General features: G+C 70.5%; 47 protein-coding genes and 5 pseudogenes (1 of these 52 running past the window's edge). 31 read left to right on the top strand and 21 right to left on the bottom strand.

Annotated elements, in window-relative coordinates:
* Positions 1-80: the 5' end (the start) of an Lrp/AsnC family transcriptional regulator gene (locus ACZ4LX_RS30575; RefSeq protein ID WP_467650128.1), read on the bottom strand. Its footprint begins 439 nt before the window's first position; only the first 80 of its 519 coding nucleotides appear in the window; it begins with the start codon at positions 78-80; its stop codon lies beyond the left edge, outside the window.
* A gap of 136 nt (positions 81-216) precedes the next feature.
* On the bottom strand, positions 217-807 hold the full coding sequence (locus ACZ4LX_RS30570) for a lytic polysaccharide monooxygenase auxiliary activity family 9 protein (RefSeq protein WP_467650127.1): 591 nt from the start codon (positions 805-807) through the stop codon (positions 217-219).
* 375 nt (positions 808-1,182) lie between these two features.
* On the opposite strand from ACZ4LX_RS30570, the gene ACZ4LX_RS30565 reads away from it, so the two are divergent.
* Together ACZ4LX_RS30565 and ACZ4LX_RS30560 are read left to right on the top strand one after the other, a co-directional pair.
* Entirely contained in the window at positions 1,183-2,691 is a 1,509-nt protein-coding gene (locus ACZ4LX_RS30565) for an FUSC family protein (protein ID WP_467650126.1), read from the top strand.
* A 100-nt stretch (positions 2,692-2,791) separates the two neighbouring features.
* Positions 2,792-3,862: a lactonase family protein gene (locus tag ACZ4LX_RS30560; RefSeq protein WP_467650125.1), complete on the top strand. Its 1,071-nt coding sequence runs from the start codon at positions 2,792-2,794 to the stop codon at positions 3,860-3,862.
* Positions 3,863-3,986: 124 nt separating this feature from the next.
* Here ACZ4LX_RS30560 and ACZ4LX_RS30555 read toward each other — a convergent pair whose 3' ends face one another.
* Together ACZ4LX_RS30555 and ACZ4LX_RS30550 are read right to left on the bottom strand one after the other, a co-directional pair.
* Entirely contained in the window at positions 3,987-4,910 is a 924-nt protein-coding gene (locus ACZ4LX_RS30555; RefSeq protein ID WP_467650124.1) for a sirohydrochlorin chelatase, read from the bottom strand.
* Between the two features lie 112 nt (positions 4,911-5,022).
* Positions 5,023-6,051: an N-acetylglucosamine kinase gene (locus ACZ4LX_RS30550; RefSeq protein ID WP_467650123.1), complete on the bottom strand. Its 1,029-nt coding sequence runs from the start codon at positions 6,049-6,051 to the stop codon at positions 5,023-5,025.
* 188 nt (positions 6,052-6,239) lie between these two features.
* On the opposite strand from ACZ4LX_RS30550, the gene ACZ4LX_RS30545 reads away from it, so the two are divergent.
* Positions 6,240-6,917: a uracil-DNA glycosylase gene (locus tag ACZ4LX_RS30545; protein ID WP_467650122.1), complete on the top strand. Its 678-nt coding sequence runs from the start codon at positions 6,240-6,242 to the stop codon at positions 6,915-6,917.
* 108 nt (positions 6,918-7,025) lie between these two features.
* Here ACZ4LX_RS30545 and ACZ4LX_RS30540 read toward each other — a convergent pair whose 3' ends face one another.
* The 3 genes from ACZ4LX_RS30540 to ACZ4LX_RS30530 all read right to left on the bottom strand — a co-directional run bounded on the left by ACZ4LX_RS30540 (position 7,026) and on the right by ACZ4LX_RS30530 (position 10,021).
* A complete protein-coding gene (locus tag ACZ4LX_RS30540) occupies positions 7,026-8,114 on the bottom strand; it encodes a WD40/YVTN/BNR-like repeat-containing protein (protein WP_467650121.1) in 1,089 nt (362 codons plus the stop codon).
* A gap of 267 nt (positions 8,115-8,381) precedes the next feature.
* On the bottom strand, positions 8,382-8,915 hold the full coding sequence (locus ACZ4LX_RS30535; protein WP_467650120.1) for a GNAT family N-acetyltransferase: 534 nt from the start codon (positions 8,913-8,915) through the stop codon (positions 8,382-8,384).
* Between the two features lie 47 nt (positions 8,916-8,962).
* Positions 8,963-10,021, bottom strand: coding sequence for a LacI family DNA-binding transcriptional regulator (locus ACZ4LX_RS30530; protein WP_467650119.1), 1,059 nt, complete (start codon positions 10,019-10,021; stop codon positions 8,963-8,965).
* Between the two features lie 214 nt (positions 10,022-10,235).
* On the opposite strand from ACZ4LX_RS30530, the gene ACZ4LX_RS30525 reads away from it, so the two are divergent.
* From ACZ4LX_RS30525 to ACZ4LX_RS30475, 11 genes and pseudogenes are all read left to right on the top strand, one after another.
* On the top strand, positions 10,236-11,483 hold the full coding sequence (locus ACZ4LX_RS30525) for an extracellular solute-binding protein (RefSeq protein ID WP_467650136.1): 1,248 nt from the start codon (positions 10,236-10,238) through the stop codon (positions 11,481-11,483).
* Between the two features lie 2 nt (positions 11,484-11,485).
* Complete coding sequence (locus ACZ4LX_RS30520) at positions 11,486-12,415, top strand: carbohydrate ABC transporter permease (RefSeq protein ID WP_467650118.1); 930 nt, start codon at positions 11,486-11,488, stop codon at positions 12,413-12,415.
* A gap of 4 nt (positions 12,416-12,419) precedes the next feature.
* Positions 12,420-13,313 carry a carbohydrate ABC transporter permease gene (locus ACZ4LX_RS30515; protein ID WP_467650117.1) on the top strand — a complete coding sequence of 298 codons (894 nt, stop codon included), beginning with the start codon at positions 12,420-12,422 and terminating at the stop codon, positions 13,311-13,313.
* Between the two features lie 72 nt (positions 13,314-13,385).
* On the top strand, positions 13,386-15,800 hold the full coding sequence (locus ACZ4LX_RS30510; protein WP_467650116.1) for a beta-xylosidase/alpha-l-arabinosidase: 2,415 nt from the start codon (positions 13,386-13,388) through the stop codon (positions 15,798-15,800).
* A 262-nt stretch (positions 15,801-16,062) separates the two neighbouring features.
* A pseudogene (locus ACZ4LX_RS30505) lies at positions 16,063-19,244 on the top strand (glycosyl hydrolase 115 family protein).
* A 39-nt stretch (positions 19,245-19,283) separates the two neighbouring features.
* On the top strand, positions 19,284-19,664 hold the full coding sequence (locus ACZ4LX_RS30500; RefSeq protein WP_467650115.1) for a hypothetical protein: 381 nt from the start codon (positions 19,284-19,286) through the stop codon (positions 19,662-19,664).
* Positions 19,665-19,744: 80 nt separating this feature from the next.
* A complete protein-coding gene (locus ACZ4LX_RS30495) occupies positions 19,745-20,017 on the top strand; it encodes a DUF1876 domain-containing protein (protein WP_219572999.1) in 273 nt (90 codons plus the stop codon).
* 124 nt (positions 20,018-20,141) lie between these two features.
* Complete coding sequence (locus ACZ4LX_RS30490; protein WP_467650114.1) at positions 20,142-21,239, top strand: NADH:flavin oxidoreductase/NADH oxidase; 1,098 nt, start codon at positions 20,142-20,144, stop codon at positions 21,237-21,239.
* Between the two features lie 321 nt (positions 21,240-21,560).
* Positions 21,561-24,848, top strand: coding sequence for a LamG-like jellyroll fold domain-containing protein (locus ACZ4LX_RS30485; RefSeq protein WP_467650113.1), 3,288 nt, complete (start codon positions 21,561-21,563; stop codon positions 24,846-24,848).
* 513 nt (positions 24,849-25,361) lie between these two features.
* Positions 25,362-27,965 carry a rifamycin-inactivating phosphotransferase gene (rph, locus tag ACZ4LX_RS30480; RefSeq protein ID WP_467650112.1) on the top strand — a complete coding sequence of 868 codons (2,604 nt, stop codon included), beginning with the start codon at positions 25,362-25,364 and terminating at the stop codon, positions 27,963-27,965.
* Positions 27,966-28,154: 189 nt separating this feature from the next.
* Complete coding sequence (locus ACZ4LX_RS30475) at positions 28,155-28,655, top strand: GNAT family N-acetyltransferase (protein WP_467650111.1); 501 nt, start codon at positions 28,155-28,157, stop codon at positions 28,653-28,655.
* Positions 28,656-28,741: 86 nt separating this feature from the next.
* Here ACZ4LX_RS30475 and ACZ4LX_RS30470 read toward each other — a convergent pair whose 3' ends face one another.
* On the bottom strand, positions 28,742-31,087 hold the full coding sequence (locus ACZ4LX_RS30470; protein ID WP_467650110.1) for an AbfB domain-containing protein: 2,346 nt from the start codon (positions 31,085-31,087) through the stop codon (positions 28,742-28,744).
* Between the two features lie 191 nt (positions 31,088-31,278).
* A pseudogene (locus ACZ4LX_RS30465) lies at positions 31,279-32,235 on the bottom strand (beta-L-arabinofuranosidase domain-containing protein); the annotation flags it as partial.
* Positions 32,236-32,768: 533 nt separating this feature from the next.
* Between ACZ4LX_RS30465 and ACZ4LX_RS30460 the strand changes: the two are divergent.
* The 7 genes from ACZ4LX_RS30460 (at position 32,769) to ACZ4LX_RS30430 (ending at position 40,536) form a co-directional block, all read left to right on the top strand.
* On the top strand, positions 32,769-33,854 hold the full coding sequence (locus tag ACZ4LX_RS30460) for an ABC transporter substrate-binding protein (RefSeq protein WP_467650109.1): 1,086 nt from the start codon (positions 32,769-32,771) through the stop codon (positions 33,852-33,854).
* 171 nt (positions 33,855-34,025) lie between these two features.
* A complete protein-coding gene (locus ACZ4LX_RS30455; RefSeq protein ID WP_467650108.1) occupies positions 34,026-35,741 on the top strand; it encodes a sugar ABC transporter ATP-binding protein in 1,716 nt (571 codons plus the stop codon).
* On the top strand, positions 35,738-36,712 hold the full coding sequence (locus tag ACZ4LX_RS30450; protein ID WP_467650106.1) for an ABC transporter permease: 975 nt from the start codon (positions 35,738-35,740) through the stop codon (positions 36,710-36,712). Before ACZ4LX_RS30455 ends, ACZ4LX_RS30450 begins: the two co-directional genes overlap by 4 nt.
* On the top strand, positions 36,709-37,752 hold the full coding sequence (locus ACZ4LX_RS30445) for an ABC transporter permease (protein WP_467650105.1): 1,044 nt from the start codon (positions 36,709-36,711) through the stop codon (positions 37,750-37,752). The genes ACZ4LX_RS30450 and ACZ4LX_RS30445 overlap by 4 nt, the downstream gene beginning before the upstream one ends.
* A 98-nt stretch (positions 37,753-37,850) precedes the next feature.
* Positions 37,851-38,870, top strand: coding sequence for a LacI family DNA-binding transcriptional regulator (locus ACZ4LX_RS30440; RefSeq protein ID WP_467650103.1), 1,020 nt, complete (start codon positions 37,851-37,853; stop codon positions 38,868-38,870).
* A gap of 107 nt (positions 38,871-38,977) precedes the next feature.
* Complete coding sequence (locus ACZ4LX_RS30435; RefSeq protein WP_467650102.1) at positions 38,978-40,099, top strand: aldose epimerase family protein; 1,122 nt, start codon at positions 38,978-38,980, stop codon at positions 40,097-40,099.
* Between the two features lie 20 nt (positions 40,100-40,119).
* Positions 40,120-40,536: an acyl-CoA thioesterase gene (locus ACZ4LX_RS30430; protein ID WP_467650100.1), complete on the top strand. Its 417-nt coding sequence runs from the start codon at positions 40,120-40,122 to the stop codon at positions 40,534-40,536.
* 20 nt (positions 40,537-40,556) lie between these two features.
* On the opposite strand, the gene ACZ4LX_RS30425 is transcribed toward ACZ4LX_RS30430, so the two are convergent.
* Positions 40,557-41,141 (bottom strand): YdeI/OmpD-associated family protein, encoded by a 585-nt coding sequence (locus ACZ4LX_RS30425; RefSeq protein WP_467650099.1) that lies wholly within the window; start codon positions 41,139-41,141, stop codon positions 40,557-40,559.
* 192 nt (positions 41,142-41,333) lie between these two features.
* Between ACZ4LX_RS30425 and ACZ4LX_RS30420 the strand changes: the two genes are divergently transcribed.
* A complete protein-coding gene (locus tag ACZ4LX_RS30420) occupies positions 41,334-41,660 on the top strand; it encodes an ArsR/SmtB family transcription factor (RefSeq protein WP_467650135.1) in 327 nt (108 codons plus the stop codon).
* A gap of 279 nt (positions 41,661-41,939) precedes the next feature.
* Here the strand turns inward: ACZ4LX_RS30420 and ACZ4LX_RS30415 are convergent, their stop codons facing one another.
* Together ACZ4LX_RS30415 and ACZ4LX_RS30410 are read right to left on the bottom strand one after the other, a co-directional pair.
* A complete protein-coding gene (locus ACZ4LX_RS30415; RefSeq protein ID WP_467650098.1) occupies positions 41,940-43,313 on the bottom strand; it encodes an FAD-dependent oxidoreductase in 1,374 nt (457 codons plus the stop codon).
* Positions 43,314-43,451: 138 nt separating this feature from the next.
* Positions 43,452-43,775, bottom strand: a pseudogene (locus ACZ4LX_RS30410) (DUF305 domain-containing protein); the annotation flags it as partial.
* Here ACZ4LX_RS30410 and ACZ4LX_RS30405 point away from each other — a divergent pair.
* A pseudogene (locus tag ACZ4LX_RS30405) lies at positions 43,764-44,441 on the top strand (LVIVD repeat-containing protein); the annotation flags it as partial. The pseudogenes ACZ4LX_RS30410 and ACZ4LX_RS30405 sit on opposite strands and share 12 nt — an antisense overlap.
* A 307-nt stretch (positions 44,442-44,748) precedes the next feature.
* Here the strand turns inward: ACZ4LX_RS30405 and ACZ4LX_RS30400 are convergent.
* The 6 genes from ACZ4LX_RS30400 to ACZ4LX_RS30375 all read right to left on the bottom strand — a co-directional run bounded on the left by ACZ4LX_RS30400 (position 44,749) and on the right by ACZ4LX_RS30375 (position 48,599).
* Positions 44,749-44,973 carry a hypothetical protein gene (locus tag ACZ4LX_RS30400; protein ID WP_467650097.1) on the bottom strand — a complete coding sequence of 75 codons (225 nt, stop codon included), beginning with the start codon at positions 44,971-44,973 and terminating at the stop codon, positions 44,749-44,751.
* A gap of 166 nt (positions 44,974-45,139) precedes the next feature.
* Complete coding sequence (locus ACZ4LX_RS30395; protein WP_467650096.1) at positions 45,140-45,319, bottom strand: hypothetical protein; 180 nt, start codon at positions 45,317-45,319, stop codon at positions 45,140-45,142.
* Positions 45,320-45,389: 70 nt separating this feature from the next.
* Positions 45,390-46,091, bottom strand: coding sequence for an HAD family hydrolase (locus ACZ4LX_RS30390; protein WP_467650095.1), 702 nt, complete (start codon positions 46,089-46,091; stop codon positions 45,390-45,392).
* 45 nt (positions 46,092-46,136) lie between these two features.
* Complete coding sequence (locus ACZ4LX_RS30385) at positions 46,137-46,835, bottom strand: phosphatase PAP2 family protein (protein WP_467650094.1); 699 nt, start codon at positions 46,833-46,835, stop codon at positions 46,137-46,139.
* A 151-nt stretch (positions 46,836-46,986) separates the two neighbouring features.
* Positions 46,987-47,922, bottom strand: a complete 936-nt coding sequence (locus ACZ4LX_RS30380; protein WP_467650093.1) for a M56 family metallopeptidase — start codon at positions 47,920-47,922, stop codon at positions 46,987-46,989.
* An 86-nt stretch (positions 47,923-48,008) separates the two neighbouring features.
* Positions 48,009-48,599 (bottom strand): DUF5134 domain-containing protein, encoded by a 591-nt coding sequence (locus ACZ4LX_RS30375; RefSeq protein ID WP_467650091.1) that lies wholly within the window; start codon positions 48,597-48,599, stop codon positions 48,009-48,011.
* A 241-nt stretch (positions 48,600-48,840) separates the two neighbouring features.
* Between ACZ4LX_RS30375 and ACZ4LX_RS30370 the strand changes: the two genes are divergently transcribed.
* On the top strand, positions 48,841-49,398 hold the full coding sequence (locus tag ACZ4LX_RS30370) for a GNAT family N-acetyltransferase (RefSeq protein WP_467650090.1): 558 nt from the start codon (positions 48,841-48,843) through the stop codon (positions 49,396-49,398).
* 134 nt (positions 49,399-49,532) lie between these two features.
* Here ACZ4LX_RS30370 and ACZ4LX_RS30365 read toward each other — a convergent pair whose 3' ends face one another.
* Together ACZ4LX_RS30365 and ACZ4LX_RS30360 are read right to left on the bottom strand one after the other, a co-directional pair.
* Positions 49,533-50,216 carry a glycerophosphodiester phosphodiesterase gene (locus tag ACZ4LX_RS30365; RefSeq protein ID WP_467650089.1) on the bottom strand — a complete coding sequence of 228 codons (684 nt, stop codon included), beginning with the start codon at positions 50,214-50,216 and terminating at the stop codon, positions 49,533-49,535.
* A gap of 52 nt (positions 50,217-50,268) precedes the next feature.
* On the bottom strand, positions 50,269-50,421 hold the full coding sequence (locus ACZ4LX_RS30360) for a hypothetical protein (protein ID WP_467650088.1): 153 nt from the start codon (positions 50,419-50,421) through the stop codon (positions 50,269-50,271).
* Between the two features lie 346 nt (positions 50,422-50,767).
* Here ACZ4LX_RS30360 and ACZ4LX_RS30355 point away from each other — a divergent pair, with 346 nt between their 5' ends.
* The 4 genes from ACZ4LX_RS30355 to ACZ4LX_RS30340 all read left to right on the top strand — a co-directional run bounded on the left by ACZ4LX_RS30355 (position 50,768) and on the right by ACZ4LX_RS30340 (position 54,705).
* Positions 50,768-52,165, top strand: coding sequence for a DUF6421 family protein (locus ACZ4LX_RS30355; RefSeq protein ID WP_467650087.1), 1,398 nt, complete (start codon positions 50,768-50,770; stop codon positions 52,163-52,165).
* A 26-nt stretch (positions 52,166-52,191) separates the two neighbouring features.
* The gene (locus tag ACZ4LX_RS30350; RefSeq protein ID WP_467650134.1) at positions 52,192-52,959 is read left to right on the top strand and encodes an SDR family NAD(P)-dependent oxidoreductase; all 768 of its coding nucleotides are present in this window, start codon (positions 52,192-52,194) and stop codon (positions 52,957-52,959) included.
* Positions 52,938-54,020 (top strand): threonine aldolase family protein, encoded by a 1,083-nt coding sequence (locus ACZ4LX_RS30345; protein WP_467650086.1) that lies wholly within the window; start codon positions 52,938-52,940, stop codon positions 54,018-54,020. Before ACZ4LX_RS30350 ends, ACZ4LX_RS30345 begins: the two co-directional genes overlap by 22 nt.
* Before the next feature lie 85 nt (positions 54,021-54,105).
* On the top strand, positions 54,106-54,705 hold the full coding sequence (locus ACZ4LX_RS30340; protein WP_467650085.1) for a transglutaminase-like domain-containing protein: 600 nt from the start codon (positions 54,106-54,108) through the stop codon (positions 54,703-54,705).
* A 135-nt stretch (positions 54,706-54,840) separates the two neighbouring features.
* On the opposite strand, the gene ACZ4LX_RS30335 is transcribed toward ACZ4LX_RS30340, so the two are convergent.
* Positions 54,841-55,563, bottom strand: coding sequence for a lysophospholipid acyltransferase family protein (locus ACZ4LX_RS30335; RefSeq protein ID WP_467650084.1), 723 nt, complete (start codon positions 55,561-55,563; stop codon positions 54,841-54,843).
* Between the two features lie 218 nt (positions 55,564-55,781).
* Here ACZ4LX_RS30335 and ACZ4LX_RS30330 point away from each other — a divergent pair, with 218 nt between their 5' ends.
* The 3 genes and pseudogenes from ACZ4LX_RS30330 to ACZ4LX_RS30320 all read left to right on the top strand — a co-directional run.
* Positions 55,782-56,108, top strand: a complete 327-nt coding sequence (locus ACZ4LX_RS30330) for a TlpA family protein disulfide reductase (RefSeq protein WP_467650083.1) — start codon at positions 55,782-55,784, stop codon at positions 56,106-56,108.
* 196 nt (positions 56,109-56,304) lie between these two features.
* Entirely contained in the window at positions 56,305-56,811 is a 507-nt protein-coding gene (locus ACZ4LX_RS30325) for a flavin reductase family protein (protein ID WP_467650082.1), read from the top strand.
* Positions 56,812-57,011: 200 nt separating this feature from the next.
* A pseudogene (locus ACZ4LX_RS30320) lies at positions 57,012-57,095 on the top strand (electron transfer flavoprotein subunit beta); the annotation flags it as partial.

The following is a 57,095-nucleotide window of genomic DNA, read 5'->3' as shown; positions in this document are numbered from 1 at the left end:
CTTGCGTACTCGCGCACGCTCGTCTGCGGCTGCTCGATGAGCAGTCGCAGAATCCGGGTGTCGAGTGCGTCCACCGCCATGGTCCGTCGGCCTTTCACTGGTATGTCCGTCGGGCCGCGACTGTACCAATGGCACACTGCCGGGCCTGCCGCGACGGTGCGTGCCCCGCCTCTGCGCCGGCGCGCGGGGCTGCGGCGCAGAGACGGAGGACGGGTGTCAGAACTGCACGTCGGAGCAGGCGTAGAACGCGTTGCCGGTGTCGGAGATCGTCCAGACGCCGAGGATCAGGTGCTTGCCGGACTTCTGCGGCAGCACACCCGCATGGGACACGGTCGAGCCGGGCAGCCGGCCGCCGAAGGGCACGGTGAGGAAGGGTTGCGGTTCCAGGTCGGCCCGGGTCAGCGGCTTGGCCGGGTCGTAGCCGTCCCGGGTGATGTAGTAGCGGAAGTCGGTCGTCGCGTGCCGGGCCTCGATCCGCCAGTTGAACGTGTAGTTCTGCCCCGCGGTGACCTGAGTCGCCGGCCAGGCGCCGCCCCTCGGGTCGTCGAGTTCGGAGAAGCGGCCGATGCCGCCCGAGCAGATGTGGCCGTCGGCCGGTCCGCGGGTGGGGAAGCCCTTGGGACCCTCGACGCTCGGCGGCTCCCACTGGATCTGGCCGCAGTGCTTGACGGTGCCGATGCCGCAGAGCTGCTGGCGGCTGATGGGGGAGTCGGTGTAGCCGTGGCTCTGCGCGCTGCCGGAGGTGGTGAACAGGGCCGCGCCGGCCAGGCCGAGCCCGGCGAGTAAGGAAGTGATCTTTCTGCGCATACGTCGCTCCTGGAGATGTGGGGTGATGTCCGGAGAGTTCTGCGGTCTAGACCAAGGGTGAGCGTAGTCATGTCAATTCAGCGTGTCCATACCGTCGGGAGGGGCAGGTGCCGGCCCCTTGCCGGGGTCCTTTGTGATGGCCGGTGCTCCCCGGCCGGCGGGCCCGGTGCTCCCCGGGGCGCTGTCCGGTGATCCGTTGGCCGACTGCTGGTGCTCCGCATCGTTGATCAAATGAGCCATTGGCGCAGTGAAGGGAGGCTAATTTGGGCCAACAGGCCTGCGGATGCTCTGATGTACCTGTCGATGGCGCTGCGGATCCCGCGGCGCCTTTTCCATGCCGGTACACGGAACCGGTGGGCGAGGCGGGGAACAGCAGTGCTGAAGAGAGCGTTCGTGGCCCGGGACCCGGGCAGGCTGCGGCTGAGCTTCGCCTGCCGGGCCGTGCTCGGGATCGGACTGGCGGTGACGGTGTGCGGCCTGGCCGGGCACTCGCTCGTCGCGGCCATCACCGGAGGGCTGGCGGCACTGCTCGCCCTGTTCACGGTGACCGATCCCACCGTCCGGGGCCAGGCCCTCACCACGGCGCTGCTCCCCGCGGCGGGCTTCCCGGTGCTCGCGCTCGCCGCCCTTCTCCATGATCACCCGGTCGCCCGCGACGCCGCCTTCCTCGCGGTCATGGGTTTGGGCGTATACGCCCGGCGATGGGGTCCGCGCGGCCATTCCCTCGGTGTGTTCGCGTTCATGTCCTTCTTCACGACGCAGTTCCTCCACACGCTGCCCGGACAGCTGCCCGAGCTCTGCTCCGCGGTCGCCCTCTCGTTGCTCTCCTCGTCCGCCGTCCGCTTCGGTCTGTGGTGCTACGAACGGCGGCTGGCCCCGCCCCACATACCGGCCCCGGTCAGCGGCACAGGACTGGCCAGAGTCACCACGCGGCAGGCGGTCCAGGCGACGGCGGGCGGAGCCGTGGCGCTGATGGCCGGGCAGATGCTGTCCGACCAGCGCTGGTACTGGGCCGTGGGTGCCACCTGGTGGGTCTTCGTGAACACGGCCTCGCGAGGCGAGACACTGGTGCGCGGATTCCGCCGGGTGCTCGGCACGCTGATCGGTATCCCCATCGGCCTCGCCGTCGTCGTTCCGCTGCACGGGGCACCGGTCCCCACCGCGCTCGTCGTCGCCATCGGGGTGTTCGGGATCTTCTACACCGCGGCCGTCTCCTACACCTGGATGATGCTCTCCGTGACGGTGATGGCCGGAGCGCTCTATGGATCCCTCGGCGTCCTCGACCCGGATCTGCTCACCCTGCGGCTCGTCGAGACGGCCGTCGGCGCGCTCGGCGCGATGCTCGCGGTGCTGTTCGTGCTGCCCGTCACCACACACGCCACGACCGACGCCTGGATCCAGCGTGCCCTGCGGTGCGTCCACGCCTGCACGGAGGAGGCCGCTGCCCGGCTCTCGGGCTCGGCCACCGCCGATCCGGCACCGCGCGTCGCCGAACTGGAAGCGCTCCTCGGCCGCGTCCGCCTCTCGCTGGCCCCGCTGGTGCACCCGCTGAGTCCGCTGCGCGCCCGCAGGGCCCGGGCCGGGCGTGTGCTCGCCCTGCTCGACGCGTGCGCGCGGGAAGTGCGCGGACTGGCCTCCGTCGCGGCCGACAAGGAGGCCTCCCACGACGCCCGGCTCACCGCGGCCTGCTGGCGTGTCGAGAGTGCGGTCGAAGCGCTCACCGCGACCGAGCGGCCGGCCCGCACGGCCGGGACCGCGGCCCTCCAGGAGCGACCTGCGGCGACAGAGCCGGCCCTCGCCCACCTGCACGGCCTGGAGCGGGCGCTGGCGGAACTGGCCACGCCCCTGCACGCCCCGCCCCGCGCACCCCTTGTCCCGGCCTGACCCGCACCCCTGGTCCAGACCACAGACGGGCACTGCTACGGTCGCCGCGGAAGATCACGGCGGCCGCCGCCGCGATCAGTCGGCGGAGAGAGGCAGTGCGGTGGACAGCAGCAACGGTGCCGGACGGGCATTCATCGGGTCGTTCACCTCGGCGGGCGGACGCGGTATCACCGTCGCCGCCGTGGACGAGGAGACCGGGGCGCTCACCGTCCTCGGTACGACGGACGCCGTAACCGACCCCTCCTACCTCGCGCTCGGCCGGGGCACCGGCCCCGGCGGCGCGGTTCTCTACGCGGTCAGCGAGACCGAGAAGGGCGCGGCCGCGGCCCTCGACATCAGCGGCGACGTCCCGCGGCCCCTCGGGGAGACCCGGCGGGTCGACGGCGACGGGCCCACCCATCTCGCCCTCGCGGGGGGCCATGTCCTCACCGCCAACTACGGCTCCGGGAGCGTCACCGTGCTGCCCGTGCTCGCGGACGGCTCGCTCGGCGAGGCCGGCTGCGTACTCGCGCACGAGGGCAGCGGCCCGGTCGTGGAACGCCAGGCGGGGCCCCACGCCCACCAGGTCCTGGCCGATCCGTCGGGGAACTGGGTGCTCAGCGTCGACCTCGGCACCGATTCCGTACGGATCTGCGCTCTCGACCCGGACACCGGAGAGTTGCGCCTGCACGGTGAGACGGCGCTGCGGCCCGGCACCGGGCCGCGCCATCTCGCGTTTCACCCCTCGGGCGGTCACGCCTACGTGCTCAACGAGCTGGAGCCCACCCTCACGGTGTGCCGGTGGGACGCCGCCGCCGGGGTCCTGGAAGCCGTCGGTGAGGCGCCCGTGCTGCCTGCCGGAGCGAGCGGCGGCACCAGCCCGGCGAGCTATGCGTCCGAGGTCGTCGTCGCACACGACGGCCGGTTCCTCTGGGCGGCCAACCGGGGGCACGACAGCATCTCCGTGCTCGCCCTCGTTGCCGCGGGGGAACAGGCGTCGCTGATCACGACCGTGAGCTGTGGCGGGCACTGGCCGCGCGACCTCGCCCTCGACCCCACCGGCCGGCGGCTCTACACCGCCAACGAGAGGTCGGGGAACGTCAGCTGGTTCGCCGTGGACCCGGAGACCGGCGTCCCGGTTCCGGAAGGTTCTCTGGAGGTTCCTGCGGCCTCCTGCGTGATCTTCGCCTGAGCAACGGCATACGAGACGCCCCGGGGTCCGTGAGGGCCCGGGGCGTCCGTGCGTCACGCGCGGGCGGGGTGAGCCGGTCCGCCCCGCTCCCGCGACGGACCGCCCGCCCTGCCCGCGGCGGCAATCAGTGGACCTGAGCCCCCTGCGCCATCGCCGGAGCGATGCCCAGCGTGGTCATGTACATCGACAACACCAGCTTGCCGATCGCCGGGTATGCGCCGAGCGGCTCGGCGCTCGCGCAGCCGGCCTCCTTCACCGCGGCGTCCAGCAGACCGTCGGCCACCTCGGGGCCCACCAGATAGGGCGCCACGGCCAGCTGCAGCGAGCCGGAGCCCCTCAGCTGCTCGGCGATCGAGGCGACCGAGCCCTCGACGTCGAGGGCGGCGGCCATCACGGGCACCGCGAGCCGCGCGGCCAGCAGCATGCCGGTGATCCCCGCAGCCTGTACGGCCTCCTCGCCGCCCACGGTGGCCAGCACGATGCCGTCGGCTGCCGTGGCCACGGTGAACAGCCTCGCGCGGTCGGCGCGAGCGAGACCGGCCTCGGAGAGGCGCACATGCAGCGCCTCGGCGAGCAGCGGGTGCGGTCCGAGCACATCGGTCAGCTCCGCCGGGGCCTGGCTCTCCTCGATCGCGAGGCGTATCCGCTGCACCAGTGAGCTGTCGGGTCCCGCGAGCAGCGGCACCACGACGGCGGCCGGGCCCTCGGGCTCGGCCGCCTCACGGCCGGCGGCCTTGGCCTGCTCGAAGCGCGCGGCGCGTTCGGCGGAGGCGTGCGCGAGCGCGGAAGCGACGGTCGGGTACTCGGCGTCGTCGCCGTCGAGGTAGCCGATCAGGGCGTTCAGGCCGGGCAGCTCGGAGCGGGCGATGCTGATCACCTCTTCGGCCAGACTGCGGCTGGCCGAAGAAGGGGTACCGGGAACGGCAAGAACGAGCGCGGCGGCGCCCTCGGGTGCGACCACGGGCTCCGGGCGGCGGTGCCGTCCGGACTGGCGAGGTCGCGGCATTCGTACTGGCAGGCCGGAAGCGGGCCCAGTGGGGGTGCTCATGGCGCCGCATGCTACTGGTTTTGGGTACCCCGCTGCTCGGGGAGGGGCCGGTCGAGCGTTGTCTGTCCGCATTTATCCGATGGGCGGCTTACCGGTCGACTGTCCCGCTCTGTCACCCCGGGGTGTGGCCGGTTCCCGGGGCGGACAACGTGACCCGGAGCAGCGTGGGATGGAGCGGCAGCCGCAGACGCTCCGCGGCCAGCGCCCGCGCGATGCGCAGCGAACCGGTCAGCGGATCACCCGAACCGGGGACCGCCCGTGCGTGCGGCAGCTGCCGCGCCAGCTCCTCGCGCAGCGGTACGAGCAGCGGCTCGCCCATCCGGAACAAGCCACCCGTCAGCGCCACTTCGCAACCGGCGCCGTCCGCCCCGGCCTTCGGGCACACCGCGACGGCCGCCGCGGCGATGTGCCCGGCGGCGTCGCGGAGGATCCCTTCGGCGACAGGATCGTGCGCCGCGCACGCGGCCACCTCGGGAGCGAACGAGGCCAGGACGGCGGGCCGGTCGGTACGCGGATAGAGCAGGCCGGGCAGTTCTGGAGCCGGGCCGAACACCGCCTCCAGTCTGGTCAGCAGTGCCGGTGAGCCGCCGCGTCGCCCGTCATGGGCGCGCATCGCGGCGTCGAGTCCGGCCCGCCCGATCCAGGCGCCGCCTCCGCTGTCGCCCAGCAGATGGCCCCAGCCGTCGGCCCGCCGCCACCGCGTCAGATCCGTCCCCAGGGCGATCAGGCCGGTGCCGCCCGCCACGACCGCGCCGGGCCGCTGTCCCACCGCCCCGGCATAGGCGGTCACCGCGTCGGCGGCGAGTGCCAGCTGCTGCACCCCGAGCGCGTCCGCCAGGGCCGAGGGAAGTTCGGTGCGCAGCTGTTCGCCGAGCGTGGCCATGCCCGCCGCCCCGATCGCCGCGGTGGCGATCCGGTCGTCGCCGCCGTGCCGGGCAAGCAGCTCCCGGGCGGCGGGCAGCAGTTGTTCCAGGAGGTGAGCGGCGTCGATGCCCGAAGGGCCGGTCCGGACCGGTTCCGCACACGTCGCCGTGTCCAGGGGTGTTTCATCGCCCACGGTGCCCAGCGCCACCCGAAGTCCGGAACCGCCGGAGTCGACCCCGAGGACGTACTCCCCGGGTGCGTGCCGATGTGACTCCATGGAACGGCTCCCGTAAGCAGAGGATTGACGGCGGCAGCCTATCCCCAGGCCCTTCGTGCCTTGCCGCTGGTGTCCAGGGCCTTCGCGCCGAGCTGCCAGGTGTCACGACGGGCCGTCCCCGGGCGGCCCGTTCACCGCAGGCCGGGGAGCTGCGGGGCACCCGTCGTTACGCCGGTAGGGTGAGGCCTGTGACAGCGCGACCGTTGAACGAAGTTGTGGAGCCCGGATGGGCTCAGGCGTTGGCCCCTGTGGCGGGACGCATCGCCGAGATGGGGAACTTCCTGCGGGCGGAGGTCGCGGCGGGCCGCACCTATCTGCCGTCGGGGGCGAACGTGCTGCGCGCGTTCCAGCAGCCCTTCGACGAGGTGCGTGTACTGATCGTCGGTCAGGACCCCTATCCCACACCGGGGATGGCCATCGGGCTCAGCTTCGCGGTGGCCCCCGAGGTCCGCCAGCTGCCGGGCAGCCTGGAGAACATCTACCGTGAGCTGCACGCGGACCTGGGGCTGCCCCGGCCGTCGAACGGTGATCTGACCCCGTGGACGCGGCAGGGGGTGCTGCTGCTGAACAGGGCGCTGACGACCGCACCCCGCAAACCCGCCGCCCACCGGGGCAAGGGCTGGGAAGAGGTCACCGAACAGGCCATCCGTGCGCTGGTCGCGCGGGGCACCCCGCTGGTGTCCATTCTGTGGGGCCGCGACGCACGCAACCTCCGGCCTTCGCTGGGGGACTTCCCGGCGATCGAGTCCGCCCATCCGTCCCCCATGTCGGCGGACCGCGGCTTCTTCGGGTCGCGTCCCTTCAGCAAGGCCAATGAACTCCTGGCCCGCCAGGGGGCGCAGCCGGTGGACTGGCGCCTGCCGTAGGGACTGTGCTCGCCTCCGCCCGCCGCCCTGCCGGCGGAGAGCGGCCCGCCCGACCGTGGCCTGGCGCGGGGGCGGCAGGTCCGGCCCCGCCGGCGGCGCGACGCCCGGTCACCGGTCGAGGGCTGCCGCCCGTACGCACAGGACGTCGGGCAGGTGAGCGGCGAGCTGTTCCCAGCTGTCCCCGTCGTCCGCACTCGCGTACACCTCGCCGTTGCGGTTGCCGAAGTACACGCCGGCCGGATCGGCGTCGTCCGTACAGAGCGCGTCGCGCAGCACCGTGCCGTAATGCGCGCCGTCGGGCAGGCCCGCTGACAGGGGTTCCCAGCTGTCGCCCGCGTCGGTGGTCCGGAACACGCGGCAGCGATGCCCGGCCGGCACCCGGTCGGCGTCGGCGTTGATCGGGAAGAGGTACGCCGTGTCCGCGCGGTGCGGGTGCGCCGCCACCGCGAAGCCGAAGTCGGACGGCAGCCCCGCCCCGATGTCCGTCCAGTGGTCACCGGCGTCGTCACTGCGGAACACCCCCCAGTGGTTCTGCAGATAGAGCCGGTCCGGATCGACGGCGTCCCGGCTGACCTTGTGGACACACTGGCCGAACTCCGGATCGGGGTCGGGCAGGAAGACCGCCGACACCCCCTTGTTGGCAGGGGCCCAGCTCTCACCGCCGTCCGCCGTCCTGAAGACTCCGGCGGTGGAGACGGCGACCGTGACCGCCTGCGGGTCGCGCTCGTCCGTCAGTACCGTGTGCAGTCCCTCGCCGCCCCCGCCCGGAACCCACTTCGAGCGCGTCGGGTGCTCCCAGAGCGGACGCACCAGTTCGAACGACTCGCCCCTGTCCCGTGAACGGAAGAGGGCGGCCGGCTCGGTACCCGCATACACGACATCGGGCGCCTCGGGGCCCGCCGGGTGCAGCTGCCAGACCCGCTCCAGCGATGTCCCGGTGAACTCCGGGAACTTCACGGCCGGTTGCTTCGGCTCGGCCCAGGTCGCGCCCAGGTCGTCGGAGTGGAAGACGGACGGGCCCCAGTGCGCGCTGTCGCCGCCCACCAGGAGCCGGGGGGTGTCGCCGCGCTTGTCGATGCCGATCGAGTAGATCGCCTGCGCATGGAAATGCGGACCGCCGAACTCCCATGCCCCGTCTCTCCTGTGGCCGATGAAGAGCCCTTTGCGGGTGCCGACGGTGAGCAGAACATCGGTCATGACCGAACCTCCCGAAACGCCGTTGTGCCGGATACGGGCCAGTCTGCACCCGGCCACTGACAGTCGCGCGCAGGACAGCTCCGGACACTGCCGCTTCCTCGGCGGGACACGGGTTCCGGAAAGCCGGGACCCCGGCTCCCCGGGCCGGGACGCTCAGCGCTCCGGGCGGAAACCCCCAGCGCTCCGGGCGGGCACCGCTCACACGCGCGGTGGCGGGCCTGCGCGCCGCGGGACGCCCGGTTCCCGGGCCGGCCTCCTTCGCGAAGGTCAGGAGGCGGGTCCCGGCCCGGTCTCCTTCGCGAGGGTCAGGAGGCAGGCCGTGCTTCCGTCGTCCTCGGTGAGGTCACGGACGTGACGGAAGCCGATCCGGTTCAGCAGGGTGAGCGACGCCTCATTGGCGGCGTCCACCGTCGCGTGCACCTCGCTCAGGCCGAGGGTGCCGAAGCCGTGGCAGACCAGCGTCCGGACGATCTCGGTGCCCAGCCCCCGCCCCCACACCGAGGGAGCCACGGCGTAGACGATCTCGTGGCCGTCCACGCCGGGTGCCGGGGACGGCTTGATCTCCGCGTGCGCGATCGCACGTCCGTCCCGCCGTACCACCCACACCCCGACCAGGTCCTGGGCGTACACCTTTGTGAAGATCCGCCCGAACAGCGCCCGGTCCTCGGCCTCCGGAGCCGGGCCGCCACCCATCCAGCGCCCCACCCGGGTGTCCTGGAAGAGCGCCACGAAGCCGTCCTCGTCGGCGGGGGTGTACGGCTCCAGCAGCAGCCGGCGGGTGCGCAGGACAGGAGTCTTCATGCCGCGCGACGGTACTGACCGCCCGCCCCCGGCCGCAACGGAGTTGATCAGTGGCCGGGCGCCGCCGTGCTGCTGCGCACCACCAGATTGGTGGCCAGGTCGACCCGGGTGGTCGCGGGCTGCCGGCCCCGGCCGAGGTCGAGGACCAGCCGCGCCGCGGTCTCGGCCATCTCTATGAGCGGCTGTCGCACCGTGGTCAGCGGCGGCCCGATCCAGCGGGTCAGCGGCAGGTCGTCGAAACCGACCACGCTGAGGTCCTCGGGGATGCGCAGTCCCAGTTCGCGCGCGGCCTCGTACACGCCGAGTGCCTGGAGGTCGTTCCCGGCGAAGATGGCGGTCGGCCGGTCGGCCATGCGCAGCAGTTCCATGCCCGTGGCGTAACCGGCCTCGTGCTGGAACTCGCCCTCGCGGATCAGGCCGGAGTCGATCGGCAGGCCCGCGGTCTCCAGCGCGGCCCGGTAGCCGTCCACCCGGGCGCGGCTGCACATCATGCGCGACGGGCCGCTGATGACCCCGATCCTGCGGTGCCCGAGCCCGGTGAGGTGCCGGGTGGCGGCCAGTCCGCCCTGCCAGTTCGTCGTCCCCACGGACGGGACGTCGTCGCCCGGGTCGCCGGCCGGGTCGACCACCGCGAACGGGATGCTGCGGCTGGTCAGCTGTGCGCGCTGGGCGGCGGTGAGGTCCGACAGGACCAGGATCACCCCGACCGGCCTGCGGGCGAGTACGCCGTCCACCCAGGTCTGTCCGGGGGTGAGGCGGCCCGCGCTCTCCGAGAGCACCAGGCTCAGGCCCTCCTCGCGTGCGACGTTCTCCACCCCGCGCACGACCTCCATGGCCCACGCGCTGTCCAGCTCGTGGAAGACCAGATCGATCAGTCGCGACTGGGTCGTGGATCCGCGTCTGCGGCGGTAGCCGTGCAGCAGAAGCAGCTCCTCCACCTTGGTGCGCGTGCCGGGGGCGACATCGGCACGCCCGTTCAGCACTTTCGAAACTGTCGGAGCCGAGACTCCGGCCGCTCGGGCGATTTCCGCCAGGGTGGCGGTGCCTTCCGACGACTCGCCGGCCGGCGCATTCTCCTGATGTGACTGGATGTTTGCGGGGCTCATGCAGGGAATCGTAACTGCCTGCCGCCCTCGGGGAAGGGTGGGACCCCGCGGGAAATTCTCTCGTCCGGCCCCCTTGACTGGCCCGAAACACGACCGTACGGTTCCGGCAACATTCGCAAGCAGGGCCGAAACATTCGACAGAGGTGCGGTCATGGGGTCGGGAATATTCACTCAGAGCACGCGTGCGGCGAGATGGACCGCGGCCGGTGCCGCCATGGTCATGGCCGGGGTGCTGGTGGGCTGCGGGTCGGGCGGCAGCGGCGGTGACGGCGACGGAACCATCACCGCCTACGTGTACGGCGACGACGCGGTGAAGGTCCAGCAGGCCGCAGTGAAGGAGTTCAACAAGACCTCCGACATCAAGGTCAAGCTCGTCTCCGTCCCCGGCACCGAGTACGTCAACAAGCTCCGCAGCGCCATGGGTTCCCCGAGCGCCCCCGACGTCTTCTTCAACTGGGGCGGCGGCTCCATCAAGCCCTACGTCGACGCCGGTCAGCTGGTCGATCTCACTTCGACGATCAAGAACGACAGCACGCTGAAGGACGGCTTCCTGCCCTCGATCGTCACCGCGGGCAGCCTCGACGGGAAGATCTACGGCGTCCCCATGCGCGGCATGCAGCCGGTGATGCTCTTCTACAACAAGACCCTCTTCGCCGACAACGGGCTGGAGGCTCCCAAGACGTGGGAGGACCTCCAGAAGGCCATCACCACCTTCAAGGGCAAGGGCATCACCCCGTTCGCCCTCGGCGGTTCCGACAAGTGGCCCGAACTGATGTGGATGGAGTACCTCCTCGACCGGATCGGCGGCCCCGACGTCTTCCGGAAGATCCAGAACGGCGACACCTCGGGCTGGGGCGACCCTGCGGTGCTCAAGACCGCCCAGACCGTCAAGAAGCTCGTCGACGACGGCGCCTTCGGCAAGAACTTCAACTCCGTCGACTACGGCAACGGAGGCGCCCCCACCCTGCTCAACAAGGGCAAGGCCGCGATGCACCTGATGGGTTCGTGGGAGTACTCGACACAGCTGGGCAAGGCACCCGCGTTCGCCGAGAAGGACCTCGGCTGGGCACCGTTCCCGACCGTGGCCGGCGGTGTCGGCGACGCGGCCAACGTGGTGGGCAACCCCACCAACTACTGGTCGGTCAACGCCCGGACCAAGCACAAGGACGCTGCCGTGGCGTTCCTCAAGGCGATGGCCGCGAAGTCCTACAGCAAGGCACTGATCGACAACGGTGACGTCCCGACCACGTCGAACGCGGCCTCGCTGCTGAGCACCTCGCCCAATCCGCGGTTCGCCGCCGACCAGTACGCGATGGTCCAGAAGGCGCCGGACTTCACGCTCTCCTGGGACCAGGCGCTGGAGTCGCAGTACGCCACCCCGCTGCTCACCGAGATCAGCAAGCTGTTCGCCGGCAAGTCCACGCCCGAGCAGTTCGTCGACGCGATGAAGGCCGTCAAGTAACGATGTCTCAGCTCTCCTCGGACACACGGGTGCGTGGAGGAAGGAAGGCGGCCGCCGGCAACGTCGGTCGCCCTCCGGTCGCCTGGGCGCTGCCCGGCATCCTCTTCTTCGCCCTCTTCGCGATCGTCCCGCTGGCGATCGCCGTCTATCTGTCCTTCTGCCACTGGGACGGACTGAACTCCCCGACACCCATCGGCGCGGACAACTGGACCCGGCTGTTCAAGGACCCGGAGTTCCGCCAGGCAGCCTGGCTCAGCCTGCTGCTCACCACGATCAGCTGGGCCTTCCAGACTCCGGTTGCCCTCCTGCTCGGCGTCTGGGCGGCGGGCAGACAGCGGAGCCGTGCCGTGCTCTCCGCGGTCTTCTTCGTTCCGCTGCTGCTCTCCACCACGGCCATCGCGATGCTCTTCCACGCGCTGCTGGACCCCAACTTCGGCGTGATCCGGACGATCGGGCCCTGGTTCGGGATCGACCCGAACATCATGGGCTCGTCCACCGGCGCCCTGCTGACCGTGGCGTTCGTCGGCGGCTGGCAGTTCATGCCGTTCCACACCCTGATCTATCAGGGCGGTACCCGGCAGATCCCCCAGGTCCTCTACCAGGCGGCGGAGATCGACGGGGCCGGCATGCTCCGCCAGTTCTTCCACATCACCCTGCCCCAGCTCCGCAACACCATCACGACGTCCTCGGTCCTGATGATCGTCGGCTCGCTGACCTACTTCGACACCGTACTGATCATGACCAAGGGCGGCCCCGGCACCGACACCACCGTGCTGCCGTACCTGATGTACCGGACCGGTTTCCAGACCTACGACCTCGGCTACGCCGCGGCGATCGCCACGGCCCTCGTCGTCGTGGCCACCGCCCTTTCGCTCATCCTGGTCCGCTTCAGCGGCTTCGGGAACATGCGGTCCACCCGGGAAGGTATGTGACGAGATGTCGACCGACACCCGCCCCGCGCCGCGCCTCACGTCGCCCGTGACCCGCAGTCGCCAGGCCGCCGCCCGGCGACGCCGCAAGTGGGGCAACCCGCTGGCCGGTCTTGGCTCGCTGGTCTGGCTCGTCATCGTGGCCGTTCCGCTCTACACGCTGGTCTCCGCCTCGCTCATGCGCCAGGACGAGGCGCTCAACGGCGACCCGCTCGCCGTTCCGACCGACCCCACGCTCGACAACTACCGCACGGTGCTGGACGGCGGCTTCTCCACCATGCTCGCCAACACGGCGATCGTCGCCGTGGCCACCGTGGCGATCGTCCTGCTGCTGTCGGTGCCCGTCGCCTACGTGGCGGTACGGACCCGCAGCAGGCTCTCCTCGCTCGCCTTCCGGACCTTCCTGCTCGGCGTCGCCATTCCCGCGCAGGCCGTGATCGTTCCGCTCTACCTGCTCATCAGCAAGATGGGCCTGTACGACAGCCTGCCCGCGATCATTCTGCCGACCGCGGCGTTCGCGATGCCGGTGGCGGTCCTGATCCTCAGCGGCACCATGCGTGACGTCTCCGAGGAGATGTACGAGGCGATGGCGCTCGACGGCGCGACGCCCATGCGGATGCTGTGGCAGCTGGCGGTCCCGATGTCCAAGGCGGGCATCAGCACCGTGGCGATCTACACGGCCCTCCAGGCGTGGAACGGGTTCCTGTTCCCGCTGATCCTGACCCAGTCCGAGGAGAACCGTGTGCTGACGCTGGGCCTGTTCAACTTCATGTCCCAGTTCGGGGTGAACATCCCCGCCGTGCTGGCCGCGATCGTGCTGTCCGTCCTGCCGATCTTCGCGGTGTACCTCGTGGCGCGGAAGGCGCTGGTCAACGGACTGATGGGGGTGGGCGGCAAGTAGCGCTCCGGGGCCTGTCCCACGGGCCCCACGCCGCCCCGTACCACCGCACTCATGAGAGGAACCCCTGCCCCCATGGCAGTCCCCGCTGTCCCGCATGCCCGCAGTACCGGTGTCGCCCCGGCCGTCGACGGCCCCTGGCGCGACACCTCCCTCACCCCGGAGGAGCGGGTGGCCGATCTGGTCCCCCGGATGACGCTGGAGGAGAAGGCCGCCCAGCTGTACGGAATCTGGGTGGGCGCCGACGCCGACGGCGACGGGGTCGCCCCGCACCAGAACGACATGGTCGACCCGGTCGACTGGGACGATCTGACCACCCGTGGCCTCGGCCAGCTCACCCGGCCCTTCGGCACCGCCCCCGTCGACCCCGGCGTCGGGACACTCGCCCTGGCCCGCGCGCAGGAACGGATCGCGGAGGCCGGACGCTTCGGCATTCCGGCGCTCGCCCACGAGGAGTGCCTGGCCGGCTTCACCGCCTGGGGCGCCACCGCCTACCCCGTCCCCCTGTCGTGGGGCGCGGCCTGGAACCCGGACCTGGTCGCCGAGATGGCCCACCGGATCGGTACCGACATGCGTGCCGTCGGCGTCCACCAAGGGCTGGCGCCCGTCCTGGACGTGGTGCGCGACCTGCGGTGGGGCCGGGTCGAGGAGACCATCGGCGAGGACCCCTATCTGGTGGCCACCATCGGTACCGCCTACGTTCGCGGACTGGAGTCGGCGGGCATCGTCTCCACGCTCAAGCACTTCGCCGGCTACGCGGCCTCCGCCGGCGCCCGCAACCTCTCACCGGTGCGGGCGGGGGCGCGCGAGGTGGCGGACGTGATCCTGCCGCCCTTCGAGATGGCCCTGCTGGAGGGCGGCGCGCGTTCGGTGATGCACTCGTACGCCGAGATCGACGGTGTGCCCGCGGCCGCCGACCCCGCCCTGCTGACCGGTCTCCTCCGGGACACCTGGGGTTTCACCGGGACCGTCGTCGCCGACTACTTCGGCATCGGCTTCCTGGAGACCCTGCACAAGGTCGCCGCCGACCGCGCGGACGCGGCCCGGCTCGCCCTGGGAGCCGGCGTCGACGTGGAGCTGCCCACCGTCCGCAGCTACGGTGACGTCCTCGTCGCCGCCGTACGGGACGGGACGGTGGACGAGGCGCTCGTCGACCGGGCCCTGCACCGTGTCCTGCTCCAGAAGTGCGAACTCGGACTGCTCGACCCCGACTGGTCGCCGCTGCCCGCCGCACTGAAGGGCGCGGACCCCGAGCAGGCCCGCGCCACCGTCGACCTCGACCCGCCGGAGAACCGGGCCCTGGCCCGCGAACTCGCCGAACAGGCCTGTGTGCTGCTCGCCAACCCCGGCGGCATGCTGCCGCTGCGTGACACGGGGCGGATCGCCGTGGTCGGGCCGCGGGCCGACGACGCGCTTGCCATGCTCGGGTGCTACTCCTTCCCCAGCCATGTCGGCGTCTCGCACCCCGGGTTCGAGATGGGTATCGACGTGCCGACGGTGCTGGAAGCGCTGCGCGGCGAGTTCCCCGGCTCCGACGTGGGCTTCACCGCCGGCTGCGAGGTGGACGGCACGGACGTCTCGGGGATCGCGGACGCCGTCCGGCTGGCCGGGGACGCCGATGTCTGTGTCGCCGTGCTGGGCGACCGGGCCGGTCTCTTCGGACGCGGCACGTCCGGCGAGGGCTGCGACGCGGCCGATCTCGCGCTGCCCGGTGTGCAGGGTGAGCTCCTCGAAGCCCTGCTGGCCACCGGCACCCCGGTGGTCCTGGTGCTGCTGACCGGCCGCCCGTACGGGCTGGGGCGCTGGGCGGACCGGACGGCGGCCGTCGTGCAGGCCTTCTTCCCGGGCGAGGAGGGCGGTCCGGCGCTGGCCGGGGTGCTCTCCGGCCGGGTCAACCCCTCCGGCCGTCTGCCGGTGAGCGTTCCGCGGGGGCCGGGCGGTCAGCCGTGGACGTATCTCCAGCCGCCGCTGGGGCTGGTGAGCGGGGTCAGCAACCTGGACCCGACACCGCTCCACGCCTTCGGGCACGGTCTGTCGTACACGACCTTCGAGTGGGAGCAGGGCGATCCCGCCCCGGCCGAGATCCCCACCGACGGCACCGCCGACCTCGATGTCACGGTCCGCAACACCGGGGACCGCGACGGTGCCGAAGTGGTGCAGCTCTACCTCCACGATCCGGTGGCCCAGACCACCCGGCCGCATGCGCGGCTGATCGGCTACGCCAGGGTCCCGCTCGCCCCCGGTGCGGCGGCCACGGTCCGCTTCCGCTTCCACGCGGATCTGGCGTCCTTCACCGGCATCGGCGGCCGTCGCGTCGTCGAGCCCGGCGAGCTCGAACTGCGGCTCGCCGCCTCCAGCGACGCGGCCGACGTACGCCGGACCCTGCGGCTCCGGCTCACCGGCCCCGAGCGCGTCGTCGACCACACGCGACGGCTCGTCTGCGACACCTCGGTCGAGTCCGCCGCCGTACCGGAGCCGGCCGCGCGCTGACCGGTTCCGCCCGCATCGCGGCACCCTCCCGGTCGTGAACCTCCCCGCCCTGGCCGACGGCTTGCCCGTCGGCTGCGGGGAGGTTCACGAAACTTTCGAAGCATCTCCATCGAACGTGCGTCGATGCCGGCAGCCAGGTGCCGGGAGAGCCGCACCCTCCGCAACGAGATATGTCATGCACAAGGCAGGGCCGCCGATGTGACCGCCGCAGGGGCGACTGTTCACCCGATTTGTCATGAATATGAACAAATAGGAGAGCGATATGGACGACAATCTCCAGAAGCACACCGGCCGCAGAGCGGTGCTGGGACTCGGGCTGGGCCTCACCGCACTCACCGCGCCCCCCTCGGCTCCCTCCTCGGCCTGGCCACCGAGGCGTCCGCGAGCGGCCGCGGCCCTGCGCCGCAGCCGACGGACCCCGGTGCGTACATCTCGTTCACGCCCCGGCGCGGCAGCTTCGCACTGGTCAGGAACGGGCGCGCGGCACCGATCCTGGTCAGCGACCAGGACTGGGCCGGCGTCGTCCGGGTGGCGGGCGACCTCCGGAGCGACATCGAACGCGTCACCGGCGTCCGCCCCGCGCTCTCGCACGGCACGGTGCCCGGCGGACGCGAGATCACGATCATCGGCACCGTGGGCCACAGCCCGCTGATCGACGGACTGGTGGCCCGGGGCAAGCTCGATGTCTCCGCCATCCGGGGCAGATGGGAGACCAGCCTCCAGACCGTCGTCGACCAACCGCTGCCCGGGGTGGAGCGCGCGTTCGTGATCGCGGGCAGCGACCAGCGGGGCACGATCTTCGGTACGTACGACGTCTCGCGCGGAATCGGTGTCTCGCCCTGGTACTGGTGGGACGACGTCGTCCCCGTACACCGGGACGAGATCCACGTACGGCCCGGCCCGCACACCCAGGGCACACCGGCCGTGAAGTACCGGGGCTTCTTCATCAACGACGAGAACCCGGCGCTCGGTACCTGGGCCCCCGCCCACTTCGGCCCCGGCAGGGCGCCCGGCTTCGAGGGAGGCTTCAACGCCGATTTCTACGCCAGGATCTTCGAGGTGATGCTGCGCCTCAAGGCCAACTACCTCTGGCCCGCCGTCTGGGGGCGCGCCTTCGCCGAGGACGATCCGCTCAATCACGCCACGGCCAAGGCGTACGGCGTCGTCATGGGCACCTCGCACGAGGCGCCCATGATGCGCGGCATCGAGGAGTGGAACAGACACGCGGTCGCCGCCGTACGCGACAGCGAGGGCAACATCACGACCCCCGGCCACGACCCCTACGGCGGGACCGGCGAGTGGTCCTTCCGCCGCAACGCCGAGGCGATCAAGGCCTACTGGGCCGACGGCATCCGGCGGATGAGGGACGAGGACTTCGAGGGCGTCGTCACCCTCGGCATGCGCGGCAACGGCGACGTCAGTCTCCCGGACGGCGACGGCATCGAGCTGATGACCGAGATCATCGCCACCCAGCGAAAGCTCCTGGCGGAGATCTCCGGCAAGGACATCACCGCCATTCCCCAGGTCTGGACGCTCTACAAGGAGGTCCAGCACTACTGGGACCGCGGGCTGCGGGTCCCCGACGACGTCACGGTGGTGCTCACCGACGACAACTGGGCCAACATCCGCAAGCTCCCCGACCTCAAGAACGACGCCCGCGAGGGCGGTTACGGCCTCTATTACCACTTCGACTACGTCGGGGTGGGCCGCAACTACAAGTGGGTGGACACCGCCTCTCTGCCCAACATGTGGGACCAGCTCCACCAGTGCCACGCCTACGGCAACCACGGACTGTGGATCACCAACACCGGTGACCTCAAGGGCAACGAACTGCCCACGCAGTTCTTCCTGGAGTACGCCTGGAACCCCGAGCGCTGGCCTCTGGACCGGCTGCCCGAGTGGGAGGAGCGGTACGCCCGCCAGAACTTCGGCGAGACGCAGGCCGCCGCGATCGCCGCCGTCCTGCGCGCGTACGCCCGGCTCCAGTCGCGGCGCAAGCCCGAACTGCTCAACCGGAAGATCACGCTCGACCCGGCCAAGGACCCCGCCAAGGACGGCTCGGCGGTCGTGTACGACGACGAGGCGACCCCGTTCAGCATCGTCGACTACCGCGAACTGGAACGGGTCACCGAGGAGTGGCGCCTGCTCGGCGCCGAGGCCGAACGGGTCGGGCGCAGGCTGCCGGCCTCCGCCCAGGACGCCTGGTACGAACTCGTCGGGTACGAGGTGCAGGCCACCGCCAATCTCTACGCGCTGCGCGCCGCGGAGTTCACCAACCTGCACTACGCCGCTCAGGGGCGGGCCCTCACCAATGATCTGGCGGCCGCCGCCGAGGCCCGGCTCGCCGACGACCTGGCCCTGGCCGAGCGCTTCAACACCCAGGTGGCAGGGGGAAAGTGGCAGGGCTTCCAGACCCAGCCGCACATCGACTACGGCGATGTGGAGCGCTACGGCCCGAACGCCCCCTGGCAGCAGCCCGAGATCAACAACGTCGCGCTCAAGGACGTGCTCTTCCCGGCGGTCCGGCGCATCGAGCTGCCCGCAGGCGCCAGGATGGGCGTGGCCGTCGACGGATCGGCAGCCTGGTGGCCGCACGAGCAGAGCCCGGCGGTGCTGCCGGTCTTCAGTCCGTACCAGAGCCAGCCCGCCCAGTACATCGAGGTGTTCAACCGGGGCCGTGCCCCCTTCGACTACCGCGTGCGCACAGGCGCCCCCTGGCTGACCGCGGACCGGGTCCGGGGCCGGGTCGGCCGGCAGGAACGGATCACCCTGCGCGTCGACTGGACCGGGGCTCCGGAGGGGGTCACCGAGGTGCCGGTCACCGTCACCGGGCCGGGCGGGGCGGAGGTGGTCGTCACGGCGGTCGTCGACCGCCCGGCGCTGTCCCGCTCGCAGCTCGACGGCTTCGTCGAGGCCAACGGGTACGTGTCCGTCGAGGCGGACCACTACAGCCGTGCCGTCGGCGGTGGTGGCATCAGCTGGCGGCGCATCCCGGACATCGGACGGACCGGCGCCGGAATGGAACCCTTCCCCGTCACCGCCGTCCGGCAGGTCCCCGGCGGGAACAGCCCGAGGCTGGAGTACCTGGTCAGCCTGTTCACGACCGGCCCGGTCACCGTCCACGCGTATCTGTCGCCCCGCAACAACGCGCTGGCGACCGACGGACTGACCTACGCGGTCTCCTTCGACGGCGCGGCACCGCAGTCGGTGAACGTCACCAAGGCGACGGGAGCCGATGACGGCACCATGAACGCGCAGTGGGCCCGCAACACCTCCGACAACGTCAACGTCACCAGTACGGTGCACCACATCGGCACCGCCGGAGTGCATGTGCTGAAATTCTGGATGGTCGACCCCACGGTCGTGCTGCAGAACCTGGTGGTCGACACCGGCGGCCTCAAGCCCAGCTATCTGGGCCCGCCGGAGAGCCTCCGGCTGCGCTGAGCCCGGGTCCCGGGCCCGGGAAAGAGGAGGGCGGAGCAGATGAAGAGCGACTACGGAACCGGTGCGCCGAACGAATACCTGGAGGTGACCCCGGAGGGTGCGGGGGTCGCGATCAGGGTCGGCACGCCGTCGGGGGAGCTCTCGCTGATCTGTACTCCGGACCGGGCCCGGGAGCTGGCCGCCGCTCTCGGTCTCGCGGCGGACGAGGCCGAGAGCGTGGGGGCGGCGGACCCGGTCACGGTCAGGGCGGACGAGCTGCGCCGCGGGGACGTACGGGACGGCGACCGCGCGATGACGGTGGAAGCCGTCCGGACCGAAGGGGCCACGGCCCACGTCACCTGGAAGTCGGGGGCCGGCCGCAGCTGGAACCAGCTCTACGACGCCGACGCCCGCATCACGCTCCGCCGGCGAGGCCGGTAGGCCGGCCGGCAGCCCGGCTTCGCCGCGCACTGCCGAGGGACGGGGTGCACCCTGGAGGGGAGGCTCCGGAGGTGAGCGCCATGACACAGACGGCTGTCGGATGGCACATCGAGCTGGAATTCGAGGAAGACACCCATCGCACGCGTGCGGCCGCTCTGGTGCGGCTGTCCGACGGGAGCGAGGTGCGTGCCCACGGCTATGCCAGCCGCCATCCCTCCGACTCCGAACAGCCCAGGGTGGGCGAGGAGATCGCGGGGGCCCGCGCACTCAACGAACTGGCGATGAAGCTGCTGACCAAGGCCCACGACGAGATCGACGAGGCGTCCGGCCGCACGTCGTACCCGCTGACCTGACCCAGGTGACGGCGGAGTTCTCCGTTCCCCGCCTTGTACGAGAGGAATCGTAATTTGACGGACGTCGTAGTACGGGATGTATCGTACTAGTGATCCTTCCGTGCCCGGCGAAACGGAGTCCGTCGTGAGTGCCCTTTTCGATCCCATCACCCTGCGGTCGCTTGTCGTGCCCAACCGGGCATGGATGGCACCCATGTGCCAGTACAGCGCCGCACCGGTGGGGCCGGAGGCGGGGGTGCCCACCGACTGGCACTTCGCACATCTGGCCGCCCGCGCCACCGGCGGCACCGGCCTGATCCTCACCGAGGCGACGGCTGTCAGCCCCGAGGGGCGCATCAGTCCTGCCGACCTCGGTATCTGGAACGACACCCAGGTCGCGGCCTTCCGCCGGATCACGGACTTCGTCAAGGACCAGGGCTCGGTCATCGGTGTCCAGCTGGCGCATGCCGGCCGCAAGGCATCCACCGCCGCCCCCTGGACCGGCCGGGGTCCCGTCGGCGCCGACGGGCACGGCTGGACGCCCGTCGCGCCCAGCCCGCTGCCCTTCGACGCCGGATACCCGGTGCCGCACGAGCTGACCGCCGACGAGATCCAGGCGGTCGTGGCCGACTTCCGCGAGGCCGCCCGCCGCGCGCTCGAAGCCGGATTCCAGGTCGCCGAGGTGCACGGCGCTCACGGCTACCTCATCGGGCAGTTCCTGTCGCCGCACACCAATCACCGCACCGACGCGTACGGCGGCAGCTACGAGAACCGGGTCCGCTTCGCCCTCGAGGTCGTCGACGCCGTGCGGGAGGTGTGGCCCGAGGATCTGCCCGTCTTCTTCCGGATCTCCGCCACGGACTGGCTCACCGAGAACGCCGAGGACGAGCGCGAGGGCTGGACCGCCGACGAGACGGTGCGGCTGGCCGGTGAGCTCCGGGCGCACGGGGTCGACCTGCTGGACGTCTCCACCGGCGGAAACGCCCCCCGCGCGCGCATCGCGACCGGTCCCGGTTATCAGGTCCCCTTCGCCGAGCGCGTGAAGCGGGAGACCTCGCTCCCCGTCGCGGCCGTCGGCCTGATCACCGACCCGCAGCATGCCGAGAAGATCCTCGCCGAGGGCAGTGCGGACGCCGTGCTTCTCGGCCGGGAGCTGCTGCGCAACCCGTCATGGGCGCGCCACGCGGCCCGTGAGCTGAGCGGCACCGTGCACGCCCCCGAGCAGTACGGCTACGCGATCTGACCGCACCCCCGAAGCTCCTCCGCCCTCCTTGCGCGTCCCGGACCGCCGTCTCCCGACGGTGTGTCCCGGGTGCGCGGGGAGGGCGGTCGTGTGTGTGCCGTCGGCATCGCGGTGTCCGTCCATCGCGCGTTCGCCCTGGGCGGCGGCTGAGGGCGCCCGCGTGGGGCGGGTCTGTCCCGGCTGATTTATATCGTTGAAAATTTTCTGTGCACGAGTGTTGTTCTGAGTTTGGTGCTGTGGCTCAATGTTCGATTGTGTGCCGTGCCTCACAGGTTCGAGGTACTTCAGCTCTCTCGACAGGACGACGCCTTGAGACGACAAATGCCCCGATCTCGCGCTGTGTTCAGAACGGTGGCCTGTGCCGCCGCACTCCTGATTCCCGTCGGCGCCACCCTGGTCCCGGCCGCCGCGGCCACCCCGGCGACGCTCACCGCCACCTCCTCCGCGGCCCCTTCCAAGGCCGAGAACCCGACCACCGCCGTCCACGGGCTGAAGGGCGAGTACTTCAGCATGTCCGCGCCCGGTGCGCGGGACTTCGACAAGCTCGGCGGGGTGGCCCTCGACCCGCAGATCAACTTCCCCGGGCTCACCGGCACGTTCCAGTCCACCACCGGCCGGACCGAGAACACCACCGCCCGCTGGACCGGCAGCATCACGGCCCCCGAGGACGGTGACTACACCTTCGCCGCGAGCGGCGACAACGGCTTCCGGCTCTTCATCGACGGCCAGGTGGTCATCGACCACTGGGAGCCCGACTGGGACAACGAGCAGACCAGCAAGCCCATCGCGCTGAAGGCCGGAGAGCCGCACGCGTTCAAGCTGGAGATGTTCCAGGACACCGGCGGCGCCAACATGTTCCTGCGCTGGTCCAGCGCGACTCTGGCCCGGCAGATCGTGCCCGAGTCCGCCTTCACCCCTCCGTCGGACTTCGAGGTCTACCCGGTGGGGCTGGACGTCGCGGACGACGGTCTGAAGCTCCTGGCCACGTTCGAGGACAAGGTCAGTGACTACGCCGCGCTGAAGGACCACCTCACCATCGAGGCCGACACCTCGCCGATCCCGGTGAAGTCCGTCACCCGGGTGCCCGGCAACGCGGAGGCGCTGACCGTCACCCTGACCGGGCCGGTGCTGAAGGACCAGCAGGTACGGGTCGCGTACGACGGCGAAGCCGGTCTCCAGGTCGGTGGCAAGGCCGTTCCGCAGATCAGCCGTACGGCCACGAACCGGTCCACACACCGGCTGACCACGACCTGGGGCGACAGGCTCGACCGCGATCACCCGCTGCCTGAGTACCCCCGGCCGCAGCAGGTGCGCGACGACTGGAAGAACCTCAACGGCCAGTGGGAGTTCGCCGGAGCGGCGGCGGGCGAGCAGCCCGTCTTCGGCAAGACCCTCGGTGAGCGCATCACGGTGCCGTTCCCCGTCGAGTCGCAGCTCTCCGGTCTGGAGCGCCACGAAGACCACATGTTCTACCGCAAGCTCGTCACCGTCCCGAAGAACTGGTCCGTGAAGAGCGGCAAGGGTGACAAGGGCGGCAGTGTCAACCGTCTGAAGCTCAACTTCGGCGCCGTGGACTACCAGGCCCGTGTCTGGGTCAACGGCAAGCAGGTAGCCGAGCACACCGGCGGATACACGGCCTTCAGCGCGGACATCACCGACGCGGTCAAGGGCAGCGGCCCGCAGGAAATAGTTGTCGCGGTCACCGACACCACCGGCCCCGACCAGCCCACGGGCAAGCAGTCGGCCAACCCCGGCGGCATCTTCTACACCGCCTCCTCCGGTATCTGGCAGACCGTCTGGATGGAACCCGTCGCCCCGGCCGCGGTCGACTCCCTGACGACCACCCCGGACATCGGCCAGGGCCGACTCGCCCTGACGGTCAACTCCGCTGACGCCTCGAAGTCCGCCCGGATCACCGCCGTCGCCCGCGACAAGAAGGGCAAGGTCGTCGGCAGGGTCACCGGCCCGGCCAACCGCGAGCTGAGCCTGCCGGTCGCGAAGCAGCACCTGTGGACGCCCGACGACCCCTACCTCTACGACCTGAAGGTCACCCTCGACGACGGCCGCTCCAGGGACACCGTCGACAGCTACTTCGGCATGCGGTCCTTCGGCGTCGCGAAGGTCGGCGGCTACCAGAAGCTGGTGCTCAACGGGAAGCCGTTCTTCTCCCTCGCCCAGCTCGACCAGGGCTTCTACCCCGACGGCCTGAACACGGCACCCAGCGACTCCGCCCTCCTCTTCGACCTGAAGGCGCAGAAGGACCTCGGCTTCAACTCGGTGCGCAAGCACATCAAGGTCGAGCCGGACCGCTGGTACTACCACGCCGACCAGCTCGGACTGCTGGTCTGGCAGGACTTCGTCTCCGGCGACATCACCGGCGAGAAGGGCCAGAAGGCATTCCTCGACCAGGGGGCCGAGATGATGAAGCAGCTGCACGACCACCCGTCGATCGGTGCCTGGATCGTCTTCAACGAAGGCTGGGGTGAGTGGGACCGCACCGAGACCGGAAAGATCACGGAGAAGGTCCGGGCCGCCGACCCGTCCCGCGTCGTGAACGCCCACAGCGGTGTCAACTGCTGCAACTCCAAGGGCGATTCAGGCAAGGGTGACATCATCGACCACCACGACTACAACAACACCGACCCGGCCTTCCCGGACGAGAACCGTGCGGCGATGGACGGTGAGCACGGTGGCTTCACCCTGCGGTCGCCCGGACACATGTGGCCCGGTGCGCCCACCGCGATCTACAGCGGTGTCGCGGACAAGGAAGCCCTGACCGCCAAGTACGTCGAGAACACGCGGACGTACTACCTGGAGGCGGCCGGAGCCGAACTCTCCGGCTCCATCTACACCCAGGTCACCGACCTGGAGAACGAGCTCAACGGCCTCTGGACGTACGACCGCCGGGAGATCAAGGTCGACCCCGCACAGGTGCGGAAGATCAACCAGGAAGTCATCGCCGCGGGCGCGGCGGCCGGTGAGCGGGACGAGGTCAAGGGCGGCGGCGCCTGGTCACTCGACGAGAACGAGGGTACCGCGGCCGCCGACAGCGGACCGAACCACAAGGACCTCACCCTGTCCGAGGGAACGTCCTGGACGACCGGAGTGCACGGCTCGGCGCTGAAGTTCAATGGTGAGGGCCAGTACGCGCAGACCGACGGCCCGGTTCTTGACACCACCGGTGACTACACGGTGTCGGCCTGGGCGTCGCTGGACGCCCTTCCCGGCAACTACGCGACCGTCGTCAGCCAGGACGGCCGGCGCCAGGAGAACCCGTTCTACCTCCAGTACGGACAGGGAGCGTTCTCCTTCTCCACCCCGGGCGCCCACCGGGCCCGGCTGGAGATGAAGCCCGAGCTCGGCCGGTGGTACCACGTGGTCGGCGTACGCAGCGGTGACGAGATCAAGCTGTACGTCGACGGCAGGCTCGCCGCGACCGAGGCGGCCGGGACCGCCGATGTCAGCACCGGCGCGCTGTCCGTGGGCCGTGCCAAGTGGTCCGGCGGGAACACCGACTTCTGGAACGGTTCCGTCGACCAGGTCGCGCTGTACGACAGGGCACTGACCGACGGCGAGGTGAGCGCGCTGCACGCGACCGGGCAGCCGTAGCCCTCGGCTGTCCTGAGCGCCGAAGGAACGGAACCACCGAACCACTGAGCCGCTGCCCGTTGTCGCCCCGTGCGGCGGCGGGCAGCGGCATCGGGCATCTGGCGTCCCGGCGGCGATCCGGCCGGTGCTCGGCGCGCCCGGACATGACAAAGGCAAGGAGAGAACTCTCCTTGCCACTCTCAACTTATAGCGCGGCAGGGGGCTTGCCGCAAGGCCCGGGGCACGGTGCAGAATCGTCGGCCGATGCCACAAGCCGCGGAAACGGGAGCACGGCGTGCGTGTGTTGGTGTCGGCCCACGGGGGCTGCGGTGACGTCGAATCAGGGGTGCGGCCGGAAGTGCGGCCGCGAGCGCTCGGGGCGGCGCTGCGGGGACGGGCGCTGTCCGGCCCGTCGGAAGCAAGGGAGCCAGGGATGAGGATGTGCTCGACAAGAGGTTCGGCAGACGGGGAGGCGCCGGTGATCCGACCGGCCACCGCGGTGCGACGGAGCACCGCAGCCACGGAGGTATCGGCATGACCGAGAGGTACGTCCGGGATCTGGAAGAGGCCGACGAGACGCAGACGGCGGTCGTCGGCGGCAAGGGCGCGCACCTGGGAGCGCTGTCGCGGATCGAGGGCGTCCGTGTGCCGGGTGGCTTCTGCGTGACGACGGAGGCATTCCGCAGTGCCATGGCGCAGGTACCGTCGCTCAGCGGGCGGCTCGATGAGCTGTCGCAGGTGGACCCGGACGACCGGGAGACGATCCGCACCCTCAGCGCGCAGATCCGTCGGACCATCGAGGAGACCGCCGTCCCGGACGGTCCCGCGACAGCGGTCACCCGCGCGCTCGCCCGCCACGGCGAGCAGGCCGCATACGCCGTCCGGTCCAGCGCGACCGCCGAGGACCTGCCGACGGCCTCGTTCGCCGGCCAGCAGGACACGTACCTGAACGTGGTCGGGCCCACGGAGATCCTGCACCACGTCAGCCGGTGCTGGGCCTCGCTGTTCACCGAGCGGGCGGTGATCTACCGTCGGCGGAACGGCATCGACCACCGCGCGGTCCACATGGCCGTGGTCGTGCAGCAGATGGTCTTCCCGCAGGTATCCGGCATCCTGTTCACGGCCGATCCCGTCACGGGCAACCGGACGGTCGCCACCGTCGACGCGGGCTTCGGCCTCGGTGAGGCCCTGGTCTCCGGCCTGGTGAACCCGGACGTCTTCAAGGTGCGGAACGACGAAGTCGTCGCCAGGACGGTCTCCGTCAAACAGCGTGCTGTGCACGCCGTGCCGACCGGCGGTACACGAGAAGTGACGGTCGACGCGCGGCGGCAGGAGGAGCCGGCGCTGACGGATGCGCAGGCGGTGCGGCTCGTGCGGCTGGGGCGGCGGATCGAAGCGCGCTTCGGCCGTCCGCAGGACATCGAATGGTGTCTGGCCGACGACGAGTTCCACATCGTGCAGAGCCGGCCGATCACGACGCTGTTCCCCGTCCCCGAGGCCGGCGACCAGGAGAATCACGTCTATGTCTCCGTCGGCCATCAGCAGATGATGACCGACGCCATGAAACCGCTGGGCTTCTCCATGTGGCAGCGGACGGCCATGGTGGCGATGCACGAGGCCGGCGGGAGGCTGTTCGTCGACGTCACCCGGCGTCTGGCATCGCCCGCGAGCCGCGCCGGCCTCCTGGACATCATGGGGAAGGGCGATCCGCTGGTCAGGGACGCCCTGGAGACCGTCCTGGACCGCGACGACTTCGTCCCGTCGCTTCCGGACGCGGGTCCCGGCGGCCCGCCGGCCAGGAGTGCGCCCGCCGCGATCGACACCGATCCGGCCCTCGTCACCGAGCTGATCGAGCGCAGCCGGCAGTCCGTCGCGGCTCTGGAGCGTGACATCCGGACGAGGACCGGACCGGCGCTGTTCGACTTCCTGCTGGAGGCCTTCGAGGAGCACAAGCGTGCCCTCGGCGACCCGCTGAGCATGCAAGTGATCATGGCGGGGATGGAGGCCACCTGGTGGCTCAACGAGCAGCTGGAGGAGTGGCTGGGCGAGAAGAACGCGGCTGACACGCTGACGCTGTCCGCCCCTGACAACATCACGTCGGAGATGGGACTCGAACTGCTCGACGTCGCGGACGTGATCCGGCCGTATCCCGAGGTGGTGGCGTTCCTCCAGGGCATCGAGCACGTCGAGGACGAGGCCTTCCTGGACGAACTGGCGAAGCTCGCCGGCGGGACCGGTGCGCGCGATGCGGTCGAGGCCTATCTCGACCGGTACGGTATGCGCTGCGTCGGCGAGATCGACATCACGAGGCCGAGGTGGAGCGAGCGCCCCACCACACTGGTGCCGGTGATCCTCGACAACGTCAGGAACTTCGAGCCGGGCGCCGCCGGGCGGCGCTTCGAGGAGGGGCGGCAGAAGGCCCTGAAGAAGGAACAGGACGTCCTGTCACGCCTGCGTGCCCTGCCGGACGGGGACCGGAAGGCGGACGAGACCAAGCGCATGATCGACCGGGTCCGCACGTTCATCGGGTACCGGGAGTACCCGAAGTACGCCATCGTCAGCCGGTACTTCGCCTACAAGCGGGCTCTGCTGACGGAGGCGGAGCGCCTCGTGCGGACCGGTGTGCTTCCCGAGAAGGAGGACGTCTTCTACCTCACGTTCCAGGAACTCCACGACGTGGTGCGTTCGGACGAGGTGGACGATGGGCTGATCCAGCGGCGCAAGGAAGCGTTCCGGTCGCACCGTGCGCTCACGCCGCCCCGGGTGCTCACCTCGGACGGCGAGGCCGTCACCGGGGCGTACCGCCGCGACGACGTGCCGGACGGAGCCCTGACCGGCCTGGCGGTCTCCTCCGGGACCGTCGAGGGAAGGGCCCGTGTCATCCTTGACATGGCCGAGGCCGATCTCGAAGCGGGCGACATCCTGGTCACGGCGTTCACGGACCCCAGTTGGTCGCCGCTGTTCGTCGGGATCGCCGGTCTGGTCACGGAGGTCGGCGGCCTGATGACCCATGGCGCGGTGATCGCCCGGGAGTACGGCCTGCCGGCCGTCGTCGGCGTGGATCGGGCGACCCGGCTGATCCGGGACGGACAGCGGATCCGTGTGCACGGAACCGACGGGTACGTCGAGTTCCTGTAGTGAGAGGTCACGTCGGGAGGCCCGTCCGTGCGCTGCCGACCGGACGGGCGGAGCTGACCAAAGGCGGACAGTGCGGAGTTGACCGGCGGCGGACAGTGTGGAACCGGCCCAGCCGGACAGCGCCGGGCTGATCACTGCCGGACCGACACCGCCGGACAGTGCCGATAGGACGACCGTGAGGATCAAGGAATGGGAGAGCCGGAGATCCGGCGCCGTCGCGACGACGACCTGAGCGCCTGCGTGGAGGCGCTGGCCACCGTGCACCAGATGGACCGCTACCCTGCCGAGTGGCCGGACGCCCCGGCACACTGGCTGACCCCCGATGGCCTGCTCGATGTCTGGGTGGCCACGGGTGGCCCGGATGTCCTGGGACATGTGGCACTGACCTCTGCCGGCCAGGTACTGGCGGCGGACGCCGGACTGCCGCCGGACGAACTCGCCTCGGTGGCCCGGCTGTTCGCCACGGCTTCGGCGCGTCGGCGCGGCGTGGCGCGTACCCTGCTCGACACCGTGAAGGCGGCGGCGGCAGCGAAGGGCCTGCGGCTGGTCCTGGAGGTGGAGGACGGCGGCGGGCCGGCCATCGCCCTCTACGAACGGGCGGGGTGGCGCCGTGTCGGCAGCCGCCCCGGCGACTGGACGACGGCCGGCGGCCGGACGGCGCTGCTGCATACGTACCTGGCCCCGGCGTGATCCGGGCGCCTGGACCGACGGCCCCGACGCGACGCCTGCGCGTCGCGTCGGGGCCGTGGCCGCGGACGGGGAGGAGGCAGGTCAGATCACGGAGCCCAGGGTGCCTCCACCGCCCAGGTGGTGTCCTCGGTGAAGGTGGCCGGGTTGTCCCAGGCGTGCGTACCGCCCGGTGTGGCCAGCCACACCTCCGAGTCGATGTGGCGCAGATAGCTGCCCGGCAGGTTGGCGCTGGACAGCCGCACTCCTCCCGTACCGGCTACGGCGCACCAGGTGGCGTCGGCCCTGAAGAGAGCCGAGCCGTCATCGGCGTCCCGTCGCACCCGGAAGTCGCGGTGCCGCAGGAACTCGCCGGGATAGTTGCGGGACTCCAGCGAGTAGCAGTTGCTGTTGGCGAGGCCGGTGACGATTTTCCAGGTGGCGTCGTTCTTCAGCAGCGCGCCGCTCGCGCCGCTCACGACCTCGGTGAAGGCGAGCGCGTCCTGATGGCGCAGGTACTTGTCGGTGTAGCCGGGGGTGGTGACGCGCAGGGACTTGTACTGTCCGGTGGGCAGGGTCACCGGCGGGGCGGGGTTGCGTGAGGCGTCGATGAGCGCCTGGTTGGCGGCCTTCACCCGTGCGGTGTCCACCTTGACGACCTGGCGGTCGTAGGTGAGCAGCCCGTTCGCCTCGTTCTCGACATCGGTGATCTCCGTATAGACGGAGGCGGAGAGGCCTGCGGGCAGCTGGCCGGTACGGATGCTGTCCAGCAGCCCGACGAACCGGTTGTTCAGCGCGGAGACGCTCGCCTGGTCCTCGTAGCTGAAGCCGCCGCCGGGGAACCACTCGTGCCCGGGGACCTTGTAGCCGAGGCCGCCGAACTCGCCCAGTACGGCCGCGCGCGTCGCGGTCGGCGCGGTGTTGCCGGGACCGACGTAGATGTGGTTGTCGACCACGTCCCCGTTGCCGCCGTCCACGGACCCGCAGCAGTTGACCCCGCTCATGTTGTTCACCAGCCGGGACGGGTCGTACGCCTTGACCTCGTCGGCGATCCTGGCCTGGTCGTACTGGCCCCAGCCCTCGTTCTGGTCGACCCACATCACCAGTGAGGGAGAGCTGCGGTGCTGGTCGATGACTGCGTGGAACTCCGCCTCCCACTGGGTGCGGGCCGCCGCGTCGGGGCTCTTGCCGGTGTCCATGGCCGGCATGTCCTGCCAGACCAGCAGCCCCAGCTTGTCCGCCCAGTAGAACCAGCGCTGCGGTTCGACCTTGATGTGCTTGCGGACCATGTTGAAGCCGAGGTCCTTGTGGGCCTGGAGGTCCGACTTCAGTGCTTCGTCGGTCGGCGCGGTGTAGATGCCGTCCGGCCAGTAGCCCTGGTCCAGGGTGCCGGTCTGGAAGACGAACCTGCCGTTGAGGACCGGACGCAGCACGCCGTCGACCTTCGCCACGGCGATCGACCGCATGCCGGTGTAGCCGCCGACCGCGTCGGTGACCGACGCCCCGTCGAGCAGCTCCGCCTTCACGTCGTAGAGGAAGGGGTCCTCGGGAGTCCACAGATGTGGGCTCGGCACCGCGACGGAGATCTCGGAGCCGACGGTTCCGGTGGCCGTGCCGACCATGGTGCCGCCGCTGGAGACGGTGACCCGGGCGCTGCGTCCGGAGGCGGACGCGCCCTGCACCTTCACCCGCAGCGTGCTGTCGCCCAGGTTCGGTGTCATGTCGAGACGGGTGATGTGGGCCGCCGCCACCGGCTCCAGCCAGACCGTCTGCCAGATGCCGGAGGCCGCGGTGTAGAAGATGCCGCCGCCGCTGTGCGGCCGCACGTCATTGATGCGCTGCTTGCCGACGGCCTGGCCGCCCGTCTGCGTCGGGTCGTACACGGAGACCACGACCGTGTTCGTGCCTCCGTTGAGCTGCGGGGTGATGTCGTACGCGAAGGAGTCGTAACCGCCCTTGTGCACACCGGCCTGGGTGCCGTTGACCCAGACCGTGGTCTGCCAGTCGGACGCGCCGAAGTTGAGCACCACCCGGCGGCCGTTCCAGCCGGACGGCACGGTGAAGGTGCGCTTGTACCAGAGCTTGTCGTTCTCGGTGATCTTCCGCTGGATGCCGGAGAGCGCGGACTCCGCGACGAACGGCACACGGATCTGATCGGGGAACGAGGACGGCTGCCCGGCGTCCCGGCCGGTCACCGCGAAGTCCCATATGCCGTTGAGATTGGCCCAGTCGGTCCGGGTCAGCTGAGGGCGGGGGTACTCCGGCAGTGGCTTGTCGACCGGGACCTGGCCGGACCACGGCGTCGTCATGGGGGACGGCTTCGGCGCCCAGGAGGCGGCACCGGCCGGTGCGGAGCCGGCTCCCACCAGCGCCGAGGACACCAGCGCCAGCAGTCCGGTGGTGGCGATGGCCCGTCTCCACCAGGGGCGCCGGCCGGGTACGCGTAAACGGCTCATTGGTTCGTCTCCTTCGTCGGGTGCTGCCCAGGTACGGGGAGACTCCCCGCGCCGGGCGGCACGGGGAGCGGTCGGGGGTCACACGAGCTGCCAGAGGTGGTCGTCGGTGCCGTTGTCGTCGAACTGGACGGCGTGGGCGCTGTTGGTGGTGGACATGTTGTCGATGCCGAGGACCTTGCCGGAGTGGCGGTGCAGGTCTCGAAGCCCTGCCGGGGGTCACCGTGACCCGGGCGCGCGTTCTCGTCCCCGGCGAATCCGCCACCGGGGAACTGACCGTACTGGCCCATGGCCCTGCCGTACGTTCCGTACGTGTTGCGGGTGTCCTCGGCCGAACCGCTGCGCAGCGCGTACTGGGCGGGCTCACGGAAACCCTGCGCGATGTTGACGTTGTGCGGGTTGACCAGATTGTCGCCCCAGTCGGCACCGTTCGCATGGATCTTGTCGGCGAGGTCCAGCAGGAAGGTGTCTCCGGTGCGGTTGAAGAGCCAGAAGACACTGTCCAGGCCGTCGCCCCAGCGCAGCGCGATCCAGCTGGTGTTGAAGGCGCCGGGCCCCTGGGCGTTCATGTAGTGGAAGAAACGGCTGAGGAAGGGGATCACGCGGGTGTCGCCGCAGTATTCCTGCCAGGAGCGCAGGGCCTGGATCAGCGGAAGGAAGGGCCAGAAGTCCGGGCCGCCGTTCAGCGACGTACGGAGCGCCTTCGGCCCGAAGAATCCGTCGGCCTGCTGGGTGGCGAGAATCGCGTCGAACCAGCGCCGGACGGCGGCGAGTGCCTGCGCGTCGCCCGTGACGATCGCGAGGTCGGTGTAGCCGCGCAGCCAGTACGGGACCTCCTCCCAGCCGCCCAGTTCGGGGCGGACCCAGCCGGTGGCGGTGAAGTCCAGGAAGCGCGAGAACTCCTCGTACCGGCCGCACAGACCCTCCAGTTGGAGCTTCAGCTGTCCGGCCAGCCAGCCGCGCGCGGTGACCCGGCCGGGCGGGAGCCTGAGGAACGCGGTGGGGTGCAACGGCGCGGCGTTGGGGGAGTAGTGGCCGCCGCGAGCCGGCTCCGCCCGGTGGCCGGCCGCGGTCGCGGTGGTGGCCCAGCGGCCGGAGGCGGCTGTGGTGGCCAGCGCGCCGGCCAGGAGTTGTCTGCGGTTCAGGGGCATGGAAGGGCTCCTGCTCTCGGCCGGCCGGCGGGGCTCCGGCTTGGGGGACGGCGCATGAACGTGCGGGGCTTGCCATGGACTCCGTGGCATCTGCCGTGAAACCCGCCTCACCCGGGACGGGTTCGGGACGCGTACGGCACGGCACGCGGTCGCGACCGGAGGGCCGGCACGACAACGTGCTTGCAACGTTGGAAAATTGGGTACCGGCGGTATGACAGCACGGCGTCGGGTGGCTGTCCAGGGGTGCGGCGGTAACCGGCGCAATGAGGGTGTCAGGTGGTGCCGGGCAACTCCGACACATTTTGGAAACGCATCGACAACGCTCTTGCCGCCCGCGCCACGGCGCCTATATAACGTTGTAAACCGAGCCGCCGAGAGGCCGCGCAGACTCTCACGACCGCAGTTCGTCCAGGTGGCGGGCTCGTGAGTAACGCAGTGACATCAGCCGCCGAGCGGCAGCCGATGCATCGTCCAGCCATGCCCGACCGCACGCCAGTCGGTGTGCCGTCATCCCCGCCAAGGAGCTCCCGCGCATGATGATCCAGCGCCGAACCCGTACCCTCGCCGTGGCCTGTCTCCTCGCCGCCACCGCCACGCTGGCCGCCTCCGGCTGCTCCAAGTCGGAGACCTCGGACACCGCGACCACCGACAGCAGCCAGGGCGCGCAGGCGGCCAAGTCCCCGGAGTCCTCTTCCGGTTCGGGCTGCTCGCTGCAGACCTACGGCGCTCCGGAGCTGGACCTGAAGAACGCGGTGGTCGGCTTCTCCCAGTCGGAGAAGGAGGCCAACCCGTTCCGGATCGCCGAGACCCAGTCCATCAAGGACGAGGCCAAGAAGGTCGGCGTCAAGAAGCTGCTCACCACCAACGCGCAGTCGCAGCTCTCCAAGCAGATCAGCGACATCCAGGACATGCTCTCCCAGGGCGCCCAGTTCCTCATCGTCGCCCCGCTGAACTCCGACGGTCTGGAGCCGGCGCTGAAGGCCGCCGCGGCCAAGAAGGTCCCGGTCCTCACCATCGACCGCAAGGTCAACTCCACCGCCTGCAAGGACTATGTGGCCTTCCTCGGCTCCGACTTCGTGGAGCAGGGCAAGCGCGCCGCGGACGCGATGATCAAGACGACCGGGGGCAGGGGCAAGGTCGCCATCCTCCTCGGCGCCTCGGGCAACAACGTCACCACCGACCGCACCAAGGGCTTCGTCGACCAGCTCGAGGCGAAGGCCCCCGGGCTGGAGATCGTCGCGCAGCAGACGGGTGAGTTCGCTCGTGACAAGGGCCAGCAGGTCATGGAGCAGCTGATCCAGTCCAAGCCCGACATCACCGCCGTCTACGCGGAGAACGACGAGATGGGCCTCGGTGCCGTCACCGCGCTGAAGGCCGCGGGCAAGAAGCCCGGCAAGGACGTCAAGATCGTCTCCGTCGACGGGACCCGCAACGCCGTCCAGGCCCTGGTCAACGGCGAGTACAACGCTGTCATCGAGTCGAACCCGCGCTTCGGCCCGCTGGCGTTCGCGACGGCCCAGAAGTTCTACGGCGGCGAGGAGATCCCGGAGAACGTCATCATCACCGACCGTGCCTACGACGAGTCCAACGCCAAGGCCTCGCTCGGCGGCGCGTTCTGACCGGGACCTGCCCCATCTGCCCGGAGCACCGGCCGGCGCCGGCCGCGTGCTGATCCGTACGCGGCCCCCGGCCCGCACCGGCCGTGTCCGACCACCCGCCGCCGTGACGTCGCCACCCGTCACGGCGGCCCCGGGCCCCACCCTTGGAAGAGCGGAAGGCCAAGAACAGCCATGGCACCACCCGAAGCAGTACCGCAGCCGCCGCAGCCGGCCGCCGACGCGAAGGAGGCATCCGCTCCGGGCGCCGACGGGCAGGACGCCACCGCGCCGGCCACCGGCGCACCGCAGGTCTCCGCGCCGGCCACCGGTGCACCGCACGCCTCCGCACCGGCCGCGGCCGTCCTCGAAGCCCGCTCGGTGAGCAAGCGGTTCCCCGGCGTCGTCGCCCTCGACGGTGTTTCCTTCTCCCTGCGTGCCGGGGAGACCCACGCGCTCGTCGGCGAGAACGGAGCCGGGAAGTCCACCCTGATCAAGGTGCTGACCGGTGTATACCGGCCCGATGAGGGCGAACTGCGGCTGGCCGGCGAACAGATTGCCTTCGCCCGGCCGTTCGAGGCGCAGCAGGCCGGCATCTCCACGATCTACCAGGAGGTGAACCTCGTCCCGCTGATGAGCGTGGCGCGCAACATCTTCCTCGGCCGGGAGCCCAAGAACCGCCTGGGTCTCATCGACTTCGCCCGGATGCACCGCGAGACGACCGAACTCCTCGACGGCTTCGGTGTGCGTGCCGACCCGAAGAGGCCCCTGCACACCCTCGGCATCGGCACCCAGCAGATGGTCGCACTGGCCCGCGCCGTCTCGGTCAACGCCCAGGTCGTCATCATGGACGAGCCCACCTCCTCGCTGGAGCCACGCGAGGTCGAGACCCTTTTCCGGGTCATCGGGGACCTGCGCGCACGCGGGATCGCCGTCCTCTACGTCAGCCACCGCATGGATGAGCTCTACCGGATCTGCGACCGTGTCACCGTCCTCCGCGACGGCCGGCACATCCACACCGGCGACCTCGCCGACCTCGACCGCATGCAACTCGTCTCGATGATGCTCGGCCGCGACCTGGCCGAGGTCCGCCGCTCCGGTCTCACCAGCTTCGGCTCCGAGGGCCACGATGCCTCCCGCACCCCCGTGCTCACCGCGACCGGTCTCTCCCGCGACCACCAACTGCACGACATATCCCTGTCGTTGTACGGGGGCGAGGTCCTCGGCCTCGGCGGCCTTCTCGGTTCCGGCCGCAGCGAGACCGCGAAGGCGCTGGCCGGTGCGCTCGCCCTGGACTCCGGTGAGATCTCCATCGGCGGACGCACCCTGCGCCGCCTCACATCGGCCGGGGCCATCCGTGCGGGCATCAGCCTGCTGCCCGAGGACCGCAAGGCCGAAGGCATCGTGCCCGGACTGTCGGTCCGCGAGAACATCGTGCTGGCCGCGATGCCCCGCCTCTCCCGTGCCGGCATCGTCTCCCGTGCCAGGCAGGACCGCATCGTCGACGTCTTCATGAAGCGGCTGCGGATCAAGGCCGCGAGCCCCGAGCAGAAGGTCGGCGAGCTCTCCGGCGGAAACCAGCAGAAGGTCCTGCTGGCCCGCTGGCTCTGTCTGGAGCCCAAGGTCCTGCTCCTCGACGAACCCACCCGCGGCATCGACGTCGGTGCCAAGGCCGAGGTCCAGAGCCTCATCGACGACCTCGCCCGCGAGGGCCTCGCCGTCCTGCTCATCTCCTCCGACATCGAGGAACTCATCGAGGGCGCCGACCGCATCGTCGTCCTGCGCGGCGGCGCGGTCGCGGGCGAACTGTCGGGCGACGAAGTGGCGGAGAGCCATCTGCTCGAAGTGCTCGCCGACCACTCACCGGCGCCCGAGGGCAAGGCCCCGGCCGTCAAGGAGGACCCCCGATGACCCAGGCCGCAGTCCCCACCCCCGCAACCCGCCCGCTGGCCCGGCTGCGCGACCCCTCCTGGTACCAGGAGTACGGCGTCTACCTCGCCGTCGCGGTCGTCCTCCTCTTCAACGCCCTGTTCACCGAGCACTTCATGACCGCGGACAACCTCCGCACCCAGCTCGTGCAGGTCGCCCCCATCGTCATCGTCGCCCTCGGCATGGCGCTCGTGATCGGCACGGAAGGCGTCGACCTCTCCGTCGGTTCGACCATGGCACTGGCCACCGCGCTGCTGCCGCTCTACCTCGGGTACGGGCTGGTGCCCGCCCTCGTCATGGCGCTGCTGGCCGGGGCCGTCGTCGGAGCAGTCAACGGCTCACTGGTCTCCCTCGTCGGGCTCCAGCCGATCGTCGCCACGCTCGCCCTGTTCGTCGGCGGCCGGGGCCTGGCCCTGGTCATGGCCGACGGTCAGCTCAAGCAGATCGTCAACCCCGACCTGCTCTCGCTCGGCACCGGTTCCTTCCTGGGCATTCCCCTGGTCGTGCTCATCGCAGCCGTCCTCGCGGTCGCCGTCGCCTTCCTGGTCCAGCGCACCACCTTCGGCCGCCAGATCGTCGCCATCGGCGGCAACCGCTCGGCCGCGGCCCTCGCCGGACTTCCCGTGCGACGCGTGCTCATCGGTGTCTACGTGCTCTGCGGAGTCCTGGCGGCCCTGGCGGGCATCCTCGCCACCGCCCGGCTCACCGCCAGCGACCCCTCCTCGCTCGGCACCCTCATGGAACTCTCCGCCATCACGGCGGTCGTCGTCGGGGGCACCCCGCTCAACGGCGGCTCCATCCGGGTCCTCGGAACGGTCGCCGGAGCCCTGCTGATGCAGCTGCTGCGCGCCACCCTCGTCAAGCACGACCTGCCCGACTCCACCGCACAGATCGCCCAGGCGGCCATCATCATCGCCGCCGTCTACGTCGCCCGGGAGCGTCGGTCCCGATGAACGAAACCTCCTCCGCACCCCTGGCCGAGGCCCGGGCACCGCGCAAGACCCCGACAGCGGCCGGCGACAGCGCGGCCCGCCCCCCGGCAGGGCAGCGCATCGCCGGACTCCTCCAGCGCCAGGGCGTACTCGCGGTCCTGCTCACGGTCGTGATCGTCGCGTCCTTCATCTACCCGACGTTCGCCACGCTGGACAACGCCCGCGGTGTGACCATCCAGGCCTCGTTCCTGGCCGTGGTGGCACTCGGCATGACCATGGTCATCATCACCGGCGGCATCGACCTGTCCGTCGGATCGGTCTTCGCGCTGGGGGGTGTGCTCGCCGCCTGGGCCTCGCAATGGGGCTTCCTGGCCGCCCTGTTCGTCCCGCTCCTGGTGTGCGGTGCGATCGGACTGCTCAACGGATTCCTGGTGGCCCGCGCGGGAATGGCACCCTTCATCGTCACGCTCGCCACCCTGCTCGGGGCACGCGGCCTGCTCCTCGCGTTCACCGACGAGGGCGCCACCACCTATCTGGTCCCCAAGGACTCCGCCTTCGCCGATCTCGGACAGGGCAGCGTCCGGGGCTTCGGCTACCCGATCCTGATCGCCCTGGCGCTGTTCGGCATCGGCGGACTGCTTCTCCAGCGCACCTCGTTCGGGCAGACGCTCTTCGCGGTCGGCGGCAGCAGCGACGCGGCCACGCTCATGGGCCTGCCCGTCGCCCGCACCAAGATCCTCGTCTACACGCTCAGCGGGCTCCTGGCCGGACTCGCCGGCGCGCTCAACGCGGCCAGGCTCTCCTCCGGCGTCACCATCGTCGGCGTGGGCATGGAACTCGACGCGATCTCCGCCGTCGTCATCGGCGGCACCCTCCTGATCGGCGGCGCCGGATCGATCAGCGGAACCCTCTGGGGCGTACTGCTGCTGGCGGTCATCCAGAACCTGATCAACCAGATCGGGTCGCTGAACTCCTCCTACCAGTCGGTCGTCAGCGGCGGGTTCCTTATCGTTGTCGTCGTGGCCCAGCGCTATCTGTCGCGCAGCCGCAGAACCACCTGAACCGGTGCCGGGGCCCGCCGCCCCGGCACCGTTCGTACCGAACCGGCAGAGCCGGGCCACCGCGCGCCACCGCGCGACAAGTCGATCCAGGGAGTGCCGTGGGCGTCAGCCTCAAGGACGTTGCGCAACGGGCGGGCGTGTCCATCAAGACCGTGTCCAACGTGGTGAACAACTATCAGCACGTCACACCGAAGATGCGGGCCAAGGTGCAGCAGGCCATCGACGAGCTCGGCTACCGGCCGAATCTCACCGCACGCCATCTGCGCAAGGGCCGCACCGGCATCATCGCCCTCGCCGTCCCCGAGTTCGGCAACCCGTACTTCGCGGAGCTGGCCGGAGAGGTCGTCGACGCGGCCGCCCGGCACGACTACACCGTGCTGGTCGACCACACCGGCGGACTGCGGGAGAAAGAGCTCCTGGTCAGCCAGGGATTCCGGTCCCATGTGATCGACGGTCTCATCCTCAGCCCGATCCATCTGGAGACCGAGGACCTGATGGCGCGCACCGAGACGGCGCCGCTGGTGCTGCTCGGCGAGCGCGAGTACGAGGCCCCCTACGACCACATCGCCATCGACAACGTGGCGGCGTCCCGCGAGGCCGTGCGGCATCTCATCGACCAGGGAAACCGCAGGATCGCCTTCCTCGGCTCGCGCACCGGCCGCGAACGGCAGCCGGCCCATCTCCGGCTGCGCGGCTGGCGCGAGGAGCTTGCCGCCGCGGGCATCGAGGCCGACGAGTCGCTCGTCGTGGTCACCGACGGCTACGGCCGCGAGGACGGGGCCACCGCCATGGCCGCCCTCCTGGACCGTGGGGAACGGCCCGACGCCGTGTTCGCCTACAACGACCTCATCGCCATCGGCGCGATGCGCACCCTCTCCGAACGTGGTCTGCGCATCCCCGAGGACGTGGCCGTCGTCGGGTTCGACGACATCGAGGAGAGCCTCTACGGGGCCACCACGCTCACCACGGTGGCCCCCGACAAGGAGGCCATCGCCCGGCTGGCGGTCGACAGCCTCGTCGAGCGGCTCTCCGGTGGCCAGGTGTCCGAACCCCGGCGTCCCCGGCCCGGCTACCGGCTCGTCGTCCGTGAATCCACCGTGCCCCGGCCGCCCGTGTAGACCCGCCGCCGGACTTCCTTCTCCCCGAGGGAGTCCGGCGGCGTGTCCAGGGCCAGGGCCCACCGTCCTCGTCCCGCCCGGCCGTCCGCTCGTCCCAAGGATCTCTGATGCCTCGCCCCACCGTGAACCGCACACCGTTCGGCGCCCACGGGCCCACGGACGTCGATCTCTGGACCCTCGACTCCGGAACCGGGATCCGGGCCGAGATCCTCACCTACGGCGGCATCCTGCACCGTCTCACCGTGCCCGACACCGGGGGAACGCCCACGTCGGTCGTGCGGTCGCTGGTCTCCCTCGACGACTACGCGGGCGAGAACCCGTTCTTCGGCGCCCTCATCGGCCGCTTCGCCAACCGCATCGCGCACGGCCGCTTCACCCTCGACGGAACGCCGTACCGGATTCCGGCCACCGACCGGGGCCATGCCCTGCACGGAGGACCCGACGGATTCCACACCCGCGTCTGGCAGGCCCACGGCGAGGCCACCGGCAGCGCCGCGACGCTCCGGCTCACCCTGCACAGCCCCGACGGCGACATGGGCTTCCCCGGAGCGATGGACGTCGCCGTGACATACACCCTCGACAGCACGGGCACCCTGGCCCTCGACTACAGCGCCACCACGGACCGGCCCACCGTCGTCAACCTCACCAACCACGCCTACTTCGACCTCACCGGACGGGGCGACATCCTCGGGCACACACTCCAGGTGGACGCCGACAGCTACCTCCCCGTCGACGAGGAGGGCATTCCCGAGGGCCCGGCCACGGCTGTGCGCGCAACCCCGTTCGACCTCACCGCCCCGCACGGCATCGGAGAGCGCATCGCGCTCCCGGACGAGCAACTGCGACGGGCCGGTGGCTTCGACCACTGCTGGATCCTCCACGAGCCCGGCACACCGTCCGGCCTGCGCAGGGCGGCGCGGCTCACCGCCCCGGGCGCCGAGCGGATCATGGAGGTGTGGACCACCGAACCGGGCATCCAGGTCTACACCGCCAACCAGCTGGACGGCACTCTGACCGCCCCCGGCGGCGGGCGCCACGAACGCCACGGCGCCGTCTGTCTGGAGACCCAGCACCTGCCCGACTCGCCCAACCGGCCCGACCAGCCCGGCACCGCTCTGCGCCCCGGCGACGTCTTCTCCAGCCGTACCGAGCTGCGGTTCCCGCACCTCGCCGAGGCGGGACGAGGCGAGGCGGGACGAGGCCGTGCGGTGCGGGGAATGCCGGAATGAGCCGGGCTGTTCGCACGTCCATGACCTTTTCTGTGGACGTGACCGTCCGGGGCTACGAGCTCGACACGCAGGGACATCTCAACCAGGCTGTCTACCTCCAGTACGCCGAGCACGCGCGCTGGGAGCTGCTGCGGGCCGCCGGGCTGCCCCAGGAGAAGCTGCTGGCCGACGGAGTGGGGCCCGTCGCGCTGGAAGTCACGGTCAAATACCGCAGGGAGCTGCGGGGCGGGGAACGGGTGAGGGTCTCCTGCCGGTTCGACTACGGGCAGGGCAAGACGTTCACGGTCGCCCAGCAGATCCTCAAGGAGGACGGCACGGTGGCGGCCGAGATCACCGGCGTGGCGGGCGTCCTCGACCTCACCACACGCCGGCTGGTCGCCGATCCGGCCGGCCGGCTCGCGTCACTCGCCAAGGAACCGGAGCTGCTGAGCGGCTGATCGCGGGACGGCCCCGGGCGTCAGCGGACCTTCCGGCCCGCCGCGAGGGAGGCCACCGCCTTCTTGAGGCGGGCCGCCCTGACCTCGGGGCTCGTCGCCGTCATCAGACGCAGGAGAACCAGGTAGCGGTCCGATCTGCCGAGCTCCTCGTAGAAGAGCCGGGCCGGCCCGTTCGCCTCCAGGGCCGCGGCGAGGTCGGCCGGGACGGTGGCCTTGCTCTGCGAGGGGTACGCAGCCGCCCACCGCCCGTCCGAGCGCGCCGCCTCGACCTCGGCGAGGCCGGACTCACGCATCCGGTCCGCCGCGATGAGTGCCTCGGCCTTCTCCACATTGATCTGCGACCACGCGCTCCGGCGCCGGCGGGGCGTGATCCGCTGGAGGTAGTACACCTCGTCGAAGGACTTGCGCTGCCCGTCGATCCAGCCGAAGCAGAGCGCCGAGTCGATGACGTCGGCGGCGCTCACCGACTCCACGCCTGAGCCGCGCTTGGCGATCTTCAGCCAGAGCCCGGTCCGGTCGGCGCGGTGCCGCTCCAGCCATGCGTCGAGCTGGGCGACCCGTGCGAAGGGACGTGCGTTGTCCAGGGTGTCCAGGGTGTCCGTCATCCTGCTGCGCCTCCTGAGTGGTCCGGGCCCGTGCCCGCCCGCCGAGCCAGTCTCATCTGCATTCAGGTCGGATTCTGTCCTGTATGAGCCGAACTACGAGGGGTCTCGTATTATGGTGAGCCCCGGACGAAGCGACGATGCGGAGCGACAGTGACCCCTGCCAGCGCCACCGACCCGGCAGCCGGCGCCCGCATGCTGGCCCATCCCGCGCGGGACGAGATCAGGCTCGAATCGGTCCTGCACGCGCTCTCCGACCCGGTGCGGCTGTGTGTGGTCCGTGAACTGGCCGCCGCCGACGACGAGCTCACCTGCTCCCGGTTCGACCTGCCGGTGACCAAGTCCACCAGCACCCACCACTTCCGGGTGCTCCGCGAGAGCGGCATCGTCCAGCAGGTCTACCGAGGGACGGCCAAGATGAACGGGCTCCGGCGCGAGGACCTGGAAGCGCTCTTCCCCGGACTGCTCGACCGGGTGCTCGAAGCGGCGAACCTCCAGGCCGACCGCGACGGCTGGGAGTAGTCGTCCCGGCGCGGACCGATGGCCACGGCACAGACCGACTGCCGTGACGCAGACCGGCCGTCATGGCGCGGGCCGGCCGTCATGACGAGGGCGGGCGGTCCGGGCGCGGGCGGAGGCCGTCGGGGTGTGGACCGACCGTTCCTTCGCGGGCGGGGCAGTCCCTGGCTGTCCGGGACTGCCCCGAGCCGCCCGAGGTCTGTTCCGAGCCGTTCCGGACCGTCGCGGGCCGGCCGCCATGCCCGTCCGGGGCTGCTCCGAGCCGGCGTCCGTACCTCTCCGTCACACCGGCCCGGTGCCGTGCGCCGCCCCCATCAGCCCCGGCCAGTCCGGGATCTTCACCGGTCCCCGGCCGAGCGAGCGCCCGAGGGCCGCCTCCGCCCGCTCGATCGACAGCCAGCCGTCCCACTCCACCGGCCGCAGCTCCCAGGACCGCAGCACTGCGAGGGGATCCGGGGCGGACGCACGCCCCACAAGCAGGGGCGCGTCCTCGATCAGTGACGCGACGGTCTCCTTCGCGCACGAACGGTTCGTTCCGATCACCCCGGTCGGACCACGCTTGATCCACCCCGCTACGTACTCCCCGGGGGAGGGTGCTCCGTCCCGCAGCACCCGGCCTGCCCGGTGGGGAACTGTTCCGCTCATCTCGTCGAACGGAAGTCCGGGCAGCGGGAGTCCCCGGTAGCCGACCGCCCGCAGGACGAGCTCGGCGCCGATGTCCTCGTACGTGCCGGTGTCGCGCACCCCGCCGTTGCCGTCCGGGGCCGTCCGGGCGAACCGGACGCCGGCCACCCGCCCGTCGCGCTCCAGCAGCTCGACCGGGCGCAGGAAGAACCGCAGCCCGATGGTCCGGAGGCGGTTGTCCCCGGCCCGGGGTGCCTCACGAGCCCATCCCCGCAGCACGTCGAGATTCCGCCGCACCAGCGCCGGCAGCGGCGGGGTGTCCGGTGCCGTGCTGCCGTACGCCGGGTCCAGGGCGAGTTCCGCCGGGTCCACGACCATCCGCGCGCCGGGCAGCGCGCCGAGCTCACGGAGCTCCTTGGTGGTGAACCGGGCCTGGGAGGGGCCCCTCCTGCCTGCCATGCGCACCTCGCGGACCCGGCTGTCCGCGAGCACGCCGAGCGTGGGCTGCGGTACATCGGTGGGCCGCAGTTCGTCGGCGCCCCGTGCGAGGATCCGCGCCACGTCGACCGCCACGTTGCCGACACCGATCACGACGACCGAACGGGCGCGCAGCGCGAACAGGCCGGCGGCCGCATCGGGGTGGGCGCTGTACCAGGAGACGAACTCGGTCGCCGAGTGGCTGCCGGGCAGTTCCTCGCCCAGAATGCCCAGCGGGCGGTCCGTGGCAGCTCCGACGCAGTAGACGACGGCGTCGTAGAGCTCGGCCAGCCGTCCGGGCGGCACCCCGTCCCCGCCCACGGCCACATGACCGACAAAGGTGACGCGCTCATGCTCCAGGACGGCCCGCAGGCTCTGCTGCAGCGATTTGATCTTCGCGTGGTCCGGTGCGACCCCGTACCGCACGAGTCCGTACGGGCAGGGCAGCCGGTCCAGGACATGCACCCGCACATCGGGCACCACGGTCTGGGCCAACAGCGCCTGGGCGGTGTAGACCCCGCTGGGGCCGGAGCCGACGACAGCGACACGAAGCACGGCGCACCTCCTCCATGAGGGTGTCTCCAGCATCCCACCGGCGAACCCGGTGAGGGAGAAGCACGCCCCGTGCTCGTGGCGGCCGGAGGTCTTTCAGGGGCGTCGGAGGCGGTCGGGGTCTTCGGGGGCGGGCGGCCCTCAGGAGGAGAGAGCGCGCATCCGGGCGATCTCGGTGGTCTGCTGGGCCACGACATCACTGGCCATCTCCTCCACCTGCACGTTGTTTCCCTCCGAGAGGACGTCGGTCGCCATGGCGACCGCGCCCTGGTGATGCGCGATCATCAGCTTGAGGAACAGCTGGTCGAAGGCCGTCCCCTTCGCCGCCCCGAGTTCTGCCAGCCGGCCGGCCGTCGCCATGCCTGGCATCGCGCCGTGGTCGTGCTTGCCGGACTGCCCGGAGAGGCCGTGGCGGCTGAGCCACCCTTCCATTGCTCCGATCTCGGGTTTCTGGGCTGCCACGACATCACCGTGCTGCCGTCCAAGGACCTGGCTGCAGGTGCCTGCATGGGTGACGGTCTGCTGTTCTCCATCAAGGACCCGGAGAATCCCAAGATCATCGACCGGGTGCAGGACAACGTGAACTTCGCGTTCTGGCACTCCGCCACGTTCAGCCAGCGAGCCGACAAGGTCGTCTTCACCGATGAGCTCGGCGGCGGCAGCGCGGCGACCTGCAACGAGGAGATCAGTCCGAAGCGCGGTGCCGACGGCATCTACGACATCGTCGGCAGGGGAGACCACCGCAAGCTCGTCTTCCGCAGCTACTTCAAGATCGGCCGTCCACAGGCCGGCACCGAGGTCTGTGTCGCCCACAACGGCTCGATCATCCCGGTCAAGGGCCGGGACCTGATGGTCCAGGCCTGGTACCAGGGCGGAGTCTCGGTATGGGACTTCACCGATTCCTCCCGCCCGAAGGAGATCGGCTTCTTCGAGCGCGGTCCCGTCACCACCGACGAGGTCACCACGGCCGGTCCCTGGTCGGCGTACTACTACAACGGTTACATCTACTCCAACGACATCGCCAAGGGCCTCGACGTTCTGAAGATCGACGACTGGCGGACCGACCCGGCGAAGCGGGTGCGGACGGGCGAGCTCAATGTCCAGACGCAGCCGGACTACTTCGACCGCTGAGCCCTGCGAGTCGGCTGGGCCTGCCGGGGCAGGCCGTCGCCGACAGCTGAACGCGGTGGCGGGCCGAGTGCCGGCCGCGCGGCCGGTCCCGCCCGGGTCTTCACCCGGCGGGACCGGCTCCTGGGTGGCGGGGTGCGTTCATTGACCCATCCGCCGCGCCGGGACCTGCTGTACCACCGCGCGGGCCGTTTCCCGTATCCGGTCCGTCACGCGGTTCCGGTCCGTCACACGGTCCACCCGGCCCGTGCTGCGGCCGGGCGGGCTCCCTGGTTCCGGCAACGCGGGGGATCGCCGGAACCGAGCGGTCTCAGGCGGCCTCGTAACGGTGCGCCCGGCCGCCCCGCCACTCGACCCACGCGGGGCTGTCCAGGATCCGCTCGGGATCGTCCAGCCCCGCACCCTCCAGGAACACGATCACATCGTGATCCGAGTGCGCGAGGCCGAGAATCTCGACCCGCCCGTCGCGTTGTACGGTGACGCGCCGACCGCCGGAGGGGGATGGCCGGAAGATCACGATCGGGGGAGAAGCCATGCCTCCAGGGTGCGACGTGCCGACGGCCGTCGCACAGCGAACCGGAAACCCAGCTCCGCGGCAGATCGGACAGACGTGCCGGACCCGCACCGGCTGTTGTGGAGCAGGTGGAGCAGGTGGAGCGAGTAGTGCCGGCTGCGCACGTGGTTCGGGCAGCGGATGCGGCTCAGGCGGCGGACCTGGCGTTGGCGCCGGTGGCCGCGGCCCACTCGACCAGCAGCTGCTGGTACTCCTCCTCGTCCTCCGGGGACAGGTATCCGCCCGAGCGCTGCCACAGGTCGCGAATGTCTTCATTCACCACTGCGGCGGAACGCACGGAACCGGACGGGCGCGGAGTCGGGGACATGGTTACTAGGCTACGGCCCCGATGTGACAATCCGACCCATGGCGCGTCAGGGACATCTCTCACATGTCTCTCAGGCAACCTCGGCGGTCAGTCCGAGCTCCAGCAGTCCGTCCGGGCGCTCGTCCACCGGGGCGTGCCGTACGAAACGCACGTCGCAGCCCAGCGCGGCTGCCCCGCCGTCCGCGTGCCGGTCGTCGCCGACCATCACCACATCGGTCGGATGCTGTCCCAGAAGTGTGCAGGCGGTGTGGAAGAGGCGCGCGTCCGGCTTGTGCATGCCGTGCTCGAAGGACAGGACGTACGCCTTCACATAGGCGTCCAGACCATGCGCCAGGAAGACCGGCCTCAGGTCCCACCCGATGTTGCTGACCACACCGATCGGGATGCCCCGGCCGTGCAGGGCGGCCAGCACCTCCTCGGTATCGGGATAGGGACGCCACGCGGCAGGGGCCCGGTGCCGCTCGTACAGCGCGTCGTGGAGCCCCGGGTCGGGCAGCTCCACCTGGCGGGCCAGGCCTGTGTACGCCTCGCGGTGCCGGTCCGCGCTCTTGTCGCGGAATGCCCAGGCCGACGCCAGTCTTCCGGGCACCTGCTGGGGAGGGGGGCCACCCGGCAGGGCCCCGGAGGCCTCCAGTTCCCGCACGTACCGTTCGAAGTCGTCATCCGCCACGCTCACGTTCCGATCGGCGAGGGTCGCGGCGAGCCAGGAACGGACGGATTCGATCCGGAACAGCGTCCCGGAGAAGTCGAAGAGCACACCCTTGATCGGCATGGGCCGATCCTCGCCGACGCGTGCGGGCGGGGCAAGAACGCCTGTTCAGCCCCTTTCATCCGGACGGAGGCGGGAAGCGTACCGCTCGTACCCGGCCGCCGCGAAGACGGTCAGGGCCACGCCCAGCAGCCATCCGCCCAGTACGTCGGACGGCCAGTGCACGCCCAGGTAGAGCCGGGTGAGTCCGACCCCGAGCACCGAGATGCCCGCGGCGGTCAGGGCCGTCCGCCGGATCCAGGGCCGGGCACCTGACCGGCGCAGGAGCCACAGCAGCAGACCACAGCTCACGACGGCCGTCATCGCGTGTCCGGAGGGGAACGCCGCGTAGTGGGCGGAATCCACCGGATCGGGCCACCGGGGGCGATCCCTGCCGACGGCGGCCTTGATGCCCTGCTGGAGAAGACTGGAGGTCAGGCTCGTCATCGCCACCCAGGCCGCGAGCACTCCTGCCCCGCGCAGCCACAGGGCGACCACGGCGACGGCGGTCAGTGCGCGCATGGCCCACGGGTCCCACACCCAGTCCGTGAGGATCCGGTTCACGTGGACGAGGCCGGGCTCCGTCACCGCCCGGCGGTGCAGGGCCCCGGCGATGTCACGGTCCAGGCGCATCAGGGGAGGCCACCGCGTGGCGACCAGCCCCAGCAGCACCAGAGCGAGAGCTCCGCAGACGACTCCCGGCCACAGTGCCGGCGAGGGGGCGGGGGTGCGGGTGCGGTGCGAGGGGGAGAGGGGCGGGGAGTGCATGAGAGTGATCCTTGCCGACGGGCGGGGCGCACGGCCACCACCGCGCGGCGGGACCACTCGGCGAGTACTGCCGCGGATCGCTGCGCGGCCCCGCCCGTGCGTCGGTGCCGGGGCTGCCCCGAGCAGCGGCCGCCACCATGAGGGCCGCCGCCTACCCCAGTGCGCTGAGAGCGGGAACGAATGCCACCAGCAGCGGGATCGCCGGCAGCAGTGTGGCCGCCGCGGTCAGCCGCAGCCGACGGCCCGCCGTGAGCCGGCCCGCGGGTGCCAGCAGCCGGTTCACCCGCAGCGGCATCTGTGCATCCGGTGTCGGACAGGGGCCGAACACCCCACGGTCCTCGTTGAGTTCGACCAGCGCCAGCGCGATGGTCAGCCGGCCGAAGCGCCTGGAGGCCGTGTCGTCAGCGGCGAGTTCGACCAGCCGGTGCATCTCGCCGCGGAACGCCGCGAACACCGGAACCTGCGGAAACCCGGATGCCAGTGCCGCCGAGCAGTTGAGCAGCCAGTCATGGCGTGCGTTCGCGTGTCCTTGTTCATGAGCGAGCACCGCGTCGAGCTGACGGCCTTTCAACCGCCCCAGTGCGGCAGTGGTGATGACCAGCCGGGGTGCTGTGCCGGGCAGCCACCAGGCGTCGGGACGTTCCCCCTCCAGCACCACCAGCCGGCCGCTGCCGGGTTCCTCGCCGGGCATCAGCGGGGAACGCACCAGGAGTTCGGACCGCCGCTGTCTGCGCTCCAGGCGCACACGGCGGATCTCACGGGTCAGCATCGCCGCCGTCCACACACCGCCGAGCGCAAGGAGTACGGCCATCACGGCCGACCACGGTCCATAGGAGGCGAGTGCGTAGGCCTCGACGACGGCGTGCGGGGCGGGGGCGAACACATGGCCGCGTACCGCCTGCCAGGCCGCTGCCGCACTGAAGGTCATGGACAGCCCGAACGACAGCAGCACACCGGCCACCACGCACTGCCAGACCCATAGCGCCACCACGGGCTCGCGCTCCGGCCATTCGGCCCGCGCCATCAGCCGCGGAGTCACGACGGCGGCCAGTGCACCGAGCAGCAGCAGTGCGAGGGAGACCATCATGGCGTCACCCTATGAGCGGCATGGTGCGCGCGGGTATGGCTGCGCTCAGCAAGTGATGTACGCCACGGTTTGCGGGACCTCCTGTCTCACAGGGTGAGCAGCATGGCGAACATGGCTATCCCCATGGTCAGCCGGCACGCCAGCGCCAGCTCCGGACGTGCCCCCCAGCTGCCCGCCGCCGGTCCGCCGGCCACGGCCCCGCTCCCGGCCGCCATCGCGGTCACCGGTACCAGCCGGGCGCCGGACCGCAGCACGTACGCTGCGTAGTAGATCAGGAGCAGCCCGGTCAACAGGGGAACGCCCCCTGCGGCTGCCATGGCGTGCGAGGCGTGACCGCCGTGACCTGCCCCGCCCGGCCGCGCCATGACGACCGACATGTAGACCATCGCCGACGAGCCGACCAGATGGTGCAGATGATGACCGCTGCGGCGCGAGAACCACAGGGCGCGCAACGCGGCAACGCCGAAGAGCGTGGCGTACAACGCCCATCCCCAGGCAGGCGGCGCGACGACGGCGGCAGGCACCGCCATCGCCGCCATTCCGAACCCCATCAGCGCTTCCGCGCGAGCCGTCCTGCGTTCCTCGCCGCTCCCGCTGTGGGCCCGCAGCAGGCAGTACGCACCCGTCGCCGCGCACAACGCCATCAGCAGCCAGCCGGACATCGCAGGTCCGTGCACAGCAGAACCTCCCCCCGGGCGAACGGAATCGCCCCTTCTGGTCGATGCCCGCGCCCGGAGGCCCGTACGCGGCGCACTGAGGTACAGGGGAGCGCGTGACAGGGGTGAAATCGCGCAGCCGCGGTGCGGGCCCGCATGATTCCGGCTGCTCGGCGCCCGGAACCGGGCTCCGCCCCTCGACCGGCACCCGGGAGTTACGCTGCTGCCGCACGGCGACAGCAGAGAATCGGAGAGCCCCACCATGGACACCGCCCCGCCCCGCGAACCGGGTCAGCTCGCCTTCCGCGACGCGACCGAAGCAGATGTGCCCGCGCTCGTGGAGCTGATCCAGTCCGCGTACCGAGGTGACTCCAGCCGCGCGGGATGGACCACCGAGGCGGACATCCTGCAGGGGCAGCGCACCGACCCGCAGGGGGTGCGTGAAGTGGTGGAGGACCCCGGCAGCCGGCTGCTCGTGGTGGAACGCGACGGCGAGCCGGTCGCCTGCTGCCAGCTCGAACACCGAGGTGAAGCCGCCTACTTCGGGATGTTCGCGGTCCGCCCCTCGCTCCAGGGCGCGGGGCTCGGCAAGGTGGTCATCGCCGAGGCGGAGCGCAGCGTCCGGGAGCGCTGGGGCGCGCGCGAGATGCACATGACCGTCATCTCGGTACGTGACGAGCTGATCGCCTGGTACGAGCGCCGAGGCTATCGCCGTACGGGGCGGCTGAGCCCGTTCCCGTACGGCGATGAGCGCTTCGGTATCCCGCAGCGCGACGACCTCGCCTTCGAACTGCTGATCAAGGACCTGCCCGCGAGCTGACCGAGAACCGCAGGCCGGCCGCGTGGCGCGCCGCGGCGGGTACGGGTCACGTAACCGCCCTGCCGGCCCGCGGGGCGGGGCCGGCACCTGTCGGGGCGGTTACGCGGTGAAGCGGACCGGCAGATGCCGGGCGGTTACGCGGTGAAACGGCCCGCGCGGCGGATCTCCGGGAAATCGGTGGTCGCGCCGTCGAGCCCGAGCCCGCGGGCCAGCCGCAGATGGTCCTGGGTGTTCACCACCCAGCCGACCACGGTCAGCCCCTCGGCGTGGGCCCTCTCGACCAGTTCCAGTGTGATCCGCCGGACGTTGAGCACCAGCCTGGTGGCGCCCACCGCCTTCGCGCGGTCCACCACGTCGTCACCCCAGCGGCTGGCCACGAGCGCCGTCCGTACCCCCGGCACCAGCTGGGCGATCTCGGCGATCGCTTCGTCGTGGAACGAGATCACCTCGACCCGGTCGACGAGATCGCGCCGCCGCATCACCTCGGCCAGCGTGCGGGCGGCGGCCACGTCCTTGATCTCCGCCTGCAAGGGGGACCGCACAGCGTCGAGAACCTCCTCGAAGACCGGTACCCGCTCTCCCTCCCCGGCGTCGAGTTCGCGCAGCTCTGCCAGGGTCTTCTCGGCGATCGGGCCCTTGCCGTCGGTCGTCCGGTCCACCTCGGCGTCGTGCATGACGGCGAGGGCGCCGTCCTTGCTCAGGTGGAGGTCCAGCTCGATGAGGTCCATTCCGGCCTGCTCGGCGTGGGCGAACGACCGCAACGTGTTCTCCGGCTCGACACCCATCACCCCGCGATGACCGATGGTGAGAAAAGACAAGGGACTCTCGCTTCCGTCGACGGCTTCTCCCTGTTTGCCTACCCACCCGCCGCTACGGCATGACCGCGGATCCGGCTGACCGGTGTCCCGTCGTGGAGTGCGGTCCTGCCTCGCGCGGGGGAGTGGATCCGTGATCCCGGACGCCCGCGGCGCCGAGCAGGAATCCGGTGATGACGGCGGCGACCAGGACGGCACGGATGCTCACGCGCGGGTTCTCCCGAGTGCGTAGTGCGTACGAGGGGCGGACGCCGTCCGTCCTACCGGCAGCTGCCTGTCCGCCGCGAGCTGTGTCACTCATGCGTGGGCGTGTTCTGTGCGGGCTTGCCGGTTGGGTGTGCGAATCGAATGCGGGGCTTGCGTGCTGGTGGTGCCCCGCCGTTTCGCTGTAGGCCCCTGTTCGTGTGCGGAAGACTTCGCTGAAGCAGCGTGCGACAGGAAAAATCACGGTGACCATGGGGATGGGCAGGATATTTTTCGGGCCCCCACTTGTATCGGGGAACCGCACGCGGATACGGTTGTGTGACGCGAGGTTCTCCCGTGGAGGAAGTGTTATGACGGAAATTCTTGTGCACGACGTCGCCGCCGGCGGCATAGCTTCCGCCCATCCGGTGATCGAGCACCCGGCCTGGCCCGCGCTCAAGAGTGCCGTGGAGGAGATCCGGCCCTGGCAGTCGAAGGACGGCTCGATCGACTTCGACGCCGAGGACGCGCCTGCCCCGGAGGCCGCCCGGGCCGCCCTGGAACGGGTGGCCACCGCGGTCGAGGAGCTCTCGCCGCTGCTTCCGCACGACGCCGCGTACCACCGCGCCCTTGTCATGGACCTGCGCCGCTGGGCAGCCGACGGGTTCGGTGTCCCGGACTTCCTCGACTCGCTCCTGGCGTTCCAGCCCGCCAAGGACCGCGCCGACGGCCTCCAGCACCTCGTGGTCTTCGCGATGTACACGCAGAACGGCAATCCCGACCGCAACCTCGAAGCGGTCGTGCTCCGGATGGTCTGGCCCGAGTGGCTCGCCGACCTGGAGGCCACCCGTTACGACAACCCGTTGTTCTGCGGCATCACCTTCGAGGACTTCACCTCCGGGTACGACACCAACTCCGCCGTGCTCTTCCCGGAGACCATCGCGGTGCGTGAGGCCCCCGAGCGCTTCAGCTGGGGCGGCATCTTCTGTGACCGCGAGGCCGCCCGCTTCCGCCGCGTCACCGAGGCGTCCGTCGAGCTCCTGAGCGTCGAACTGCCCGAGGACATCCGCGAGATGGTCGGCGACCAGCAGCGCTGCGAGCAGGCCTTCGTGCTCTGGGACATGGTCCACGACCGTACCCACAGCCATGGCGACCTGCCGTTCGACCCGTTCATGATCAAGCAGCGCCAGCCGTTCTGGATGTACGGGCTCGAAGAGCTGCGCTGTGACCTGACCGCCTTCAAGGAAGCCGTGAAGCTGGAGGCCGACGGCTTCGAACAGGGCCGCGACGTGCAGTACGCCGTGCTGTTCGACCGGATGTTCCGCTTCCCCGTCACCGGCGAGCGTGTCCGCAACTACGACGGTCTCGGCGGCCAACTGCTCTTCGCGTACCTCCACAAGCACGATGTGGTGCGCTGGACCGACAACACCCTGAAGATCGACTGGGAGCGTGCCCCGCAGGTCACCAACCAGCTCTGCGCCGAGATCGAGAAGCTGTACCGGGACGGCATCGACCGCCCCAAGCTGGTCCACTGGTTCGCCGCGTACGACCTGGTCGCGACGTATCTCTCCCCGCACCCCGGATCCCGCTGGGCCAAGGGTCCCGACGCCCTGGACCTCTCCCTGCCGCCCCGCAAACTCGTCGACGACGTGCTTCCGGACGAGTTTCCCCTGAGCATGTTCTATGAGGCGCTCTCCAAGAAACTGAAGAACGTGATTGCCTCCACCAAGGGGATCACTGCCGCGGACGCCGGGCAGGCGGCCGCGTGAGCGCACATCATGAGGAGGCGGCGGCCATGAACGGAAACGGCAAGGGAAGCGGGAGCGGAGCGCTCGAAGGCGCTGTCGTCGCGGTCGCGGGCGCGGCCGGCCCGGCCGGCCGGGCGGCCCTGCTCCGGCTCGCCGAGGCGGGCGCGGTCGTCGTCGCCTCGGACGCGAACGCCACCCGGCTCGCGGAGGCCGTGGACGCGGCCCGCTACGCCCACGGCGGAGCCACCGTCACCGGCGACACCGTCGATCTGCTCGATCTGGGCGCCGCCCGGGAATGGGCCGACAAGACGGAGAAGGAATTCGGCAGGATCGACGGTCTGGTCCACCTGGTCGGAGGCTGGCGCGGCAGCCCGACCTTCGCCGAGACCGACCTCGCCGACTGGACCCTGCTGGAGAAGCTGCTGATCCGTACCGTCCAGAGCACCTCGCTGGCCTTCCAGGACGGTCTGCAGCGCAGTGACCGGGGCCGCTACCTGCTGATCAGCGCGGCCGGTGCGAGCAAGCCCACCGCGGGCAACGCCGCCTACGCGGCGTCGAAGGCGGCGGCGGAGGCATGGACCCTCGCGCTCGCGGACGCCTTCCGCAAGGCGGGGGGTGACGAGGGCCCGCAGAGCGCGGCTGCGATCCTGGTCGTGAAGGCACTGGTGCACGACGCGATGCGCGCCGAGCGCCCGAATGCGAAGTTCGCGGGCTTCACCGACGTCAAGGAGCTGGCCGATGCCATCGCCGGCGTCTGGGACGCGCCCGCCCCGGAAGTGAACGGAAAGCGCCTGTGGCTGACCCCGCAACCGTAAGGACCGACGCGCGTCGTCATCACGACCCGCAGGTACGCGGATTCGCCAGTGACAACTACGCGGGAACCCACCCGGAGATCCTCGCGGCCCTTGCCCTCGCCAACGGCGGTCATCAGATCGCCTACGGCGAGGACGACTACACCGGTCACCTCCAGCGCGTGATGCACAGCCACTTCGGCCCCACCGCCGAGGCCTTCCCGGTCTTCAACGGCACCGGCGCCAACGTGGTCTCGCTCCAGGCGATGACCGACCGCTGGGGCGCGGTCATCTGTGCCGAGTCCGCCCACATCAATGTGGACGAGGGTGGTGCGCCGGAGCGGGTGGGCGGTCTCAAGCTGCTCACCGTGCCCACCGAGGACGGCAAGCTCACACCGGAGCTCATCGACCGGCAGGCGTACGGCTGGGACGACGAGCACCGGGCCATGCCGCAGGTCGTCTCGATCACCCAGAACACCGAGCTCGGCACGGTCTACACACCCGGCGAGATCCGGGCCATCTGCGAGCACGCCCACGGGCACGGCATGAAGGTTCATCTCGACGGGGCCCGCATAGCCAATGCCGCGGCCTCCCTGGACGTACCGATGCGCACGTTCACCAACACCGTCGGTGTCGATGTGCTCTCCTTCGGCGGGACGAAGAACGGAGCCGTCTTCGGCGAGGCCGTCGTGGTGCTGAACCCGGACGCCGTCCGGGCGATGAAGCACCTGCGCAAGCTGTCGATGCAGCTCGCCTCCAAGATGCGCTTCGTGTCCGTACAGCTGGAGGCGCTGCTCGCGGGCGACCTGTGGCTGCGTAACGCCCGGCACGCCAACAGCATGGCTCAGCGGCTCGCCGAGGGCGTCCGTGCGGTGGACGGTGTGGAGATCCTCTATCCCGTCCAGGCCAACGCCGTCTTCGCGCGGCTGCCGCACGAGGTGAGCGAGCGGCTGCAGAAGCGCTTCCGGTTCTACTTCTGGGACGAGAAGGCGGGCGATGTCCGCTGGATGTGCTCCTTCGACACCACGGAGGACGATGTCGACGCGTTCGTCCTCGCCCTGAAGGAAGAGATGGCCGCCCGGTAGGGCCGCCCACCAGATGCCTGCATGGATATGCGGTCGATCGGAAATCTATTGACTCCGGTCGGCCGCTTTCCTACGCTCGGCCACCATGGAGTTCACACAGCAGGTACCCGACATCTCCGCCTACCTGGCCGCCGACGACGTCATCGACCACGAACACCCGCTGGTCCGCGAAACGGCCGCACGGCTGCGCTCCGGGGCGACGGACGCGGGCTCGTACGCGAAGGCGGCGTACTGCTTCGTGCGTGACACCATCCCGCACTCCTTCGACTCGGGCGATACGCGAGTCGTCTGGCGCGCCTCGGACGTCCTTGCCACCCGCAACGGAATCTGCCACGCGAAATCGCACGCCCTGGCCGCCCTGCTGCGCGCGGAGGGCATCCCGGCCGCCTTCTGCTACCAGGCGCTCGCCGAGGACGACGGGGAGCCCGGAGTGGTACACGGGCTGATCGCACTGCGGCTGCCCGGCCGGAATGCCTGGAACCGGCAGGACGCCAGGGGCAACCGCCCCGGCGCCGACGCGCAGTTCTCCCTGGACGGTGAGCGGCTGGCCTGGCCGGTCCGGCCCGAGCTCGGCGAAGTGGACTATCCGATGCTCTACGCGGCGCCGCATCCGGCGGTCCTGCGCGGTCTGCGGACGGCCGTCGACCGGGCGGAGCTCTGCCGCACCCTGCCCACGGCACTCTGATCCCGGCGGGCTCGACGCGGCGTGCGGCAAACCCGCGAGGCGTCGCGCCGTGGCGGTTCCTCCGGGGCACGCGGTACCGTCCGTGCCCCGGAGTGACGTTTCAGCGCTTTTCAGCCCAGGCCCCGCACGGGTCCGTCAGCCGCGCTCGCGGACCTCGGCGGCCGTCGGAGCCGTACCTCCGAGATGCGAGGGCACCCACCAGGTGTCGCTCGCGTCCTTCGGGCGCACCGGATAGGCGCGCTGGGCCGCTTCGAGCAACTCCTGGACGCGCTCGCGCAGTCGCCGGGTGATCGCGCCGGCGTACTGGTCGGCGGGAGCCTCCACCGGCTCACCGACCCGGATGGTGACCGGGATGTGGCTGCGCTTGAAGTTGCGCGGGTGCCCCTTGGTCCACAGGCGCTGGGTGCCCCACAGCGCCATCGGGATCAGTGGTACGCCGGCCTCCTGGGCGAGGCGTGCCGCGCCCGACTTGAAGCTCTTCAGGGTGAAGGACTCCGAGATCGTCGCCTCGGGGAACACTCCGACGATCTCCCCGGAACGCAGCGAGGCCAGTGCGTGCGCGTAGGCGTCCTCGCCCTGCTTGCGGTCGACGGGGATGTGCTTCATGGCGCGCATCAAGGGGCCCGAGACCTTGTGCCGGAACACCGACTCCTTGGCCATGAACCGCACCAGCCGCTTCTGGGGCAACGCCGCGAACCCGCTGAAGATGAAGTCCAGATAGCTGATGTGATTGCTTACCAGAACCGCGCCACCGGTCTTCGGGATGTGCTCCGAACCCTGGGTGTCGATCTTCAGGTCGAGCGCCTTGAAAAACGTACGAGCGGCGCCGATGACCGGCCGATAGACGAGTTCTGCCATCTGGAGAAGACCCTTCTTCAGCGCCTGGGGAGGATTCTCCCGGCGGAAGTTACGCAGCCGTAGGTTTTCGGCATTGGGCCGATCGTGCCCCATGCGCGTCGTGGTGGCCAGTCTCGGCGGGCGCGGGGCGCGAGATTCTCGTCACGTGGAACGCAGGGGAATGCCCTGGTGCCGGCAGGTGCTGACCCCTTGAGGAGAGCCATGACAGGAGGCCGAAGGTGAACGGGCGGATCCGTACGGACAGGCTGGACGCGGCCCAACTCGGTGTGGAATTGGGGGAAAGGGCGACACTCGTCCAGTTCTCCAGCGCGTTCTGCCAGCCCTGCCGGGCCACTCGCCGCACCCTCTCGGAGGTGGCGGGCATGGTCGACGGCGTCGCACATGTGGAGATCGACGCCGAGGCGCATCTCACTCTTGTGCGCGCGCTGCACATCAGCCGTACCCCCACCGTCCTGGTCCTCGACGCCGCCGGCCTGATCGTCCGCCGGGCCGTCGGGCAGCCACGCACCGTCGATGTCGTCGCCGCGCTGGGGCAGGCGATGTGACGGACCGTGATGCTTCTCCCACCTTGTGGAACGCTCTTGACTGCACCCACCACGCATCGTCACTCTGACGCTATGCCGCCAGAACTCCTTCTCCACGGCCGGGTCCACATCGACCTCGTCCGCCACGCGAGTGCGCGTTGTCCGGATGCCTGAGCATCCACGACCCGGCACGTTCGACGCACGGAAGGACATTTCCATGACGGCATCACCCGAGACCAGTACACCCCGGACGGCATCCCCGGATCTTCTGCGTTCCGTGTTCCGGCAGCACGCCGCCGGGGTCGCCGTGATCACCGCCGCCGGTGACCGGCCGGTGGGCTTCACCGCCACCTCCCTCAACTCCGTCGCGGCCGATCCGCCGCTCATCTCCTTCGGTGTGGGGACCTCGTCCTCCAGCTGGCCGGTCGTCGCGGAGGCGGACCACATCGGGGTCCACATACTCGGCGAGCATCAGCGGGAACTGGCCGCCACCTTCGCCCGCAGCGGCGCCGACCGGTTCGGCCCGTCCACCGACTGGCGCAGCGGACCGGAAGACGTCCCGGTGCTGAACGGCGTGCTCGCATGGCTCGTCTGCCGGGTCGTGGCACGGGTTCCGGCGGGGGACCACCGGATCGTGATCGCCCAGGCGATCGTCGGCGACCTGGCCGGTGGCGGCAGGCCGCTCCTCTATCACCAGGGCAGGTTCACGGCTCTGCGAGACTGAGATCTCCTCGTGGTGCCAGGGCGCCGGGCGTAGGCCAGATCACAGCGCAAAGCGCTTGCTCATTGGTCGCCCCAAAGGTGTACTGGCGAGTAATATTACGGTCGGAGCATGGGTCGCCCCGACCGGAAATCGCCCCATCAGGCGCCTATGCTGCGTGCAACAAGGCAGCCCGGAAATGACGATGCAGTAGGAGAGCCGGCGTGAGCTTGAGGATCGTTGTCTGTGTGAAGTACGTGCCCGACGCGACCGGTGACCGGCATTTCGCCGATGACCTGACGTTGGAT

The organism is Streptomyces sp. NPDC026062, assembly GCF_055568375.1.
Note: the sequence above shows the minus strand (reverse complement) of the source record. Positions and strands in the feature narration are given on the sequence as shown.

Excerpts from the sequence above, each read along its gene's own strand:
- ACZ4LX_RS30570 (WP_467650127.1), bottom strand. The coding sequence starts at position 807 with ATGCGCAGAAAGATCACTTCCTTACTCGCCGGGCTCGGCCTGGCCGGC.
- ACZ4LX_RS30555 (WP_467650124.1), bottom strand. The coding sequence starts at position 4,910 with ATGAGCACCCCCACTGGGCCCGCTTCCGGCCTGCCAGTACGAATGCCG.
- ACZ4LX_RS30550 (WP_467650123.1), bottom strand. The coding sequence starts at position 6,051 with ATGGAGTCACATCGGCACGCACCCGGGGAGTACGTCCTCGGGGTCGAC.
- ACZ4LX_RS30540 (WP_467650121.1), bottom strand. The coding sequence starts at position 8,114 with ATGACCGATGTTCTGCTCACCGTCGGCACCCGCAAAGGGCTCTTCATC.
- ACZ4LX_RS30535 (WP_467650120.1), bottom strand. The coding sequence starts at position 8,915 with ATGAAGACTCCTGTCCTGCGCACCCGCCGGCTGCTGCTGGAGCCGTAC.
- ACZ4LX_RS30530 (WP_467650119.1), bottom strand. The coding sequence starts at position 10,021 with ATGAGCCCCGCAAACATCCAGTCACATCAGGAGAATGCGCCGGCCGGC.
- ACZ4LX_RS30525 (WP_467650136.1), top strand. The coding sequence starts at position 10,236 with ATGGTCATGGCCGGGGTGCTGGTGGGCTGCGGGTCGGGCGGCAGCGGC.
- ACZ4LX_RS30520 (WP_467650118.1), top strand. The coding sequence starts at position 11,486 with ATGTCTCAGCTCTCCTCGGACACACGGGTGCGTGGAGGAAGGAAGGCG.
- ACZ4LX_RS30515 (WP_467650117.1), top strand. The coding sequence starts at position 12,420 with ATGTCGACCGACACCCGCCCCGCGCCGCGCCTCACGTCGCCCGTGACC.
- ACZ4LX_RS30510 (WP_467650116.1), top strand. The coding sequence starts at position 13,386 with ATGGCAGTCCCCGCTGTCCCGCATGCCCGCAGTACCGGTGTCGCCCCG.
- ACZ4LX_RS30500 (WP_467650115.1), top strand. The coding sequence starts at position 19,284 with ATGAAGAGCGACTACGGAACCGGTGCGCCGAACGAATACCTGGAGGTG.
- ACZ4LX_RS30495 (WP_219572999.1), top strand. The coding sequence starts at position 19,745 with ATGACACAGACGGCTGTCGGATGGCACATCGAGCTGGAATTCGAGGAA.
- ACZ4LX_RS30485 (WP_467650113.1), top strand. The coding sequence starts at position 21,561 with ATGCCCCGATCTCGCGCTGTGTTCAGAACGGTGGCCTGTGCCGCCGCA.
- rph (WP_467650112.1), top strand. The coding sequence starts at position 25,362 with ATGACCGAGAGGTACGTCCGGGATCTGGAAGAGGCCGACGAGACGCAG.
- ACZ4LX_RS30475 (WP_467650111.1), top strand. The coding sequence starts at position 28,155 with ATGGGAGAGCCGGAGATCCGGCGCCGTCGCGACGACGACCTGAGCGCC.
- ACZ4LX_RS30470 (WP_467650110.1), bottom strand. The coding sequence starts at position 31,087 with ATGAGCCGTTTACGCGTACCCGGCCGGCGCCCCTGGTGGAGACGGGCC.
- ACZ4LX_RS30460 (WP_467650109.1), top strand. The coding sequence starts at position 32,769 with ATGATGATCCAGCGCCGAACCCGTACCCTCGCCGTGGCCTGTCTCCTC.
- ACZ4LX_RS30455 (WP_467650108.1), top strand. The coding sequence starts at position 34,026 with ATGGCACCACCCGAAGCAGTACCGCAGCCGCCGCAGCCGGCCGCCGAC.
- ACZ4LX_RS30450 (WP_467650106.1), top strand. The coding sequence starts at position 35,738 with ATGACCCAGGCCGCAGTCCCCACCCCCGCAACCCGCCCGCTGGCCCGG.
- ACZ4LX_RS30445 (WP_467650105.1), top strand. The coding sequence starts at position 36,709 with ATGAACGAAACCTCCTCCGCACCCCTGGCCGAGGCCCGGGCACCGCGC.
- ACZ4LX_RS30435 (WP_467650102.1), top strand. The coding sequence starts at position 38,978 with ATGCCTCGCCCCACCGTGAACCGCACACCGTTCGGCGCCCACGGGCCC.
- ACZ4LX_RS30430 (WP_467650100.1), top strand. The coding sequence starts at position 40,120 with ATGACCTTTTCTGTGGACGTGACCGTCCGGGGCTACGAGCTCGACACG.
- ACZ4LX_RS30425 (WP_467650099.1), bottom strand. The coding sequence starts at position 41,141 with ATGACGGACACCCTGGACACCCTGGACAACGCACGTCCCTTCGCACGG.
- ACZ4LX_RS30420 (WP_467650135.1), top strand. The coding sequence starts at position 41,334 with ATGCTGGCCCATCCCGCGCGGGACGAGATCAGGCTCGAATCGGTCCTG.
- ACZ4LX_RS30400 (WP_467650097.1), bottom strand. The coding sequence starts at position 44,973 with ATGGCTTCTCCCCCGATCGTGATCTTCCGGCCATCCCCCTCCGGCGGT.
- ACZ4LX_RS30395 (WP_467650096.1), bottom strand. The coding sequence starts at position 45,319 with ATGTCCCCGACTCCGCGCCCGTCCGGTTCCGTGCGTTCCGCCGCAGTG.
- ACZ4LX_RS30390 (WP_467650095.1), bottom strand. The coding sequence starts at position 46,091 with ATGCCGATCAAGGGTGTGCTCTTCGACTTCTCCGGGACGCTGTTCCGG.
- ACZ4LX_RS30385 (WP_467650094.1), bottom strand. The coding sequence starts at position 46,835 with ATGCACTCCCCGCCCCTCTCCCCCTCGCACCGCACCCGCACCCCCGCC.
- ACZ4LX_RS30380 (WP_467650093.1), bottom strand. The coding sequence starts at position 47,922 with ATGATGGTCTCCCTCGCACTGCTGCTGCTCGGTGCACTGGCCGCCGTC.
- ACZ4LX_RS30370 (WP_467650090.1), top strand. The coding sequence starts at position 48,841 with ATGGACACCGCCCCGCCCCGCGAACCGGGTCAGCTCGCCTTCCGCGAC.
- ACZ4LX_RS30355 (WP_467650087.1), top strand. The coding sequence starts at position 50,768 with ATGACGGAAATTCTTGTGCACGACGTCGCCGCCGGCGGCATAGCTTCC.
- ACZ4LX_RS30350 (WP_467650134.1), top strand. The coding sequence starts at position 52,192 with ATGAACGGAAACGGCAAGGGAAGCGGGAGCGGAGCGCTCGAAGGCGCT.
- ACZ4LX_RS30340 (WP_467650085.1), top strand. The coding sequence starts at position 54,106 with ATGGAGTTCACACAGCAGGTACCCGACATCTCCGCCTACCTGGCCGCC.
- ACZ4LX_RS30335 (WP_467650084.1), bottom strand. The coding sequence starts at position 55,563 with ATGGCAGAACTCGTCTATCGGCCGGTCATCGGCGCCGCTCGTACGTTT.
- ACZ4LX_RS30325 (WP_467650082.1), top strand. The coding sequence starts at position 56,305 with ATGACGGCATCACCCGAGACCAGTACACCCCGGACGGCATCCCCGGAT.